Genomic DNA, 56,733 nt, shown 5'->3' with positions numbered 1-56,733 from the left:
GTTATCGGCACGCAGGATGAACATCACATATTTGAACGACACCACCCATAGCAGCGACCACAGAATCAGCGACAGGATGCCCAGCACCCCATCGTGATTGACCGGCACTCCATACCCCCCGGAGAAGACTTCCTTGAGTGTGTACAAAGGGCTGGTGCCGATATCGCCATAGACCACCCCAACAGCTGCCACGAGCAGGCCCAGCGACCGAGCCGCGCCCTGTTTCTCGCCGTGCCCGCCCTCGGCGTGACTGCTTGCCTGAACCATCGACCACTCCCGCAGACGGCCCCGAAGGCCAATAGAATTCACTCCCACGCCTGGGCCCTGCACAGACCCGGACGCAACGGCGCGAAGCATAGCGCAGCGTTCGTCGTATTTCTGCTGGTCAAGCGACCTCGCGCTCGCTAGAATTGCGCACTTTTTGATCAGAGGCGCCAAAAACGCCCGCCTGGATCGCCCCGCCAGAGGCCGGGGTGGCCTGTTTCAATACCGAGGTTAGCCATGTCCACCACTCCCGCCACGCCGAAGGTCGGCTTTGTTTCCCTGGGTTGCCCCAAGGCCCTGGTCGATTCCGAGCGCATCCTGACCCAGCTGCGCATGGAAGGTTATGAAGTCGTGCCCACCTACGAGGACGCCGACGTCGTGGTGGTCAACACCTGCGGCTTCATCGACAGCGCCAAGGCCGAGTCGCTTGAAGTGATCGGCGAAGCGATCAAGGAAAACGGCAAGGTCATCGTCACCGGCTGCATGGGCGTCGAAGAAGGCAACATCCGCGATGTGCACCCGAGCGTGCTGTCGGTCACCGGTCCGCAGCAGTACGAGCAGGTGGTCAATGCCGTGCATGAAGTGGTACCACCACGCCAGGACCACAACCCGCTGATCGACCTGGTACCGCCGCAAGGGGTCAAGCTGACCCCACGTCACTATGCCTACCTGAAGATTTCCGAAGGCTGCAACCACAGCTGCAGTTTCTGCATCATTCCATCGATGCGCGGCAAGCTGGTCAGCCGCCCGGTGGGTGAGGTGCTGAGCGAGGCCGAGCGCCTGGTCAAGGCGGGCGTCAAGGAAATCCTGGTCATCTCCCAGGACACCAGCGCCTACGGCGTCGACGTCAAGTACAAGACCGATTTCTGGAACGGTCGCCCGGTCAAGACCCGCATGCTCGAGCTGTGCGAGGCCCTGAGCAGCCTGGGCGCCTGGGTGCGCCTGCACTACGTGTACCCCTACCCGAACGTCGACGATGTCATCCCACTGATGGCCGCTGGCAAGATCCTGCCGTACCTGGACATCCCGTTCCAGCACGCCAGCCCCAAGGTGCTCAAGTCGATGAAGCGCCCGGCCTTCGAAGACCGCACCCTGGCGCGCATTAAGAGCTGGCGCGAGCAATGCCCCGAACTGGTGATCCGCTCGACCTTCATCGTCGGCTTCCCAGGCGAGACCGAAGAGGACTTCCAATACCTGCTGGACTGGCTGACCGAAGCTCAACTCGACCGCGTCGGCTGCTTCCAGTACTCGCCTGTCGAAGGCGCTCCGGCCAACGATTTGGGCCTCGAAGAAGTGCCTGACGACGTCAAGCAAGAGCGCTGGGACCGCTTCATGGCTCACCAGCAGGCGATCAGTGCGGCTCGTCTGCAACTGCGCATCGGCAAGGAAATCGACGTGCTGATCGATGAAGTCGAAGAACAAGGCTCGGTCGGCCGCAGCTTCTTCGATGCTCCGGAAATCGACGGCAGCGTGTTCATCGATGGCGACCACGGCTTCAAGCCGGGCGACAAGGTTCGTTGCCGTGTGGTAGACGCCGACGAATACGACATGTGGGCAGAGCCCCTCTAAGGCAATGCACCGAAAAATACCCCGCCGACTGGCGGGGTATTTTTTTGCATCTATGGTGATCTCAATGGACCTTGAGGATCCCCGCGATGCCACCGGCAATGACGCTACACACACCGCACTTGAGCGACTACCCCGAGCTTGTCCGGGTCTGGGAAGCATCTGTGCGCGCCACCCACGATTTTTTGCCCGAATCCTACATCCTGCTGTTGCGTGAGCACGTCCTGCGTCGCTACCTCGATGCCGTGATGCTGATCTGCTGCAAAGACCGCCGGCAGCGTATCCTGGGCTTTGCCGGCGTGTCCAATGGCCAGGTCGATATGCTCTTCGTCGCCCCGGAAAGTCGCGGCATCGGCGTAGGCAAGCGGCTGCTGCACTACGCCATCGAAGAACTGAATGCCGAACGCCTGGATGTCAACGAGCAGAACCCTCAGGCACTGGGCTTCTACCTGCATGAGGGGTTCGAAGTAGTCGGTCGCTCGGAAACCGACGGACTGGGGCAGCCCTACCCGCTGCTGCACATGAAGCTGATTCGCACCGCATCCTAGGACACAAGACAACCAGAGCGTGCGACGCTTCCGAAATGGCGGAATTGACATAGATTCCCATCATCTGGAGTGCGCAGGCAGGTACAATGGTCGCCTTTCCCCGTTTTTGCGAATTACAGCCATGTCTGAACCCGTCCGCCTGTCCAAACGCCTGATCGAGCAACTCGGCTGCTCACGCCGCGAAGCCGAGCTGTACATCGAAGGTGGCTGGGTCACGGTCGATGGCGTGGTGGTCGAGCAGCCTCAGTTCAAGGTCGACAGCCAGCGCATCGAACTGCTGCCAGGCGCGCGGGCCGAGACGCTGGAGCCGGTGACACTGCTGATGAACCAGCCGGCCACCCTGGACAGCGAGACCGCTCGTGCGAGCATCAACATGGGCAACCTCAGCGAAGCCCACCGCGAAGGCGTGCGCCCTTTGCACGGGCACTTTGCCCGGCTGTCCTGTATCGCGCCGCTCGAGCGCGGCGCCAGTGGCTTGCAGGTATTCACCCAGGACTGGCGGGTGACCCGCAAGATCGACGCCGACCTGCGCCGCATGGAGCAAGAGTACATCATCGAAGTGCGCGGCCAGACCACGCCCCAGGCACTGGAACGCCTGGCCCGTGGCGCCACCCGCAATGACCGGGAACTGCCCAGGGCCAAGGCCAGCTGGCAGAACGAGACCCACCTACGCATGGCCCTGAAGAACCCGCAACCTGGCCAGATCGCCGAACTGTGCGCCTACCTGCGCCTGGAGTTGCTCGGCATGCGCCGCATTCGCGTGGGCGGTGTATCCATGGGCAAGCTGGCGCTGGGCCAATGGCGCTACCTGGCCAGCACCGAACGTTTCTAAGCAAAGCGCCACGCCCTTGGCGTGGCTTTGAACAGGATTTAGCGACAATGAACCACAACGACGTCTTGCGCAGCCTGCGCTACATGCTCAAGGTGAACGACGCCAAGATGGCCGAGATCATCGGGCTGTCCGGCCTCGAAGTGCACCCGGTGGTGCTCGCCACTTACCTGAAGAAAGAAGACGAGGCAGGCTTCGTACGTTGCCCCGAGCGCGTCATGGCGCATTTCCTCGACGGACTGGTGATCTACCGCCGTGGCAAGGACGACAGCCGCCCGCCGCTGCCCGTCGAGCTGCCGGTGACCAACAACACCATTCTAAAGAAGCTACGGGTGGCCTTCGAGCTCAAGGAAGATGACCTGCACGCGATACTCAAATCGGTCAACTTCCCTGTTTCCAAACCCGAGCTCAGTGCCCTGTTCCGCAAGGTCGGCCATGACAACTACCGCCCTTGCGGCGACCAGTTGCTGCGCAACTTCCTCAAGGGCCTGACCTTGCGCGTGCGCGGCTGATTGGCCATGCAGCATACGGTCTCACCTATCGGCATCGTCCACTCCTGCTTCAAGGAAAAGTTCGCCATCCCCCGTCAGCCTCGCTTGGCACCCGCCGCGCGGGGCGTGCTGGAGTTGTTGCCGCCGTTCGACCAGGGCGAGGCGGTAGCTGGCCTGGAACAGGTCAGCCATGTGTGGCTGCTGTTTCTGTTTCACCAAGCGCTGGAGGACAAGCCCCGCCTAAAGGTGCGCCCACCGCGTCTGGGCGGTAACAAAAGCGTGGGGGTATTTGCCACCCGCGCCACCCACCGGCCCAATGGCATCGGCCAGTCGGTGGTTCGCCTGGAAGCCGTGGAGCCTGGGCGTCTGCTGTTGTCGGGGATCGACCTGCTCGACGGCACACCGGTGCTGGATATCAAGCCCTATGTACCGTATGCCGACAGCATTGCCGAAGCCCACAACCGCATGGCTGGCGACGCGCCAGAAGCCATTGCCGTGCAATGGTCCGACAACGCCTTGCTGCAGGCCCGGAATCACGCCTTGCGCTTGGGTGAGCCGCTGATCGAGCTGATCGAACAGTGCCTGGGCCAAGACCCACGGCCGGCCTATCAGGTACCGCCGCCGGAGCGGATTTACGGGGTGAAGTTCTGGGATGTGCAGGTCAGGTGGCAGTATCCGCAGCCGGATAGGATTCGGGTGCTGGAGGTCGTACCTGATCAGGCCCAGTGACCTGCTTGCCGTGCACCTGTAGCAGGCTTGCCGACGATAGGGCCGATAATGTCAGCACAAAAACCTCAGGTATAAAAAAACGCAGGCCAAGGCCTGCGTTTTTGAGTTCCAGCGTCCGCCTTACTTCTCGACGAATGCACGCTCGATCAGGTAGTCACCCGGCTCACGCATACGCGGGGAGATCTTCAGGCCGAAGCTGTCCAGGACCTCGCTGGTCTCGTCGAGCATGCTTGGGCTGCCGCAGATCATGGCGCGGTCGTCCTGCGGGTTGATCGGTGGCAGACCGATGTCGCTGAACAGCTTGCCGCTGCGCATAAGGTCGGTCAGGCGGCCCTGGTTCTCGAACGGCTCACGGGTAACGGTCGGGTAGTAGATCAGCTTGTCACGGACCGCTTCACCGAAGAACTCGTTCTGCGGCAGGTGCTCGGTGATGAACTCGCGGTAGGCCACTTCGTTCACGTAACGCACGCCATGGACCAGGATGACCTTCTCGAAGCGCTCGTAGGTTTCCGGGTCCTGGATGACGCTCATGAACGGCGCCAGACCAGTGCCGGTGCTCAGCAGGTACAGGTGCTTGCCTGGGTTCAGGTCGTCGAGTACCAGGGTGCCGGTGGGCTTCTTGCTGATGATGATCTCGTCGCCTTCCTTCAGGTGCTGCAGCTGGGAGGTCAACGGACCATCCGGCACCTTGATGCTGAAGAACTCCAAGTGCTCTTCCCAGTTCGGCGAAGCGATGGAATAGGCGCGCATGAGCGGACGGCCATTGTCCTGTTGCAGGCCGATCATCACGAACTGACCGTTCTCGAAGCGCAGGCCCGGGTCACGGGTGCACTTGAAGCTGAACAGGGTGTCGTTCCAGTGGTGCACACTGAGGACACGTTCGTGGTTCATGTTGCTCATTTATGGGGCTCCTGAAGAAAGACGCAGCGCGTAAAACGCGCAGTTGCGCGATAGTTTAGGGGCAGCGACAATATCTGTTAACTGAATTATCAAGATATGTGTTATCGGTTATATAGATATGCGATTCACACTCCGTCAGCTGCAGGTCTTCGTCGCCGTCGCTCAGCACCAAAGCGTGTCGCGCGCTGCCAGCGTGCTTGCGCTGTCGCAATCGGCGGCCAGCACCTCGATCACTGAACTGGAGCGTCAATCCAGCTGCCAGCTGTTCGACCGGGCCGGCAAGCGCCTGAGCCTCAATGCCCTGGGGCACCAGCTCTTGCCCCAGGCCGTCGCCCTGCTCGACCAGGCCAAGGAAATCGAAGACCTGCTCAACGGCAAGTCCGGTTTCGGCTCACTGGCTGTTGGCGCTACGCTCACCATCGGCAACTACCTGGCGACCCTGCTGATCGGCAGCTTCATGCAGGTGCACCCCGAGAGCCAGGTGAAGCTGCATGTGCAGAACACTGCGCATATCGTGCAACAGGTTGCCCACTACGAGATTGACCTGGGTCTAATCGAAGGCGACTGCAATCACCCAGACCTGGAGGTTCAACCTTGGGTCGAGGATGAACTGGTGGTGTTCTGTGCCCCGCAGCATCCGCTGGCCAAACTCGGCCGGGCGGACGTCCAGACGCTCTCCCAGGAAGCCTGGATCCTGCGCGAACAAGGCTCAGGCACTCGCCTGACGTTCGACCAGGCCATGCGCCACCACCGCGCCAACTTGAACATTCGCCTTGAGCTGGAGCACACCGAAGCGATCAAGCGCGCCGTGGAATCGGGGCTGGGTATCGGCTGTATCTCACGCCTGGCGTTGCGCGATGCTTTCCGGCGCGGCAGCCTGGTACCGGTGGAAACCCCCGAGCTCGACCTGATGCGCCAGTTCTACTTCATCTGGCACAAACAGAAATACCAGACCTCGGCCATGCGCGAGTTTCTCGAACTGTGCCGCAACTTCACCGCAGGCTTCACTCGCAGCGACGAAATCGTGCTGCCGCCGATCGCTTAAAGCAGAATCACACCCCAGACCAGCGCCACCATGGTCAGCGCTACCAACTGCGCGGCACTGCCCATGTCCTTGGCGTTCTTCGACAAGGGATGACGCTCCAGCGAGATGCGGTCGATCGCCGCCTCCACCGCCGAGTTGAACAACTCGACGATCAGGCCCAGCAGGCAGACCGCGATCATGATCGCCCGCTCCGCTCGGCTGACAGGCAGCCAGAAGGCGGTCGGAATCAGCAACACGTTGAGCAGCACCAGTTGGCGGAACGCAGCCTCGCCCTTGAAAGCCGTGCGCAGGCCATCGAGGGAGTAGCCGGCGGCATTGACGATACGTTTGAGGCCTGTCTGGCCTTTGAATGGCGACATAGGTGTGACTTCACCGTTAAAAGGCCGGCAGACTAGACCAGCGCAAGTCAAAAAAGCGTGAAGCAGCAAACCGTCAACTGGCCGCAACTGATTCCAGTTGTTGCAGCAGCAAGGCAGCCTGGGTGCGAGTACGCACGCCCAGTTTACGGAAGATCGCCGTGACATGGGCCTTGATGGTCGCTTCGGACACATTCAGTTCGTAGGCAATCTGCTTGTTCAGCAACCCTTCACAGACCATGGTCAACACCCGGAACTGCTGCGGCGTCAGGCTGGCCAAACCTTCACTGGCCGCCTTGGCCTCGGCGGAAACGTCGACCTTCTCGAAGGCCTGGGGCGGCCACCAGACATCGCCGTCGAGCACTTTCCTCACGGCATCCTGGATCACTTCCAGCCCGCTGGACTTGGGAATGAAACCGCTGGCGCCAAATTCGCGGGACTTGACCACAACAGCCGCCTCTTCCTGGGCCGAGACCATCACCACTGGAATTTGCGGATACTGGCCGCGCAGCAGCACCAGACCGGAGAAACCGTAAGCACCTGGCATGTTCAGGTCGAGCAGGACCAGGTCCCAGTCGGCCTTTTCGCCGAGGCGGGTTTCCAGTTCCGCGATGCTCGCCACTTCGACCAGGCGTACGTCCGGGCCCAGGCCCAGGGTTACCGCCTGGCGCAATGCGCTGCGAAACAGCGGGTGGTCATCGGCAATCAGGATTTCGTATGTGGCCATCGATCTATGGATCCTGTTCTGTGCCAGGCGCATGCGGGGGAAGGGAGCGCCCGGCGGGGAATCGGCGCCAAGGATGCCGAGCACGGTTGGGGGCGGTCAAGCCGATCACCCTGCCGCCTCGCCCACCCTGGCTGCCAGCTCCGTCATTATGAACCATCGGGGTGTTGTTGCCCCTTGGACTATAGGAAGGTATGCAAACGTTGATGAATGTCATCCTGCTCATCCAGCGGCAGGCGACGCTTGCCACTCAAGTAGTGCAGGCTGAACACATCCAGGTAGGCATCCAGCGCCTGCGAGGCCCGGCTGTCACCGGCCAGGTCCAGGCACATGGCCGCGACTTCCGCAGTGCAGAAATGATCATCGCGCTTGGAACAGCGCAGGCGGTAACGCGACATCTGCTCGGCTTGCAAGCTCAGCACCGGGAAACGATCAAGATAGGGACTCTTGCGAAACATCTTGCGTGCTTCGGTCCAGGTCGCATCGAGCAGAATGAACAGTGGGCGCTTGCCCGGTTCCCGTACGACCTGGCTGACCACGCGCTCCTGGGCAACGAATTCGCCAGGAAACACGATGTAGGGCTGCCATTGCGGATCCTCGAGCAATGCCAACAAGCGCTCATCCACCGAGGTGCGCAACCAGCCGAAGGCAGCGGTGTCCTCGATCAGGTCAGCGATCAACCAACCGGTATTGGTCGGCTTCAGTGGCTCGGTATCGTGCATCAGCAGGCAGACACCGGAATCCGCCTGGACTCGGGGCTTCCAGGCGCACAGGCAATGAGTGGCGATCACCCGGCAGTCGGGGCAACGTTCGGCACGCGACCCACGGGCAATGAAGGGTTTGTTGCTGCGCGCCAGGCGCTCGGCACGCAGGCGCGCGACCGCATGGTTCATGCGGGCAGGCCTTGGGAGAGGTTGGAAAGGGTCACTGCGATGACTCGGCGAATACAAAACGCCAGTCTACCAGAGCGGTTGCCATTTGCCGTGCAGGCGTGCCGGTCGCTCCCTTATAATCGGCCTTTGGGTGCCCCACTGTTATCCGCCATGACGCGGATGGGCAGGGAACGCCAACTGCCGGCGCAGGTCAAAGCGCCAGTCATCGAACCAGGAGAGATTCATGCTGCGTCTTATCGTCCCGACCTTGAGCCTGTTGCTCACCCTGCCCCTGGCTGCCCAGGCGGCGTCCAAGCAGGAGTTCGAGCTGAACAAGCTGCTGCAGAAGGTCGCCAAGGAAAGCAGCGTCGGCACCCCACGCGCCATCAACGAAGACATCCTCGACCAGGGTTACACCGTCGAAGGCAAAGCCCTGATCAACCACTTGAGCGTGCGTGCCAGCCACGCTGCACGCATGCAGGAAAACCCGGCACAGGTGCGCAGCCAGCTGGGCGACAGCGTGTGCCGCAACAGCGGTTACCGCAATTTGATGTCCAAAGGCGCGGTGATGGTCTATCGCTTCACGGTCTACAAGACCAATCAGCCGGTGATGGACCAAGCGTTCGACGCCGCCAGCTGCACTGCCGGCAACAAGAAGAAGTAATCAGAGCACCTGCTCGTTCCGCGCGCGCTGCGGCTCATCCTCGGCGCGCATCTCGGCCAGCAGCGCCTGCAGGTAGCGTGACTGGCACTCCAATGTCGCCAGCCTGCGACGGCACTCGGTCTCCAGGCTTACGTGGTGATCATGCGCCGCACTTTCCAGTTGTTGGTAGAGCTGGGAGTCCACCTCGATGACCAAGCGATGCATACCGCCACCTCCTGCATCGACACGATTCGCTTTCCCAGTTAACCAAACCCGCACCGCCATGGGCCATGTGCCGACGAGCGGCGACTTCGCTCCCTGCGGCACGATCATGCGCAAGGGTCTAGATTGATAGCGAGGATCCTGAAATCAAAGAAGATGGATTGATTGCCACTGCATCAGGGCCTTGAAGGCCTACTGCAATGCTCGGTATGCACACTCGAGCCACAGCAGCCAGCGACACACGCAGTGTCGCGGCCGAGCCACTCCATCGGCCCGGTCAGGGGTTTTGCTGCAGAAGGAGACGTTGAATGCCTTACCAACCGAATGAGCTTTTGTTCAACCACTTCAGGGACAGCGGCATCGACCTGAACAAGATCGACGAACAACTGCAACTGGTCGCTCCCGACAGCCCCAACCTGCCCTTGTATCGCGACATGATGTTGACCGTTTTGCGTATGGCCCACGATGACACCGATCGCTGGAGCGCCAAGATCACCCTGCAAGCACTGCGCGAACTGGATCACTCGTTCCGTACGCTCCAACGCTACAAGGGCCGCAGAAAGGTAACAGTGTTCGGCTCGGCCCGTACGCCGCTGGAGCACCCGATGTACGCCTTGGCTCGCGAGCTGGGCGCAACGGTGGCGCGCTCCGACATGATGGTCATCACCGGTGCCGGGGGTGGCATCATGGCCGCCGCGCACGAGGGTGCAGGCAGCGAGCACAGCCTGGGCTTCAACATCACCCTGCCGTTCGAGCAACACGCCAATGCCACGGTGGGCGGCACCGACAAGCTACTGCCGTTCCACTTCTTCTTCATTCGAAAACTGTTTTTCGTCAAGGAGGCCGACGCCCTGGTTCTGTGCCCTGGTGGCTTCGGCACGCTGGATGAGGCACTGGAAGTGCTGACCTTGATCCAGACCGGCAAGAGCCCGTTGGTTCCAGTAGTGTTGCTCGACTCACCCGGTGGAAGTTTCTGGCAAGATGCCCTGGACTTCTTCACCCGCCAGTTGGAAGAGAACCGCTACATCTTGCCCAGTGACCTGAAACTGCTTCGCCTCGTGCACTCTGCTGATGAAGCCGTGGAGGAAATCAACCAGTTCTACAGCAACTACCACTCCAGCCGCTGGCTTAAGAACCAGTTCGTGATTCGTATGCATCATCCGCTGAGCGATGCAGCGCTGTATGACATCCAGGAGGGATTCGCCGACCTGCGCCTGAGCGGCAAGTATCACCAGCAACCCGACAGTGGTGCCGAGCACGAGCTGGGCAAATTCAGCCATTTGACGCGACTGAGCTTTGCCTTCAATGGCCGTGACCAAGGGCGCCTGCGCGAACTGGTTGACTTCATCAATCTGCCGGAAAACTGGGCCAAACCTGAGCCGATGCATACGACTCAGCGGGCCAGGGAGGCCTTGAAGGTGAGCTGAACGCTTTTTTGAGGGGGCATGCCAGCAAGCCGCCGCCTACGATTGCCAGGCCTTTACTCAGTAATCATCGAGGTCACGGCCGCTAAGCAGGCGGCCGATCATCTCCATGGAGAAACCTCGGTAGGCAAGGAATCGGGTCTGCTGGGCACGGCTGCGGGGGTCATGCGGACGCTGCCCGGCGAACTTGCGTTGCCAGACATCCTGTAGTCGCTCTGCCCAGTTCACCTCGCTGTCACGTAGTGCCTGGTCGACGTCATTGCGGTCCAGCCCACGCTGGCCCAATTCCTCACGAATACGTGCGGGGCCATAACCGGAGTTGGAACGGTAGCGGATGAAGCTTTCAAGGTAGCGGGCTTCGCTGAGCAGCCCCTCTTCTGCAAGCCGGTCGAGCTCAGGTTGAATCAGCTCCTCCGGCGCGCCGCGCTGACGCAGCTTGCGCGTCAGCTCGACTCGACCATGCTCGCGGCGTGCAAGCAGGTCCATGGCTGTCCGCCGAACGGCGACGGGGGTGTCGAGTACGGCGGACATAGGGCCAATCAGTAACCGGCGTCGGCGTCGGCCATATCGTCGGCGTCAGCCTCGGCAGCAGCGGCCTTGCCTGCTGCAGCAACAGCACCTGCGTTCAGCAGTTTCTCGCGAATTTGCTTCTCGATCTCAGCGCCAACGGCCGGGTTCTCTTGCAGGAACTTGGCGGCGTTAGCCTTGCCCTGGCCAATCTTGTTGCCCTGGTAGCTGTACCACGCACCAGATTTTTCCACCAGGCCTTGGGAAACACCCAGGTCAATGATTTCACCGTTGCGGTAGATACCCTTGCCGTAAAGAATCTGGAACTCGGCCTGGCGGAACGGAGGAGAGACCTTGTTCTTGACGATCTTGACGCGGGTTTCGCTGCCGACCACTTCGTCGCCTTCCTTGACAGCGCCGGTACGGCGGATGTCCAGACGCACAGAAGCATAGAACTTCAGCGCGTTACCACCGGTGGTGGTTTCAGGGCTACCGAACATCACACCGATCTTCATACGGATCTGGTTGATGAAGATAACCAGGCAGTTGGCGTTCTTGATGTTACCGGTGATCTTACGCAGGGCCTGGGACATCAGGCGGGCTTGCAGGCCCACGTGCATGTCACCCATTTCGCCTTCGATTTCAGCCTTGGGTACCAGGGCTGCAACGGAGTCGACGATGATCACGTCAACGGCATTGGAGCGCACCAGCATGTCGGTGATTTCCAGCGCTTGTTCACCGGTGTCTGGCTGCGAGACCAGGAGGTCGTCGACGTTGACGCCCAGCTTGCCGGCGTACTCAGGGTCGAGGGCGTGTTCGGCGTCGACGAAGGCGCAGGTGGCGCCGTTCTTCTGGGCTTCGGCGATAACCGACAGAGTCAGGGTCGTCTTACCCGACGATTCCGGACCGTAGATTTCGACGATACGACCTTTCGGCAGACCGCCGATGCCAAGGGCGATGTCCAGGCCCAGGGAGCCGGTGGAGATAGCGGGGATGGCCTGACGCTCATGGTCGCCCATGCGCATGACGGCACCTTTGCCGAATTGGCGTTCGATTTGACCCAGGGCCGCAGCCAAGGCGCGCTTCTTGTTGTCGTCCATTGAAATCCTCACGTGATCGACCGGCCCTGATGGCCCGAATAACTGTATAAGTAGCCAGTATTATTCCACAGGGATTCGTTTGAGCAAACCCCTGTCGTCGATTTAAACGCTGCCAAGCTGTAACAAGCCGTCTAACGCGGCGATCACCGTCTGTCGGCGCACCGCTTCGCGGTCACCATCAAAGTGCCTGCGCTCACTGTGCACATGGACGCCATCGGCCCACGCCAGCCATACGGTACCCACCGGTTTGGCCGCCGAACCCCCATCGGGCCCGGCCACGCCGCTGACCGCGACGGCGAAGCGCGCCCCGCTGGCCGCCTGCGCACCCCGAACCATAGCCTCGACCACTTCCTGGCTGACGGCGCCAACCGTGGTGAACAGGGCGGCGGGCACCCCCAGTTGACGCGTCTTCTGGGCATTGGAGTAGGTCACATAGCCCGCCTCGAACCAGCTCGAACTGCCCGGCACCCGGGTAATGGCTTCGGCAATACCGCCGCCGGTACAGGACTCGGCCGTCGTGACCTGCGCGCCTATACGTCGCAGGTGCTCGCCCAGGCGTGTGGAAAGCGTGGTGATGGGATCCATGAAGGGTTCCTCGACAAGACAGACCACAACCCTAGCACCCGCGCGCGCCAAACGGGACCCCACCACTTCGGCTGACATCAGGGCCCGCCTGCATCTCGATGAAAAAGCCTGTACCATTGCCCGTTTCACAATCGCCAACCAGATCACCCGCTGTAAGGCCCTGAATGTCTGATCTTTCCGCACACACACCGATGATGCAGCAGTACTGGAAGCTGAAGAACCAGCACCCGGACCAGCTGATGTTCTACCGCATGGGCGACTTTTACGAGATCTTCTATGAAGATGCGAAAAAAGCCGCGAAACTGCTGGATATCACCCTGACCGCCCGCGGCCAGTCCGCCGGCCAGTCGATCCCCATGTGCGGAATTCCCTTCCATTCGGTAGAGGGCTATCTAGCCAAGCTGGTCAAGCTCGGCGAATCGGTAGTGATCTGCGAGCAGATCGGCGACCCGGCCACCAGCAAGGGCCCGGTCGAGCGCCAGGTGGTGCGCATCATCACCCCCGGCACGGTCAGTGACGAGGCATTGCTCGATGAGCGCCGCGACAACCTGATCGCCGCCCTGCTGGGTGACGAGCGCCTGTTCGGCCTGGCGGTGCTGGACATCACCAGTGGCAACTTCACCGTGCAGGAGATCAAAGGCTGGGAGAACCTGCTTGCCGAGCTCGAACGCATCAACCCAGTGGAGCTGTTGATTCCAGACGACTGGCCCCAGGGCCTGCCGGCAGAGAAGCGACCAGGTGCCCGACGTCGTGCGCCGTGGGACTTCGACCGGGAATCGGCACGCAAGAGCCTGTGCCAGCAGTTCGCGACCAAGGACCTCAAGGGTTTCGGTTGCGACAAACTGACCCTGGCCATCGGTGCCGCCGGCTGCCTGTTGACTTACGCCAAGGAAACCCAGCGCACCACCCTGCCCCACCTGCGTAGCCTGCGCCACGAACGCATGGACGACACGGTGATCCTCGACGGCGCCAGCCGCCGTAACCTGGAGCTGGACATCAACCTGGCGGGTGGCCGTGACAATACCCTGCAATCGGTAATCGATCGCTGCCAGACCGCCATGGCCAGCCGCCTGCTGACCCGCTGGCTGAACCGGCCGCTGCGCGACCTCAAGGTGCTGCAGGCGCGCCAGGATTCGATCCGTTGCCTGCTCGACGGCTATCGTTTCGAAAAACTCCAGCCGCAGTTGAAGGAAATTGGCGATATCGAGCGGATCCTCGCCCGTATTGGTCTGCGTAATGCCCGCCCCCGCGACCTGGCACGTCTTCGCGATGCCCTCGGCGCCCTGCCGGAACTGCAGAACGCCATGGCCGAGCTGGAGGCGCCGCATCTGGCGCGCCTGGCGGCCATTACCGGTACCTATCCGGAGCTGGCCAGCCTGCTGGAACGTGCGATCATCGACAACCCGCCGGCGGTGATCCGCGACGGCGGCGTGCTCAAAGCCGGCTATGACAACGAGCTGGACGAGCTGCTGGCGATGAGCGAGAACGCCGGCCAGTTCCTCATCGACCTGGAAGCCCGCGAGAAAGCACGCACCGGCCTTGCCAACCTGAAGGTCGGCTACAACCGCGTGCATGGCTATTACATCGAGTTGCCGACCAAGCAGGCCGAACAAGCGCCGGGCGATTACATCCGGCGCCAGACCCTAAAGGGTGCCGAGCGCTTCATCACCCCGGAACTCAAGGCCTTCGAGGACAAGGCGCTGTCGGCCAAGAGCCGCGCCCTGGCCCGCGAGAAGATGCTCTACGACGCCCTGCTGGAAACGCTGATCGGCCATCTTGCTCCACTGCAGGACAGCGCCGCGGCGCTGGCCGAACTGGATGTGCTGAGCAACCTCGCCGAACGTGCGCTGAACCTAGATCTCAACTGCCCAAGCTTCGTCGACGAGCCTTGCCTGCGCATCGAACAGGGCCGTCACCCAGTGGTCGAGCAGGTACTGACCACGCCGTTCGTGGCCAATGACCTGAGCCTGGACAACAGCACTCGCATGCTGATCATCACCGGCCCGAACATGGGTGGTAAATCCACCTACATGCGCCAGACCGCGCTAATCGTGCTGATGGCACACATCGGCAGTTTCGTGCCAGCGGCGCGTTGCGAGTTGTCGCTTGTCGATCGTATTTTCACCCGTATCGGCTCCAGCGATGACCTGGCGGGTGGCCGGTCGACCTTCATGGTCGAGATGAGCGAAACGGCCAACATCCTGCACAACGCCACCGACCGCAGCCTGGTGCTGATGGACGAGGTCGGCCGTGGCACCAGCACCTTCGACGGACTGTCGCTGGCCTGGGCTGCTGCCGAGCGCCTGGCTCAACTGCGCGCCTACACCCTGTTCGCCACGCACTACTTCGAATTGACCGTACTGCCGGAAAGCGAACCGCTGGTGGCCAACGTGCACCTGAACGCGACCGAGCACAACGAACGCATCGTCTTCCTGCACCACGTGTTGCCAGGCCCCGCCAGCCAGAGCTACGGTCTGGCCGTAGCGCAACTGGCCGGCGTACCTGGCCCGGTCATCCAGCGCGCCCGCGAACACCTGGGGCGCCTGGAAACCGCCAGCCTGCCGCACGAGCCACCGGTGGTGAATAAAGCCAAGGACGAGCCGCACGTGCCCCACCAAAGCGATCTATTCGCCAGCCTGCCACACCCGGCCATCGAGAAGCTGGGCAAGCTGGATCTGGACGAGATGACCCCTCGCCAAGCTATCGAAACGCTATATCAACTAAAGAACCTGTTATAACGGCGCCCACTACAAGCTGGTAGAATCCGCCGCGGTTTGCTGGCGCTGCAGGTTATTAGCCTGGCCTGCAGCCAACCACCCGCAAACCGCGCGGCCCCGAGAGGAAGGGCCGCCGCCGTCGCCTGAGGAGAGAACTAGAAATGACCTTCGTCGTCACCGACAACTGCATCAAATGCAAATACACCGACTGCGTGGAAGTCTGTCCGGTGGACTGCTTCTACGAAGGCCCGAACTTCCTGGTCATTCACCCGGACGAGTGCATCGACTGCGCCCTGTGTGAACCAGAGTGCCCGGCACAAGCAATCTTCTCGGAAGACGAGGTTCCAGCGGGCATGGAGAACTTCATCGAGCTGAACGCCGAGCTGGCAGAGATCTGGCCTAACATCACCGAGCGTAAGGACGCCCTGCCGGACGCTGAAGAGTGGGATGGCAAAACCGGCAAGATCGCCGACTTGGAGCGTTGATCGCGACCAGCAACGAAAAAGGCCCGGAAGGGCCTTTTTTCATGTTCAGCGGGCAAAAAAAGGGGCGGTTTGACCCGCCCACATTTTTTCCGTAGTCCCTGCTTGTCCCAAACATCGTCCTGATGAAATCGCGTCTTGCGATGTCCTTGGCTTTCATCCTGAAAGCCTGTGCATGTCCGTGTGCACAGTTCGAATACTAGCGACTTGCGCCAAGCAGGCAACTGCGAGACCTCACAAGATGTTGCAGGGGACACACTTCCTCACAACCAAATAAGCTATATTTTTCAAATAGTTAGAAAAAGTCTTGTGCTGCAACGGAAGAATTTTTACTGGAACTTCCGTAGAAAGCTTACAAAACAAGTAAGCAAAGGCTTACACACGATGCTACAGGGGTAGCGCTTTACATAGTGGCGCTGGGGCTTCGCGGCCCGGCAATCGGTGCTGAGCCGGCTCCTGCTGGGCCGCAGCTGGCCAGCGGTATGCTGCACGCCGATGAAGCAAACAAAAACGCCCCGAGGTCATCGGGGCGTTTTGCATTGCAGCCTTGGTTACTGGAACAACGACTCGCTGGACAGGCCGTTCTTCTCGAGGATCTCGCGCAGCCGCTTGAGCCCCTCCACCTGAATCTGACGCACCCGCTCGCGGGTAAGGCCAATCTCCAGGCCAACATCCTCCAGCGTACTGCTCTCATGGCCACGCAGACCAAAGCGGCGCACCACCACCTCACGCTGCTTGTCAGTCAGCTCGCCCAGCCACTGGTCGATACTCTGCGACAGGTCGTCGTCTTGCAGCAGCTCGCACGGATCGGTTGGCCGATCGTCGGTGAGGGTATCGAGCAGCGTCTTGTCCGAATCCGGGCCCAGGGAAACATCCACCGACGAAACCCGTTCGTTGAGACCAAGCATGCGCTTGACCTCGGTGACCGGCTTCTCGAGCAGGGTGGCGATTTCTTCAGGCGACGGTTCATGGTCAAGCTTCTGGGTCAGTTCCCGCGCGGCACGCAGGTAGACGTTCAGCTCCTTGACCACGTGGATCGGCAGGCGAATGGTGCGGGTCTGGTTCATGATTGCCCGCTCGATGGTCTGGCGAATCCACCAGGTCGCATAGGTCGAGAAGCGGAAACCGCGTTCCGGGTCGAACTTCTCGACCGCGCGGATCAGCCCCAGGTTGCCCTCCTCGATCAGGTCGAGCAACGACAATCCGCGATTTACATAACGACGCGCGATTTTCACAACCAGGCGCAGGTTGCTTTCGATCATGCGTTTACGGCCAGCGGGATCGCCCTTTTGCGACAAGCGCGCAAAGTGCACTTCCTCTTCCGGCGACAGCAGAGGCGAGAATCCAATCTCGTTGAGATACAGCTGGGTGGCATCGAGCGCCCGGCTGTAATCGATATACTTGTGTTGCTTGAGCGTAGAGCCTGACTTGGCCCTCGTCCGAACCGAAGGTACAGCAGGTTCGTCTGACACCACATCCGTTTCCAAAACGATACCCGTCTCCATCAGGAGGACGTCATCGTCGATGTCAAACTCCGGCGCTTCTTTATTGAGAGCCATTGTTATAGTCCTTTGCTGAGTTCGAACTCAGACTCAAGCGGCACCTGTTTCCCTGGCAGCGCTGGAGCCTGTCCCCTCTACATCATAGGAACAGGCCGGGTACAACGATCAACGGCGTGGCAGGAATTGGAGCGGATCGACGGGTTTGCCCTGGCGGCGAATCTCGAAATGCAGCTTCACCCGATCAGTGCCCGTGGACCCCATTTCAGCAATCGACTGCCCTGCCTTGACCTGCTGCCCCTCCCGAACCAAAAGCCTGCGGTTATGGCCGTAGGCACTGACGTAGGTATCACTGTGCTTGATGATGATCAGCTCGCCGTAGCCCCTCAAGCCACTGCCGGCGTAGACCACCGAACCATCAGCTGCAGCAAAAACAGGCTGTCCCAAATCACCGGCGATATCAATGCCTTTATTCAAACTACCGTTTGAAGCAAATTTTCCAATCAGGACGCCGTTCGCCGGCCAGGTCCAACCACCCACGGCGCGCTCGGCGGCAGGCACGGTAGTGACCACCGGTGCCGGGGTCGCCGGCGTCGAAGTCGCCGGTTTGCGATTGCTGGCGGGCGTCGTGACCGTGCTGGTGACCGGGCGGCGGGTGACCGTTGTCCTGCTCGAAGACGATGGGCTGGAGACCACGGTGGTAGTGCTGCTGGAACCGCTGCTGAAACGTATCGCCTGGCCGGGACGAATGGTATAGGGGGCCGAGATGCCGTTGCGCGCCGCCAGCTCCTTGTAGTCCCAGCCGTAGCGGAAGGCGATGGAAAACAGCGTATCGCCGGGCTTGACGATGTACTGACCCGAGGTCACCGCTGGCCGCTTGGGCGCCGTGGTATTACGGTCGACTACCCGCGCGCCGCTCGAGCCGGTGCTGGAGCAGCCGGTCAGCAGGCTGCCCATGGCCAGTGCGATCACCAGAAGCTTCAAACCCGACCGATCCCTGCGCTGCTGAACGACTGTGTGACCCACCCGCGCTCCCCTCATGGTGCCCAAAACGATATGACGATAAGAAATGCAATATTGTTGCAATTATAACTGAGCCCGTCCGCCTTGGGAGAGCTCGGCGCAGCCTGAGAACAACTCGGCCGCACCGCAGATAGACAGGGCCTTGCCGCAAGAATTCTGCGTCTGCGCAAATATTCCGTACGGCTCAGGCCAGCGGGCCGTTTAGCAACGGCACGAAGCGCACGGCGCCCAGCACACGCCGGGAGAAACCGTGTTCCTCACGGACGATCAACATCAGTTGCTGCACCTCGCCCGCCGGCCCCACGGGAATCACCATGCGCCCGCCTGGTGCCAGTTGGTCGAGCAGCGCCTGCGGGACCTCAGGTGCCACCGCGGTGACGATGATGCCATTGTAAGGTGCCAAGGCCTGCCAGCCATCGCAGCCATCGCCCCAGCGAAACACCACGTTGCGCAGGTTGAGCTCGACCAGGCGTTCCTTGGCCCGGTCCTGCAGGACCTTGATCCGCTCCACCGAGAAAACCCGTTCGACCAACTGGGCCAGGATCGCCGTCTGGTAACCTGATCCCGTACCAATCTCCAGCACCTTGTCCAACGGGCCGGCTTCGAGCAGCAGCTCACTCATGTGGGCCACCATGAACGGCTGGGAGATGGTCTGGTTATGGCCGATTGGCAGCGCGGTGTCTTCATACGCGCGATGGGCCAGGGCCTCGTCGACGAACAGATGGCGCGGCGTGCGACGGATCGCGTCGAGCACCTTGGTGTTCGACACGCCCTCCTCGCACAGACGCTGGATCAGCCGTTCCCGGGTCCGCTGGGAAGTCATGCCGATTCCGCGGCGCAGCAGATCGTCGTGTTCGCGCATCAGAGTACGCCCTCCAGCCAGCCATCGAAGCGCTCGAACGCGTCGTTGAAGGTCCGGTCCAACTGCAGCGGTGTAATCGACACGTAGCCTTGCATCACCGCATGGAAGTCGGTACCCGGCCCGCCATCCTCGGCATCGCCGGCCACGGCAATCCAGTAGCCCTCCTTGCCACGTGGGTTGACCACTTTGGTGGGCGCCGCCGCACGCGCCCGATGCCCGAGCCGGGTGAGCTGGATACCCCGGATATGCTCCAGTGGCAGGTTGGGGATATTGATGTTGAGCACGGTCCGAGGCGGCAGGTCGAGTCGCGATTGTGCCTCCACCAGGCGGCGTGCGATGTAGGCCGCCGCCGGCAGGTTGTCGGTCTGGCGCGACAATAGCGAGAACGCCAGCGACGTTCCGCCGAGGAAGCGGCCCTCGAGGGCGGCGGCAACGGTGCCGGAGTAGAGCACATCATCACCCAGGTTAGCGCCCAGGTTGATGCCGGAAACGACCATGTCGGGCATTTCCGGCAGCAACCCATTCAACCCCAGGTGCACGCAGTCGGTCGGCGTGCCATTGAGGCTGATGAAGCCGTTGGCCAGGGTATGCGGGTGCAAAGGCCGGTCGAGCGTCAGCGAACTGCTGGCGCCGCTCTTGTCTTGTTCCGGGGCGATCACCACACACTCGGCGTAGTCCGCCAGCGCAGCATGCAGCGCGGCAATCCCGGGGGCGGTAACACCGTCATCGTTCGAAATCAGAATACGCATGGGCTGTCCGTCTGCCCTGCCGGCACCAGATCGACGAGTTCGCGCACCACCACGGTGGCGAAGCATCCGGCCGGAAGGACGAATTCCAGTTGCAGGATATCAGGCTCGGGATAATGCCACGACAAGCTGCCAATAGGGAGCCGCAGGATGCGTCGTTCATGACTCATTCCCGCGTGGGCCAGCCATTGGCAAAGCGCCTGGTGCTGCTCACCGACAGCCGACTCCAGCTCGAAGGGCGCCCCGGCTGCCGGTGACGGACCCTCTCCCCACATCGGGCCGGTGGGATGCAAGTCCAGAATCGCCAGGCGTGGATCGGAACATTCCGACTCGCCCGCCGGAAAGAAACTACGGCTGTCAGTGAACGCCAACAAATCGCCAACCAGCGCGTGCTGCCAGCTTCCATCGGCAACCCGAGCCGCCAACACCTGGTTGAACACATAGCTGCGCGCCGCTGACAGCAGCCGCGAACGTACATTGCGTTGTTCCGGTAGCGCCTTGCGCTGTGCCGAGTCCCGGGCGTCATGCACGTTGCCGCCACCATGGCCGAAACGCTGCGTGCCGAAGTAGTTGGGCACCCCCTGCTGCTTGAGCAGTTCCAGCCGAGCATCCAGCGCCTGGTGGTCTGCCGCCAGCGCAGTGAGACGCAGGGTAAAGCCGTTGGCGGAATGAGCGCCTCGTTGCAGTTTGCGCTGGTGGCGCACCTGCTTGAGTACACGCAGGGTGTCGTCTTCGGCGCGGGACAGGTCCGGGTCGGCCTTGCCCGGCAGGTGCAGGCTGAACCACTGGCGGGTCAGGGCCTGGCGGTCCTTCAGACCGGCGTAGCTGATGGCGCGGACCGGCACACCAGCTGCACGTGCCAGGCGACGAGCAGCCTCCTCGGTATTGAGGTCACGCTTTTCAACCCACAGCCACAGGTGCTCGCCCTGGCCGGACAGCGGAATGTCCAGCACTTCGTCCACCTGGAAATCGTCGGCCACCGCCTTGAGCACCGCGGTGCCCAAGGATTGGCCCGATGCACGCGGGCCGAGCAGGTCGTGTTCGGTCATGCTGGCAGCAACAGGGCAACCGCATGCACGGCGATACCCTCCTCGCGGCCGGTGAAGCCGAGTTTTTCGGTGGTGGTCGCCTTGACGTTGACCTGGTCGAGTTCGACGTGCAGGTCCTCGGCGATCAGCTGGCGCATGGTTTCGATGTGTGGGGCCATCTTCGGCGCCTGGGCAACGATGGTGGCGTCGACGTTGCCGACTTTCCAGCCCTTGGCCAGAACGATGCCGACCACGTGACGCAGCAGGACACGGCTGTCCGCGCCCTTGAACTGCGGGTCGGTATCGGGGAAATGCTTGCCGATGTCTCCCAGCGCGGCGGCGCCGAGCAAAGCATCGCTCAGTGCGTGCAGCAGCACGTCACCGTCGGAGTGGGCCAGCAGGCCGTATTTGTGGGGGATACGCACCCCGCCCAGGGTAATGAAATCACCGTCGCAGAAACGGTGCACATCGTAGCCGTGGCCAATACGCATAGAAAAACGCCCTGATAAAGTCAGGGCGTGATTCTACCTGCTTTGTGGGCGCTTGGGCTGGCTATTGCCGACACCAAGCACCACCGCTACGCCCGCCCCAGCGCCAGCGCGTGATGGCGCAGGTGCTCATCGATGAAGCTGGCGATGAAGTAGTAGCTATGGTCATACCCAGGCTGCAGACGCAGGGTCAGCTCATGTCCCCCCTTGCGCGCTGCCTGCTCCAGTGCTTCTGGCTTGAGCTGCTTCTCGAGGAAGTCATCGCGGTCGCCCTGATCGACCAGCAACGGCGGGCATTTGCCGGAAGGCGTCTCGGCCAGCAGCACACTGGCATCCCACTCGCGCCAGCGCGCCCGGTCCTCACCCAGGTAACGGCTGAAGGCCTTTTCGCCCCAAGGGCAATCCATTGGATTGCTGATTGGCGAAAACGCCGACACCGAACGGTAGCGCCCTGGGTTGCGCAATGCGCAGACCAAAGCACCGTGCCCGCCCATGGAATGGCCGCTGATGCTGCGCTGGTCGGAAGCTGGGAAATACGCCTCGATCAGTGCCGGTAGCTCCTCGACCACGTAATCGTGCATACGGTAGTGCTTCGACCAGGGTTGCTGGGTGGCATTGAGGTAGAAGCCAGCACCGAGTCCGAAGTCCCAGGCACCGTCCGGATCGCCGGGCACCTGCTCACCACGCGGACTGGTGTCTGGCGCGACGATGATCAGCCCCAGCTCGGCGGCCAGGCGCTGGGCGCCGGCCTTTTGCATGAAGTTTTCATCGGTGCACGTCAGGCCGCTCAGCCAATAGAGCACCGGTAGCTTCTCGCCCTGTTCGGCCTGCGGCGGCAGGTACACGGCGAATACCATGTCACAGCCCAGCACCTTGGAGTGATGCCGGTAACGCTTGTGCCAGCCGCCGAAGCTCTTCTGGCAGGAGATGTTATCCAGGCTCATGGCTGACCTCAGAAGTGGATCACGCTACGGATGCTCTTGCCTTCATGCATCAGGTCGAAGGCTTTGTTGATGTCTTCCAGGCCCATGGTATGGGTGATGAAGGTATCCAGCGGAATCTCGCCCTTCTCGGACATTTCAACGTAACTTGGCAGCTCGCTGCGACCTCGTACGCCGCCGAAGGCCGAACCGCGCCAGACGCGACCGGTCACCAGCTGGAATGGACGGGTGGAGATTTCCTGGCCAGCGCCGGCCACGCCAATGATGACGGACTCGCCCCAGCCTTTGTGGCAGCACTCCAGGGCCGCACGCATCAGTTGGACGTTACCTACACACTCGAACGAGAAGTCCACGCCGCCATCAGTGAGATCGACGATCACCTCCTGGATTGGGCGGTCGTAGTCTTTGGGGTTGACACAGTCGGTAGCACCCAGCTGGCGAGCGATCTCGAACTTGGCGGGGTTGATGTCGACGGCGATGATGCGCGAGGCCTTGGCCTTGACCGCGCCAATGATCGCCGACAGGCCGATGCCACCCAGGCCGAAGATGGCCACGGTGTCACCTGGCTTGACCTTGGCGGTGTTGAGCACGGCACCGATACCGGTGGTGACACCGCAGCCCAGCAGGCAGACTTTCTCCAGCGGCGCTTCTTTCTGGATCTTGGCCACGGATATTTCCGGCAGCACGGTGTACTCGGAGAACGTCGAGGTCCCCATGTAGTGGAACAGTTGCTGGCCTTTGTAGGAGAAGCGAGTGGTGCCATCAGGCATCAAGCCCTTGCCTTGAGTGGCGCGGATGGCCTGGCACAGGTTGGTCTTGCCCGAACGGCAGAATTTGCACTGGCCGCACTCTGGAGTGTACAGCGGAATGACGTGGTCGCCGACAGCTACGGAAGTCACGCCTTCACCAATTGCTTCGACGATTGCACCGCCTTCATGACCGAGAATCGACGGGAAGATACCTTCCGGGTCGGCGCCCGACAGGGTATAGGCATCGGTATGGCAGACGCCGCTGGCGACCACGCGCAGCAGCACTTCGCCCGCCTTGGGCATGGCCACGTCGACTTCGACGATTTCCAGGGGTTTCTTGGCCTCGAAGGCGACGGCGGCACGGGACTTGATCATCAAGGTTCTCCAGACAGAGTGTCGATTCCAGTACTCAGTGTAATTCAGGCACTTTTGATGAATAATCCGAGCGAAGACAAAACATTATTGCCATACAGGGATAATCGATGAGCAGTCGCTGGGAAGGCATCGACGAGTTCGTTGCCGTGGCCGAGTCGGGACAGTTCACTGCTGCGGCGGAGCGGTTAGGGGTATCGTCGTCGCACATCAGCCGGCAGATCGCTCGCCTGGAGGAGCGCCTGCAGACACGCCTGTTGTACCGCAGTACCCGCCGCGTGACGTTGAGCGAGGCAGGCCAGACGTTCCTTCAACACTGCCAGCGTCTGCAAGATGGTCGCGAAGAGGCGTTACGCGCGATGGGCGACTTGGCCAGTGAACCGAAGGGATTGTTGCGCATGACCTGCGCGGTGGCTTACGGCGAGCGTTTCATCGTGCCTCTGGTCACGCGCTTCATGGCGTTGTATCCGCAGTTGCGGGTCGAGGTGGAACTGACCAACCGGACGCTGGACCTGGTGCACGAGGGGATGGACCTGGCGATTCGCCTGGGGCGTCTGCAGGACTCGCGGTTGGTCGCGGCTCGTCTGGCGCCACGGCGCATGTACCTGTGTGCTTCGCCGGCTTACCTTGAGCGTTATGGCCGGCCGCATAGTTTGTCGGAGCTGGCGCGACATAATTGCCTGGTGGGTAGCTCTGATATCTGGGCGCTGCAGCAGGATGGTCGGGAGATCAGTCAGCGTGTGCAGGGGAATTGGCGGTGCAACAGTGGGCAAGCTGTGTTGGATGCTGCGTTGCTGGGGATGGGATTGTGTCAGCTACCGGATTATTACGTGCTGGAGCATCTTAAAAGCGGGGCGTTGGTTTCGCTGTTGGAGTCGCATCAGCCGCCTAATACTGCGGTTTGGGCGCTGTATCCTCAGCAGCGGCATCTTTCGCCTAAAGTCAGGCGGCTTGTGGACTTCTTGAAAGCCGGTCTTTCGCAATTACCGGAATATCGCTGAACACGATTATTCGATAATGCCATCCCACTCGCTGCGTTTGTGTTTGTTTTTGCTTTTGCTTTTGCTTTTGCTTTTGCTTTTGCTTTTGCTTTTGCTTTTGCTTTTGCTTTTGCTTTTGCTTTTGCTTTTGCTTTTTTTTACGCGATAGACCAAGCGCCGCCAATTGCGACGTCAGGAGGCCGAACGCAGGTCTTGCGGAGGGAGGTGACGGGCATGGATGCCCGTCAAGCGCTGCGGCCCAGGATGGGCCGTTCAGCGCGGTCCTCCCGGGAGCAAGGCCGAAGTGAGGGAACCCCGGAGCGAAGCGTAGGGGCCGGATGATAGGAGCCGACGGTTTTGGTTACTTTGGCCACGACCAAAGTAACCCGCCGGAAGGGCGGAAAGGTGAATAGGTGCCTCCATGGCAAATGGATATTCACGCTATTTGAGTGCCAGCACCAAGCATTCGCTTTGAAGTTTGAAGTTCGAGGTTCGAGGTTCGAGGTTCGAGGTTCGAGGTTCGAGGTTTTGGTATTTGGATTTGTGAACATATCCATTTGCCAAGGTGACGCCTAATCACCTTTCCGCTCTTACAGCGGGTCCCTTTTTGTCGTGGCAAAAAGGAACCAAAAACCGTCAGCTCCTATCATCCGGCCCCTACGCTTCGCTTCGGGGTACCCTCACTCCGGCCTTGCTCCCGGGAGGACCGCGCTGAACGGCCCATCCTGGGCCGCAGCGCTTGACGGGCATCCATGCCCGTCACCTCCCTCCGCAAGACCTGCGTTCGGCCTCCTGACGTCGCAATTCGCGGCGCTTGGTCTATTGCGCACTAGAAGCAAAAGCAAAAAACGAGCGACAGCGACAGCGACAGCGACAGCGACAGCGACAGCGACAGCCTTTAGCTTCGGGTTGACCAGCGTTGACGCAACCACTCCAGATCTTCCGGTCGGGTCACCTTGATGTTGTCACTGCGACCCTCGATCAACCGCGGCGCCTGACCAGACCATTCAATCGCGGACGCCTCATCAGTCACCACGACATCCGACACCAGACATTCAGCCAATGCCCGATGCAAAGCCCCAAGACGAAACATCTGTGGCGTATAAGCCTGCCAAATGGTACTGCGATCCACCGTCGCACTGACCCGCCCATGGGCATCCGCCCGCTTGAGCGTGTCACGTGCCGGCACCGCCAATAACCCACCTACAGGGTCGTCAGCCAAGTCAGTCAGCAACCGATCCAGATCGGAACGTGCAAGGTTCGGACGCGCAGCATCATGCACCAACACCCAGTCGTTATCAGTCGCCCCTTGGGCATGCAACAACAACAAGGCATTGAGCACCGAGTCAGCACGCTCACGCCCGCCAGGCGCACGCCGAATGCGTGAATCACTGGCACAACGCAAGGTCGGCCAGTAAGGGTCGTCTTCAGCAATGCTGACCACCACGCCCTTGAGCGCCGGGTGATCGAGAAAACAGTCGAGACTATGTTCGAGAAGCGTCTGCCCGCCCAATTGCAAGTATTGCTTGGGACGGTCGGCAGCCATGCGGGTACCCACGCCCGCGGCAGGAATCACAGCCCAGAAGGCCGGCAACGTATCAGTCATTTTTGCGGCAACTGGAAGAGAGTTTCGCCCTCTTTGACCATTCCCAATTCATGACGAGCCCGTTCTTCGACGGTCTCCATACCTTTCTTCAACTCCAGGACCTCCGCGTCAAGCACACGGTTACGCTCGAGCAAACGCTCGTTCTCCGCATGCTGCTCGGCAATCTGCTGCTTGAGCTCGGCCACTTGCGCCAGGCTGCCATTACCCACCCAGAGGCGGTACTGCAGGCCACCGAGCAGCAGGAGCAGGACAAGGAACAACCAATAGGGACTGCGCATCAAGGTATCCAGGGTTAAAAAGACGCCGCTCACGGGCTTCGAATAGCACGAAGCCTGGCCGAGGCCAGGCTTCGTCGACAGAAACCCGCTGGAAGCGCCAGATCTTTCAGTAGGAAAGGTCCGACAGCCTCGGCTGCTGTCTTTTTACCATCTCTTGCTTAACCGCGAAACTCGGCACGGCCACGGTAAACCGCTTTGGCGCCCAGTTGCTCTTCGATACGCAGCAGCTGGTTGTACTTCGAAACGCGGTCGGAACGGCACAGCGAACCGGTCTTGATCTGGCCGGCAGCAGTACCGACTGCCAGGTCGGCGATGGTCGAGTCTTCGGTTTCACCGGAACGGTGCGAAATGACTGCGGTGTAACCGGCGGCCTTGGCCATCTGGATGGCCTCCAGGGTTTCGGTCAGCGAGCCGATCTGGTTGAACTTGATCAGGATCGAGTTACCGATACCCTTCTCGATGCCTTCTTTCAGGATCTTGGTGTTGGTCACGAACAGGTCGTCACCCACCAGCTGAACCTTGGCACCGATCTTGTCGGTCAGGATTTTCCAGCCAGCCCAGTCGGACTCGTCCAGACCGTCTTCGATCGAGATGATCGGGAAACGTTCGGTCAAGCCCTTCAGGTAGTCGGCAAAACCTTCGGCGTCGAACGACTTGCCTTCGCCGGACAGGTTGTACTTGCCGTCTTCGTAGAACTCGGAAGCCGCGCAGTCCAGAGCCAGAGTCACGTCGGTACCCAGCTTGTAGCCCGCCTTCTCGACCGCTTCGGCGATGGCGCCCAGCGCGTCTTCGTTGGAAGCCAGGTTCGGCGCGAAGCCACCTTCGTCACCCACCGCAGTGTTCAGGCCACGGGCCTTGAGCACGGCTTTGAGGTGGTGGAAGATCTCGGTACCCATGCGCAGGCCGTCGGAGAAGGTCTTGGCGCCAACCGGCTGAACCATGAACTCCTGGATGTCGACGTTGTTGTCGGCGTGCTCGCCACCGTTGATGATGTTCATCATCGGAACCGGCATCGAGTACTGGCCTGGGGTACCGTTCAGGTTGGCGATGTGCGCGTACAGCGGCAGGTCCAGATCCTGTGCGGCGGCCTTGGCGGCAGCCAGGGACACGGCCAGAATGGCGTTGGCGCCCAGCTTGGCCTTGTTCTCGGTTCCGTCCAGTTCGATCATGGCACGGTCCAGGGCCTTCTGGTCAGCCGGGTCCTTGCCCAGCAGCAGGTCACGGATCGGGCCGTTGATGTTGGCGACGGCCTTCAGCACGCCCTTGCCCAGGTAACGGCTCTTGTCGCCATCGCGCAGCTCCAGCGCTTCGCGCGAGCCGGTGGAAGCACCGGACGGCGCGCAGGCGCTGCCGATGATGCCGTTGTCGAGCAGTACATCGGCTTCCACGGTGGGGTTGCCACGCGAGTCGAGAACTTCACGACCTTTGATGTCGACGATCTTTGCCATTGTTGTAAGCACTCCAGAATTGACGAAAACAACGCAGCTTAAGGAAATCCTTGCACTCCACCAGGCGGGGCACAGCGGGCAGGCCGGGTGAAAGCGCCCCCTGACCAAACGGTCAAGGGGAGAACGGGCGGTACTTTACCCGAGAAATGAGCTTTACGCGGTTTCTACCGTCGGAAAACTTTTCACCAGGTCGTCCAGTTGCTTGAGCTGGGCCAGGAACGGCTCCAGCTTGTCCAGGCGCAGGGCGCAAGGACCATCGCACTTGGCGTTGTCCGGGTCAGGGTGAGCTTCGAGGAACAGGCCTGCCAGACTCTGGCTCATGCCGGCCTTGGCCAGGTCGGTGACCTGGGCGCGACGGCCGCCGGCGGAATCGGCGCGGCCACCCGGCATCTGCAGGGCGTGTGTCACGTCGAAGAACACCGGGTACTCGAACTGCTTCATGATGCCGAAGCCGAGCATGTCCACGACCAGGTTGTTGTAGCCAAAGCTCGAACCACGCTCGCACAGAATGAGCTGGTCGTTGCCGGCCTCAACGCACTTGTTGAGGATGTGCTTCATTTCCTGCGGCGCGAGGAATTGGGCCTTCTTGATGTTGATCACCGCGCCGGTCTTGGCCATCGCCACGACCAGGTCGGTCTGGCGCGACAGGAAAGCCGGCAGCTGGATGATGTCGCACACCTTGGCGACCGGCTCGCACTGGTAGGGTTCGTGCACGTCGGTGATCACCGGCACGTTGAAGGTCTTCTTGATCTCTTCGAAGATCTTCAGGCCTTCTTCCATGCCTGGGCCGCGGAACGATGTCACCGACGAACGGTTAGCCTTGTCGAAGCTGGCCTTGAACACGTACGGAATACCGAGCTTCTCGGTCACCCGTACGTACTCTTCGCAGACCTTCAGGGCCAGATCACGAGACTCCAGCACGTTCATGCCGCCGAACAGGACGAACGGCTTGTCGTTGGCGATCTCGATGTTACCGACGCGAATGATCTTCTGGGTCATTGATCAGGCCTTGTTCTTCTGTGCCAGGGCTGCCTTGACGAAACCGCTGAACAGCGGATGACCGTCACGCGGGGTGGAAGTGAACTCCGGGTGGAACTGGCAGGCCACGAACCATGGGTGATCCTTGGACTCGACCACTTCCACCAGCGCGCCGTCTTCGGAACGGCCGGAAACCACCAGGCCGGCGTCGATCAGCTGCGGCAGCAGGTTGTTGTTCACTTCGTAGCGGTGGCGGTGACGCTCGGTGATGATGTCAGTGCCGTAGCAGTCATGAACCTTGGAGCCGGCAACGATCTGGCAATCCTGAGCGCCAAGGCGCATGGTGCCGCCGAGATCGGAGGCTTCGGTACGGGTTTCGACCGCGCCGGTGGCATCGGCCCACTCGGTGATCAGGCCGACTACCGGGTGACCGCTGTTACGGTCGAACTCGGTGGAGTTGGCGTCTTTCCAACCCATCACGTTACGGGCGAACTCGATCACGGCAACCTGCATGCCCAGGCAGATACCCAGGTAGGGCACCTTGTTCTCGCGGGCATATTGCACTGCGGTGATCTTGCCTTCCACGCCACGCAGGCCGAAACCGCCAGGAACCAGGATGGCATCTGCGCCCTCCAGCAGGCTGGTGCCCTGGTTCTCGATATCTTCGGAATCGATGTAGCGCAGGTTGACCTTGGTACGGTTCTGGATGCCGGCGTGGCTCATCGCTTCGATCAGCGACTTGTACGCGTCCAGCAGTTCCATGTACTTGCCGACCATGGCGATGGTGACTTCTTGCTCTGGGTTGAGCTTGGCATCGACCACCTTGTCCCACTCGGACAGGTCGGCGCTGTTGCACTGCAGGCCGAAGCGCTCGACGACGAAGTCGTCCAGACCCTGTGCGTGCAGCACGCCCGGGATCTTGTAGATGGTGTCGACGTCTTCCAGGGAGATGACCGCACGCTCTTCAACGTTGGTGAACAGCGCGATCTTGCGACGCGAGGAGGCATCGACCGGATGGTCGGAACGGCAGATCAGCACGTCCGGCTGCAGGCCAATGGAGCGCAGCTCCTTGACCGAGTGCTGGGTCGGCTTGGTCTTGGTCTCGCCGGCGGTGGCGATGTACGGCACCAGGGTCAGGTGCATCAGCATGGCGCGCTTGGAGCCCACTTCGACGCGCAACTGGCGAATCGCCTCGAGGAACGGCTGCGACTCGATGTCACCCACGGTACCGCCGATTTCCACCAGGGCCACGTCGGCATCGCCGGCACCCTTGATGATGCGACGCTTGATTTCGTCGGTGATGTGCGGGATGACCTGGATGGTCGCGCCCAGATAATCACCACGGCGCTCCTTGCGCAGCACGTGCTCGTAGATACGGCCGGTGGTGAAGTTGTTGTTCTGGGTCATGGTGGTGCGGATGAACCGCTCGTAGTGGCCCAGGTCGAGGTCAGTCTCGGCGCCGTCGTGGGTGACGAATACTTCACCGTGCTGGAACGGGCTCATGGTGCCAGGATCGACGTTGATGTACGGATCCAGCTTGAGCATGGTGACCTTGAGCCCCCGCGCTTCCAGGATGGCCGCCAGGGAAGCCGAGGCAATGCCTTTCCCCAATGAAGAAACAACACCGCCCGTGACGAATATGTAGCGCGTCATGAAAAACCCTAGAAGTCTGCGTTAAGGCGGCCAGCGCCGCCGGAGAAAGCGAAGGAAGGCCGAAGCCCCCGATCACCTGCGTCAATCACAGTGCATCTCGAAAAACTGCCGCGTCTGTACAGACCAGGGGTATCCCCGGCATGGAGCTCGCTCGTCATTTCCAGAATCAGCCCAGCAAAAAACTGCTTGGTAATCGGCAACTCCTGTGTTTTCGCGGAACCCACAGAAGCTGTATCAAGAAGGGAGGGTAGTCTACCGGAATGTACCCTTCATCTCAAACCTTGCGCGCTTGTCGGCAAATGCCAGCGAAGCTGGCAATCGGCCTGCCCCCGTTCGGGAAGATTGGCCACCGCCAGCAAGTCCTCGCCACGGAACAGCAACGGCAGGCGCGAACGCAGGAAGTGCGGAACCTGCGCCTCGTTCAGCAGGCGCTTGAGATCACGCCGACCACGACCGGGGACGTCCAGCACTTCGCCCCCCTGGCGATATGCGATGCGTAGCGGCCCCTCGGGCCGCTTGCCCTCGATACGCACATCGCCATTGCCCGGCAATGCCAGTGCCTCGGCCGGCGCCAGCCAGGGCTGCCCGACAGGCTCGGACTGCAACCAGTCATCGCCAAGCCACCAGATACGCCCATTGCTGCGCACCAACTGGCCGTCGGCAAGGCGCCAGATCGGCTGGGCATCGAGCGCGGCAGTGCACAAATCCACCCACCCGGCCCAGTGACGGCTGTCAGGCAATCGAGTGCGCTGGCTGAGCCAGTATTGCAAGGCGTTGCGCTGGCGAGCAGGTGACAGCGAACGGAGGCAGGTCAGATCGAGCGAACTCAGGGCAGACCACTGAGCCGGAGCGCCTTGCTCGGCTAGGGCCAGATCGTCAAGCGCCACTTCATCGAGCAGCCCCAGCGCTTCGCCAAGATGATCGGCGCAGCGCGCGATGTTTTGGCTCGCTTGCGGCCAACGCTGGCGCAGCAACGGCAACACCTCGCCACGCAAGTAGTTGCGGGCGAAGTCGGTGTCACGGTTGGAAGGGTCTTCGACCCACTTCAGCCGCCAGGCTTGGGCGTACGCGGCCAACTGTGCTCGCGAGATCGCCAGCAACGGGCGGACCAAGGCGCCCTGCCCCAACCGCCGCTTGTCGGGCATGGCGGCCAACCCGCGCAAACCGGCGCCACGCAACAGGCGAAACAGCAGGGTTTCAGCCTGATCCTCGCGGTGCTGGCCGGTGAACAGCAGCTCTCCCGGGCCCAGCACCTGAGCCAATGCCGAGTAGCGGGCGTTACGTGCAGCCTGCTCAAGGCTGGCACCCGGCTCGACCTGAACGCGGATCACGGTAAGCTCGACACCCAAGTCGTTGCAGACACGCTGGCAGTGCTCCGGCCAGTCATTGGCGACAGGTTGCAAACCGTGGTGGACATGGATGGCGCGCAGTGGTGGAGCGCAGTGACTGCGGGCGTAATCGGCCAACAGGTGCAGAAGGACTGTGGAGTCGAGGCCGCCAGAGAAGGCGACGTGCCAGGCGGGGGCGTTCAGCCAGGGGGTGAGGTTGATCATGTAGGCCTCACACGGTTTGAAATCGCCGGGGCCACTACAGGCCTTGATCGCCGGCAAACCGACGATCAAGGCTTCCAGAGCCCCGGGTCTATCAGAGACCGTAGCTCATCAGACGCTCATAACGGCGCGCCAGCAGCGCGTCGTTGTCGAGCTTGCCGAGCATGTCCAGCTGCTGGATCAGGTCGGCACGGATGCTTTCGGACATCTTCACCGGGTCACGGTGGGCGCCGCCCAGCGGTTCCTCGATGACCTTGTCGACGATGTTCAGGCTCTTCAGGCGTTCTGCGGTGACACCCATGGCCTCGGCCGCGTCGGCTGCGCGGTCGGCGGTCTTCCACAGAATCGAGGCGCAACCTTCCGGCGAGATGACCGAGTAGGTGGAGTACTGCAGCATGTTCAGCTGGTCGCACACACCGATGGCCAATGCGCCACCGGAACCGCCCTCACCAATCACCGTGGCGATGATCGGGGTTTTCAGGCGCGCCATGACACGCAGGTTCCAGGCGATGGCTTCGCTCTGGTTGCGCTCTTCGGCGTCGATACCTGGGTAGGCACCCGGGGTGTCGATGAAGGTGAGAATCGGCATCTTGAAGCGTTCGGCCATCTCCATCAGGCGGCAGGCCTTGCGGTAGCCTTCCGGACGCGGCATACCGAAATTGCGGCGCACCTTCTCGCGCACTTCGCGGCCTTTCTGGTGACCGATGACCATCACCGGCTTGCCATCCAGACGTGCGGTACCACCGACGATGGCAGCGTCATCGGCGAAGTGGCGGTCACCGTGCAGCTCTTCGAACTCGGTGAAGATGTGCTCGAGGTAGTCCAGGGTATAAGGACGACGCGGGTGACGGGCCAGACGGGCGATCTGCCAGCTGGTCAGGTTGCCGAAAATGCTTTCGGTCAGGGTGTTGCTCTTGTCTTGCAGACGGGCAATTTCATCGCTGATGTTCAGCGAATTGTCGTTACCCACCAGGCGCAACCCTTCGATCTTGGCTTGCAGGTCGGCAATCGGCTGTTCGAAATCGAGAAAGTTCGGGTTCATAGTCATCCGTCTTGGGTCTACGGCCAGGCGGCCGGCCGGTTGATCCGTTTGGCGCCCTACCTTAAGGGATCAGGCGCATTCAGGTCGAGATTAAATTAGGTCGGTTCAACGATATTGCAGGAAGACGTTCTCACGCCCGAACTGGTCACGCAGCGCTTGAATCAAGCCATCGGCCGGGTCGATCGCCCACTCGTCGGCGAACTGCAGCATAGCCTTGGCATCGCTGCCGGTGTACTCGAGGGTAATGGGGCAACCACCGCGATGGCGGGTGATCAGTTCACCCAGCCACTTCAGCCGGTCGCCCTTGAGCGCGTCATGGGCCACCTTCAGGCGCAGGCTTTCGGCCAGTTTGGTGCGTGCGTCCTCCATGGTCATCACTTGCTTGACCCGCAAACGCAGGCCACCGGAGAAGTCGTCGTTGCTGACTTCTCCTTCCACCACCACCATGGCATCGGCCTGCAGCAACGACTGGGCCGCCATGAAGGCGTCGGCGAACAACGAGGCCTCGATACGCCCTGAACGGTCGTCCAGGGTCACGAAGCCCATCTTGTCGCCCTTCTTGTTCTTCATCACCCGCAAAGCAACGATCATGCCGGCGATGGTCTGGGGCTCGCGCGACGGCTTGAGGTCGATGATGCGTTGACGGGCAAAGCGACGAATTTCGCTTTCGTACTCATCGATCGGATGGCCTGTCAGGTACAGGCCGAGGGTGTCCTTCTCGCCCTTGAGGCGTTCCTTGAGCGTCAACTCACGCACCTTGCGGTGATTGGCGTAGACGTCGGAGTCTTCCTCGACGAACAACCCGCCGAACAGGTCGACGTGACCGCTGTCGGCGGTACGGGCCGTTTGCTCGGCAGACTTGATGGCTTCCTCCAGCGCGGCCAGCAAGGTCGCGCGGTTGCGATCGATGTTGGCCTGGTAGGCCTTGATCTCGTCGTGGAAGTACGGACCGAGGCGATCGAGCGCACCACTGCGGATCAGCGCATCCAGGGTACGCTTGTTGACACGCTTGAGGTCGACGCGTTCACAGAAATCGAACAAGTCCCTGAAGGGACCGCCCTGGGCGCGCGCCTCGACGATGGCCTCCACCGGCCCCTCGCCCACGCCTTTGATCGCCCCCAGGCCGTAGACGATGCGACCGTCATCGTTCACGGTGAACTTGAAGTCGGAGTTGTTCACGTCCGGCGCATCGAGGCGCAGCTTCATGCTGCGCACTTCCTCGATCAGCACCACCACCTTGTCGGTGTTGTGCATATCCGCCGACAGGACCGCAGCCATGAACGGCGCAGGATAATGCGTCTTGAGCCAAGCGGTCTGGTAGGACACCAGGCCGTAGGCGGCGGAGTGGGATTTGTTGAAGCCGTAACCTGCGAACTTCTCTACAAGGTCAAAGATGTTACCCGCAAGATCAGCATCGATACCGTTATTGGCACAACCTTCGATGAAGCCGCCGCGCTGCTTGGCCATTTCTTCGGGCTTTTTCTTACCCATGGCTCGACGCAGCATGTCCGCACCACCGAGGGTGTAGCCCGCCATGACCTGAGCGATCTGCATCACCTGTTCCTGGTACAGGATGATGCCGTATGTCGGCGCCAGTACCGGCTGCAGGCCCTCGTACTGGTAGTCCGGGTGCGGGTAGGCCAGCTCGGCGCGACCGTGCTTCCGGTTGATGAAGTCATCCACCATGCCCGATTGCAGCGGGCCCGGTCGGAACAGGGCCACCAGTGCGATCAAATCTTCCAGGCAGTCGGGCTTGAGCTTCTTGATCAGCTCCTTCATGCCACGGGATTCGAGCTGGAAAACCGCCGTGGTTTCGGCCTTCTGCAACAGCTCGTAGGTCTTGCGGTCATCCAGAGGGATGAAGTCGATGTTGACGTCCGGCAGGTTCTTCTTGGCCTGCTCGCGGTTGATGGTCTCCATTGCCCATTTGATGATGGTCAGGGTACGCAGGCCGAGGAAGTCGAACTTCACCAGGCCGGCAGCTTCGACGTCGTCCTTGTCGAACTGGGTAACCAGGCCGCCGCCTTCTTCATCACAGGCGATCGGCGAAAAATCAGTGAGTTTGGTGGGCGCGATAACCACACCACCGGCGTGCTTACCAGTGCCGCGGGTGACCCCCTCCAGCTTCAGGGCCATGTCCCAGATCTCACGGGCATCCTCGTCGCCCTTGAGGAAGTCACGCAGGATTTCTTCCTGCTCGTAGGCCTTCTCCAGCGTCATGCCCACTTCGAACGGGATCATCTTCGACAAGCGATCCGCCAGACCGTAGGACTTGCCCTGGACCCGCGCCACGTCGCGCACCACCGCCTTGGCCGCCATGGTACCGAAGGTGATGATCTGGCTCACCGCGTTGCGCCCATAGGCTTCGGCCACATAGTCGATCACCCGGTCACGGCCATCCATGCAGAAGTCGACGTCGAAGTCGGGCATGGAAATACGTTCAGGGTTGAGGAAACGCTCGAACAGCAGGTCGTAGGCCAGCGGGTCGAGGTCGGTAATCTTCAGTACATAGGCCACCAGCGAGCCAGCACCCGAACCCCGGCCCGGGCCGACCGGCACGCCATTGTTCTTGGCCCACTTGATGAAGTCCATAACGATCAGGAAGTAACCGGGGAAGCCCATCTGGATGATGATATCCAGCTCGAATTTCAGGCGGTCCAGGTAAACCTGACGCTTCTCTTCATAGTTGGGCGTGGTCTCTTTCGGCCAGAGCACCGCCAGGCGCTCTTCCAGGCCTTCATGGGAGACGTGGCGCAGGTAGTCGTCGATGCCCATGCCGTTGGGGGTCGGGAAGTCCGGCAAGAAGTACTTGCCCAGCTGTACCTGGATATTGCAACGCTTGGCGATCTCGACGGTGTTGGCGACGGCATCCGGCAGGTCGCTGAACAGCTCGACCATTTCCTCTGCGCTCTTGAGGTACTGCTGGTCGCTGTAATTGCGGGGACGACGTGGGTCATCCAGGGTCCAGCCCTCGCCGATGCAGACGCGGGTCTCGTGGGCGTCGAAGTCGGACTGCTTGATGAAACGCACGTCGTTGGTCGCCACCAGCGGCGCCCCGAGCTTGTCGGCCAGGGCCACGGCGGCATGCACGTACTCCTCGTCACCTGCGCGGTTGGTGCGCTGCACTTCGACGTAGAAACGCTCGGGGAACATGCCCATCCAGTCGCGCAGCAGGGCCTCGGCTTCTTCATTCCGACCAGCCATCAGGGCCATACCGATGTCGCCCTCCTTGCCAGCGGACAGGGCGATCACGCCCTCACTGGCCGGGGCGATCCAGTCGCGCTGGAGAATCACCAGGCCGTTACGTTGGCCTTCGGTCCAACCCCGCGAGATCAACTCCGTCAGGTTGCGGTAACCCTTGGGGTTCATGGCCAGGAAGCAGATGCGCGACAGCGGCGCCTCGGGATCGGCTCCGGCCAGCCACAGGTCGGCGCCGCAGATCGGCTTGATCCCGGCGCCCATGGCGGTCTTGTAGAACTTGACCAGCGAGCACATGTTGCTCTGGTCAGTGATCGCCACCGCGGGCATGTTCATCCCGGCCAGCGCCTTGGCCAGCGGCTTGATCCGCACCAGGCCGTCGACCAGCGAGAATTCGGAGTGTACGCGCAGGTGAACGAAGGGAACCGACATGGATGATCCTGTAGCAGAGCTTGACGACAAGGGCGGGATTGTAACGTAAATGAGAGGGAAACGATTGGGGCCGCTGTGCGGCCCCAATGTGTTAGATCAGTGAGTCAGTGAGGCCTTCACGGGCTTCCCAGGCCGCGCGAACCGGCGCGAAGGAACGCCGGTGGATGGGCGTAGGCCCAAGGCGCGCAAGTGCCTCCAGGTGCACCGGCGTCGGATAGCCCTTGTGCCCGCCAATTCCGTAACCGGGATAGATCAGCTCGAAAGCGCTCATCTCGCGATCGCGCGTGACCTTGGCCAGGATCGACGCCGCGGCGATGGCCGGCACCTGGCTATCGCCCTTCACTACCGGCGCGGCGGGCACGGCCAGCCTGGGGCAACGGTTGCCATCGATCAGCGCGAGCTTGGGCGTGACGCTCAAGCCTTCGACCGCACGCTGCATGGCGAGCATGGTGGCCTGAAGAATGTTCAACCGGTCGATTTCTTCGACTTCGGCACGGGCAATACAGAAACTCAGGGCTTTTTCGCAGATCTCATCGAACAGCGCTTCGCGCTTGGCCTCGGTAAGCTTCTTGGAATCGTTCAGACCCAGAATCGGGCGTTGCGGGTCGAGAATCACCGCAGCGGTGACGACCGCGCCACACAGCGGCCCACGTCCCACTTCGTCGACACCCGCCACCAAGTCTTCGACCAGGTTGAAATCCAATCCAATCTGCATGTCAGCGGTCCTTGAGCAAAGCCAACACCGCGTCGGCGGCCTGGTTGGAAGCGTCGCGGCGCAGGGTGCGGTGAATCTCGTCGAAACCTTCGGTCTGTCGGCTGCCATCGGCGACCAACGGCACCAAGGCCTGGGCCAGGGCTTCACACGTCGCGGCATCCTGCAGGAGTTCCGGCACCAGCTCGCGCTGGGCCAGCAGGTTGGGCAACGATACGTAGGGGCTCTTCACCAGGCGCTTGAGGATCCAGAAGGTCAAAGGCGCCAGGCGGTAGGCCACAACCATGGGCCGCTTGTACAGAAGTGCTTCAAGGGTGGCTGTGCCCGACGCGATCAGCACCGCATCGCAGGCCGCCAGCGCCACATGCGACTGGCCGTCCAGCAGCATCAGCGGCAGGTCACGGCCCTCCAGCATCTGTTCGATCTGGGCACGGCGCGCGGGATTGGCGCACGGCAGGACGAAACGCACCCCCGGGATGCGGTCGCGTAGAAGCTGGGCAGTATCGAGGAACAATGCCCCCAAGCGCCCCACTTCGCCTCCACGGCTCCCCGGCATCAAGGCGACCAGCGGACCATCGGCCAGGCCGAGGGAAGCGCGTGCGGCCTGTCGATCGGCCTCGAGCGGGATGGTATCTGCCAACGGATGACCGACGAAACGCACCGGCACGCCCTGCTCTTCGTAGAACCGCGCCTCAAAGGGCAGCAGGGTCAGCATCAGGTCGCAGCCTTCGCGGATCTTCAGCACACGCTTCTGCCGCCAGGCCCAGACCGAAGGGCTGACGTAGTGCACGGTCTTGATACCCGCCTGACGCAGCTTCAACTCGATGTTGAGCGTGAAGTCAGGCGCGTCGATACCGATGAATACGTCGGGCTTCTGCGCAATCAGGGTCTGGATCAGTTCCTTGCGCCGCTTGAGCAGCTCGCGCAGGCGGCCAAGCACCTCGACCAACCCCATGACCGCCAGGCGTTCCATGGGGAAGTAAGACTGCAGGCCTTCGGCCTCCATCAGCGGACCGCCGACACCGATGAAGCGGACGTCAGGATGGCGCGCCTTGAGCGCGCGCATCAGGCCAGAACCGAGAATGTCGCCGCTGGCCTCACCCGCGACCAACGCTACACAGAGCTGCGCCATGTCAGCGAGTGATGCCGCGAGCGGAGTTCAGGATCGACTGGCGGAACAGCTCGACCTCAGGGTGTTGCCCCGCCAGTTCTTCCAGTTCCTTGACCGCTTCTTCAACGGTAAGGCCCTGGCGGTAAACGACCTTGTAGGCACGGCGCAGGGCGTGGATGACCTCGTCACTGAAGCCGCGCCGACGCATGCCCTCGAAGTTCATGCTGCGGGCTTCGGCGGGGCTGCCGAACACCGTGACGAAGGCAGGGACGTCCTTGCCAATCGCCGTACCCATGCCGGAAAACGCGTGCGCCCCGATGTGGCAGTACTGATGCACCAAGGTGTAGCCCGACAGGATCGCCCAGTCGCCCACATGCACATGGCCAGCCAACGCGGTGTTGTTGACCAGGATGCAATGGTTGCCGATGACGCTGTCGTGACCAATGTGGGCATAGGCCATGATCAGGTTGTGGTCGCCGAGCGTGGTTTCCGAACGGTCCTGCACGGTACCGCGGTGGATGGTCACGCCTTCACGGATCACGTTGTGATCACCGATCACCAGTCGCGTCGGCTCGCCCTTGTACTTGAGGTCCGGGGTGTCTTCGCCGATCGAGGAAAACTGGTAGATACGGTTGTGCTTGCCGATACGGGTTGGTCCTTTGACCACCACGTGCGGACCAATGACAGTACCCTCCCCGATTTCGACATCGGGGCCTACGATCGACCAAGGGCCGACTTCGACACCGTCGGCCAACTTGGCCGACGGGTCGATGATCGCCCGAGGATCAATCGAACTCATAGGGAACGTTCCGCGCAGGTGATCTCTGCCGAGCAGACCGGCTTGCCGTCGACCAGCGCACGGCATTCGAACTTCCAGATCATGCTCTTGCGGCTGAGGAACTTGGCCTCCAGCACCAGTTGATCACCCGGCAATACCGGCTGACGGAAACGCAATTTGTCGGAACCGACGAAATAGTACAGCGTGCCATCGGCCGGCTTGGCGTCGAGCATCTTGAAACCGAGAATGCCGGCCGCCTGGGCCATGGCCTCGATGATCAAAACGCCCGGCATGATGGGGTGCGCCGGGAAATGGCCATTGAAAAACGGCTCGTTGATGCTGACATTCTTGTAGGCACGAATGCTCTGGGCCTCGAAGTCCAAATCCGTCACTCGGTCCACCAGCAGGAACGGGTAACGGTGAGGCAGGTATTCGCGAATCTCGTTGATGTCCATCATTTCGGGGGGAAGCCTGTAATAAGAATAGGGAGCGCAGGTGCTGACCACACGCTCCTTTTGCAAATCCAAAGAGGAGCCAGCTAGCGACTGTTCACGCTCGCTCAGGAAATGGTATCAGCCTTCTGATGCCGGCTGATCACCTGAGGTCACGGTATCGACACGTTTTTCCAACTGCTGGAGACGCTTGGACATGTCGTCCAGCTGGCGAATACGCGCCGCACTCTTGCGCCAGTCAGCCAACGGCTGCATGGCCGTGCCGGAAGAATAGGCGCCCGGTTCAGTGATCGAACGGGTGACCATGGTCATTCCAGACACGAATACGTTGTCGCAGACATCGATATGGCCAACCATGCCGACGCCACCGGCGATGGTGCAGTGCTTGCCAATACGCGTGCTGCCGGAAATCCCGACACAGGCCGCCATGGCCGTGTGTTCGCCGATCTGCACGTTGTGGGCGATCTGGATCTGATTGTCGAGCTTGACGCCATCGGCGATGCGCGTATCGGACAGCGCACCACGGTCGACCGCGGTATTGACGCCAATTTCCACGTCATCACCAATGGTGACGCCGCCAATCTGGGCAATCTTGCGCCAGACACCCTTCTCGTTGGCAAAGCCGAAGCCTTCACCTCCGATCACCGCGCCTGACTGAATGACCACACGCTTGCCAATGGTCACATCGTGGTACAGGGTGACGCGCGGCGCCAACCAGCCGCCCTCGCCCACCACGCTGCGCGCACCAATCACACAGTGCGCACCGATGCTCACATTGGCACCAATACGCGCACCGCTCTCGATGACCACGAATGGCCCGATGCTGGCACTGGCATCCACCTGGGCATCCTCTGCCACCACGGCGCTGGGATGAATACCCGCCTCAGCCTTGGGCTTGGGATCGAACAGGTGGGAAATGCGCGCGTAGGCAAGGTACGGGTCGGCCACGATCAGGGCGTTACCAGCAAAGCCTTCGGCGTCCGCGGCCTTCAGCAATACCGCCGCTGCCTGGCTGTTATCCAGGTATTTGCGGTACTGCGGATTGGCAAGGAAGCTCAATTGACCAGGGCCGGCCTCCTGCAAGGTGGCCAGTCCGGTAATTTGCAGCGCCTCGGGCCCCTTGAGGGTCGCCCCGAGCGCTTCGGCCAACTGGCCGAGCGTCATGGTCACGGTCATATCAACGGGCTTGGTTCATGCGCTCGATGACTTGGCGGGTGATGTCGTACTGAGGTTTGACATCGATGACCGCACCGCGCTCCAGAACCAGGTCGTAACCGCCCTTCTTGATCACTTCCTCGACGGCACCATCGAGCTTCGGCTTGAGCTGCTTGAGCATGTCGCGGTCAGCAACGGCCTTGGCTTCGTTCAGTTCTTTGGACTGGAACTGGAAGTCACGGGCTTTCTGCTTGAATTCGAGCTCCAGGCGCTCACGCTCCTGCTGCTGCATCTTGTCGCCGCCTTTGATCAGGCGGTCCTGGATACCTTTGGCGCTGCTTTCCAGGGACTTGAGCTTGGTCAGTTGCGGGCCGAACTTCTTCTCGGCATCAACCGCGTACTTCTTGGCGGCATCGGATTCGAGCAGGGCCATCTGATAGTTCAGCACGGCAACCTTCATTTCGGCGAAAGCCGGGGTGGCGACCAGCGCCGCGGCCACTACGGCCAGTTGAGTCAACTTACGCACGATGCACTCCTGGATAAACCGTTGTCGTTAAGCAAGGGCCGACCTTAGAAGGTCTGGCCCAGAGAGAATTGGAACACCTGGGTATCGGCGTCGTCCGGCTTCTTGACCGGCATTGCCAGGCTGAAGCTCAACGGGCCCAGGGCAGTGATCCAGGTGACACCCAGGCCGACCGAGCTGGCCATGCCGGAGAAGCCAACCTTCTCGCAGTCAGGCTTGCTGCCGCAGTTGGTATCGAACACGTTACCCACGTCCCAGAACACGGAGGTGCGCAGCGAACGCTGGTCCTTCACGAATGGCAGCGGGAACAGCAACTCGACACCACCCTGGACCAACACGTTGCCACCGAACGGCAGCGGGTCCTGGTCCGGGTCTTTCACGGTGCCCGGGTTGGTACCGTCGCTCGGGGTACTGCGCGGACCGAGGCTGCTGTCCTTGAAGCCACGTACGGAGTTGAAACCACCCGCGTAGTAGTTTTCATAGAATGGCAGGCCGGAAGTACCACCGAAACCATCACCATAGCCCAATTCAGTGTGCAGGCGCAGGGTGTAGTCGTTGGTGATCGGCTTGAACAGCTGGCCGCGGTAGTCGAGCTTGTAGAACGACAGGTCGCTGCCAGGAACAGTCGTCTCGAAGGTCAGGCTCTGGGAGTGACCACGGGTCGCCAGCACGCCTTTGTTCAGGGTCGACTCGGACCAACCGACCGAGGCCTTGAAGTTCAGGAAGTTGTCGCCTTCCTGCTCGAGGAAATCGAAGATCTCGTCGACGGTGTAACGGCCAGTCTTGATCTTGTCCTGCTGCACGGTCAGGCCGTAGGTCAGGCGCGAAGTTTCGCTGATCGGGTAGCCGAGGCTGACACCGGCACCCAGGCTGTCGACCGCATAGCTGGCCACGTCGACGTCGAGGTCATCGTAGTCGGTGCTGCGATAGAAGGCGTTGTAGCCCAGGCTGACGCCGTCGGCAGTGAAGTAGGGGTCCACGAAGCCGAAGTTGTAGCGGGTCTGGTATTCCGAACGGGTCAGGCCGATGGACACCTTGTTACCGGTACCCAGGAAGTTGGTCTGGCTGATCGAGCCTCCCAGGATCAGGCCGGCGCTCTGGGCAAAACCGACGCTGGCGGTGATCGAGCCGGAGGCCTGTTCCTCGACGCTGTAGTTGACGTCGACCTGGTCATCGGTGCCCGGCACCGGTGGGGTCTCGACGTTGACTTCCTTGAAGAAGCCCAGACGTTCCAGGCGGGTCTTGGACTGGTCGATCAGGTAGGTCGACGCCCAGCCACCTTCCATTTGGCGCATCTCGCGACGCAGCACTTCGTCTTCGGTCTTGGTGTTGCCGCGGTAGTTGATGCGGTTGACGTAGGCACGCTTGCCCGGGTCGACCACGAACATGATGTCCACGGTGTGGTCTTCGTCGTGCGGCTGAGGCACGCCGTTGACGTTGGCGAAAGTGTAGCCCTCGTTACCCAGGCGGCGGGTGATCAGGTCGGAGGTGGTGGTCATGACCTTGCGCGAGAACACCTGGCCCGGCTGCACCAGCAGCAGCGACTTGACCTGGTCTTCCGGCACCTTCAGGTCACCCGACAGCTTCACGTCACGGACGGTGTACTTCTCGCCCTCGTTGACGTTGACCGTGATGTAGACGTGCTTCTTGTCCGGGGTGATGGACACCTGGGTGGAGGCGATGTCCATGTTGATGTAGCCGCGGTCCAGGTAGTAGGAACGCAGGCGTTCCAAGTCACCGGAGAGCTTCTCGCGGGCATACTTGTCATCGTTCTTGAAGAACGACAGCCAGTTGGTGGTCTTGAGCTCGAACAGCTGCGCCAGCTCTTCATCGTCGAACACGGTGTTGCCGACGATGTTGATGTGCTGGATGGCCGCCACGGTGCCTTCGTTGATCTTGATCTTCAACGCCACACGGTTGCGCGGCTGCGGCACCACCTCGGCGTCGACCTCGGCCGAGTAGCGGCCCTGGGCCACGTACTGGCGCTGCAGTTCGTTACGCACGCCTTCGAGGGTGGCTCGCTGGAAGATCTCGCCTTCGGCCAGGCCCGACTGCTTCAGGCCCTTCATCAGGTCTTCGGTGCTGATCGCCTTGTTGCCTTCGATCTCGATGCTCGACACCGAGGGGCGCTCGACCACGTTGATGATCAGGACATTGCCGTCGCGGTTCAGCTGGATGTCCTGGAAGAAACCGGTCTTGAACAGCGAGCGGGTGGATTCCACCAGGCGTCGGTCATCGGCCTGATCGCCCACGTTCAGGGGCAAGGCGCCAAAGACGCTGCCGGCGGACACCCGCTGCAGGCCGTTGACGCGAATATCGGAGATGGTGAAGGACTCGGCGTGAACTTCAGCGATCATCAGTGCGGAGAGGACCGCAGTTAGCAGCAGACGTTTCATGAAGTCCTTTTATTCCAACTGGCAATAAACCACCCGCCGTATGAAAACGGCAGGTTCGCAATTGAGCGAATCTTTTATAGTCGACCCAGATCGTTGATCAGGGCGAGCAACATCACCCCAATGACCAAACTGATACCGATCTGGACCCCCCAACCTTGCACCCGATCCGACAGCGGACGACCGCGCGCCCACTCGACCAGGTAAAACAGCAAATGCCCCCCATCCAGTACCGGGATGGGCAGCAGGTTAAGAACCCCCAGGCTTATGCTCAGGTAGGCCAGGAAATTCAGGAAATCCCCCACGCCGGACTGGGCCGAAGCGCCCGCCACTTTAGCAATGGTTATCGGTCCGCTCAAGTTTTTTACCGAGAGCTCCCCGAACAGCATTTTCTTTAGCGATTCGAGGGTTAGCACACTCATGTTCCAGGTGCGCGACAAGCCCTCGCCCACTGCCTCGAGCGGGCCATAGCTGACTTCGCGCAGCATGCTGGCGGGCCATTCGGCGCCCTTGACTCCTGCCCCCAGGTAGCCGCCGGAGGCTTTGCCTTCGCCGCGCCGGGCCAGCGTCACCGGGACGTCCAGCGGCGCGCCATCACGCTCCACACGCAGCACCACCCTGGCTTCGGGGCGTGCGCGCACGGTGTCGACCACGTGCTGCCAGTCGCTCACCGTCACGCCATCGACGGCCAACAATTTGTCACCACTTTTGAGCCCGGCCGCTGCGGCCGGCCCCTTTGGATCGATTTCAGCCAGAACCGGCGAAATGGCCGGACGCCATGGACGCAAGCCCAGGGACTGGATCGGGTCCGGCTCGTCGGCGCCCTTGAGCCAACCCGCGAGCGTGATCTGGTACTGACGCTCGACCGTGGCTCCTTCGTCGCGCACGCCGACTTGCAGGGTGCCGCTCTCGCCCAGGCGCCGAACCAGCTGCAGGTTGACTGCCGACCAGCCACTGGTCGGTTTTCCGTCGATGGATACGATTTCCTGACCAGCGACCAAGCCCGCCGAAGCCGCCAGGCTACCGGACTCGACCGCACCGATGACCGGACGGATCTGCTGGGTGCCGAGCATGGCCAGCAGCCAGAAGAAGAAAATGGCCAGCAGGAAGTTGGCGATCGGCCCCGCCGCCACGATGGCAATACGCTGACGGACGGATTTGCGATTGAACGACTGCTCGATCAGCGCTGGCGGCACTTCACCCTCGCGTTCGTCGAGCATCTTGACGTAGCCGCCCAGCGGGATCGCCGCCACCACGAACTCGGTGCCATGGCGGTCATGCCAGCGAATCAACGGTGTGCCGAACCCCACGGAGAAGCGCAGCACCTTGACGCCACAGCGTCGGGCCACCCAGAAGTGGCCGAACTCGTGGAAAGTGACCAATACACCCAAGGCCACCAGGGTGCCGATAATCATGTAGAGCGCAGTCATATCCATCTCCGAATGACGTTCAGCGGAACCTGGAGCAAGGCCTGCATCAGCGGCCGTGGCGCCTCAACCACTCACGGGACAGTTCCCGGGCGCGCTGGTCGGCAGCGAACACCGCATCCAGCGACGGCAGCGAGACCACTGGCTCCTGGTCAAGCACCTGTTCGATCATACTCGCGATTTCTGGAAAGCGGATGCGCCGCTGGAGAAATGCCTCGACCGCCACTTCGTTGGCCGCATTGAGCACGGCAGGCGCACTGTTGCCCGCCTCGGCAGCCTGCCGCGCCAGGCGCAAGCAAGGGAAGCGTTGTTCGTCGGGCGCCTGGAAATCCAGACGAGCGATGGCGAACAAGTCCAGCGGGGCTACCCCGGAGTCGATCCGCTCGGGCCAGGCCAGGGCGTTTGCTATGGGCGTGCGCATGTCTGGATTGCCCAGCTGGGCCAGCACCGAACCGTCGACATAATCCACCAACGAGTGGATCACGCTCTGCGGGTGAACCACCACTTCGACCTTGGCCGGCGCTGCATCGAACAACCAGCATGCTTCGATCAGCTCCAGGCCCTTGTTCATCATGCTGGCCGAGTCCACGGAAATCTTGCGCCCCATGGACCAGTTAGGGTGGGCACAGGCCTGCTCCGGCGTGACATTGGCCAGGGCCGCCTGGGGCGTCTCGCGGAATGGGCCGCCCGACGCCGTCAGGAGGATGCGCCGCACCCCGACCTGAACCAGCCCACGACCGTAGTCGCCGGGCAGGCACTGGAAAATGGCATTGTGTTCACTGTCGATGGGCAACAGCACAGCGCCACTGCGCCGCACCGCATCCATGAACAGTGCGCCGGACATTACCAAGGCTTCCTTGTTGGCCAGCAACACCTTCTTGCCTGCCTCGACGGCAGCCAAGGTCGGACGCAACCCAGCGGCGCCGACGATAGCGGCCATCACCGCATCGACTTCCTGCGCCGCCGCGACCTGACACAGCCCCGCCTCGCCCTCGAGCACTTCGGTGGCACAGCGCGCGGCAGCCAGGCCCTCGCGCAGACGCGCAGCACTTTCTGCATCCGGCACCACTGCATAGACCGGATCATGGCGAACGCACAGTGCCAGCAACTCGTCGATACGCGAATAACCGCTGAGCGCGAACACCCGATAGCGCTCGGGATGGCGAGCGATCACATCCAGCGTGCTAAGGCCAATGGACCCGGTAGCGCCGAGTACGGTAATGCGTTGCAGCGTACTCACATCACACCCCATTCAGCCGCCCACAGCAGCACCGCGAAGATCGGGATCGCCGCCGTCAGGCTGTCGATGCGATCGAGCACGCCGCCGTGACCTGGCAGCAGGTTGCTGCTGTCCTTGATGCCCGAGCGGCGCTTGAACATGCTCTCGGTCAGGTCACCCACTACCGAGGACATGACCACTACCGCAGCGCCCAGCAGCCCCAGGACGATCTGGCCGAAGCTCCAGTCCCGGCTGATACCCACCACCAGGGTGATGAGCAGGCACAGGGCCAGACCGCCATAGACGCCTTCCCAGCTCTTGCCTGGGCTGACCTGCGCAGCCAGCTTGCGCTTGCCGAAAGCACGCCCGGAGAAATAGGCCCCGATATCGGCCGCCCAGACCAGCACCATGACCGACAGGATCAACCAGTTGCCCAACGGCCAATGCTTGAGCAAGACCAGCCCTTGCCAGGCCGGCAGCAGCACCAGCAAGCCGATCAGCAATCGGCAGGCGGCGCTGGCCCAAAGCTCGCTGCTGCGTGGGTAGGTGAGCACCAGCCAGGTGGCCAGCCCCCACCAGATCACCGCCGCACCCAGCACCCAGGGCGCAAGGTCGGGCATCAGGTAGAGCAGCATCAGCGCCCCGGCAACCACGGCGGCGTAGGCAATACGCAGCGGCTGGGCCATCAGCCCGGCCAGGCGCGCCCACTCCCAGGCACCAAGGGTGACCACGAAGCCGATGAACAGGGCGAAATCCCCGCCGTTGAGCAGGAAAAAGCCGCCCAGCGCGACCGGCAGCAGGATCAGCGCAGTAATGATGCGTTGTTTAAGCATTAAGCACGAGCTCCAGCCTCGACCTGCTCGCTGGTCTTACCGAAGCGGCGCTGGCGCGAAGCGAAATCGGCCAACGCGTTGCGCATGGCCTCGTGTTTGAAGTCCGGCCAATAGAGGTCGGAGAAATACAGCTCGGCATAAGCCAGCTGCCAAAGCAGGAAGTTGCTGATGCGGTGCTCGCCGCCGGTGCGAATGCACAGGTCGGGCAAAGGCAGCTCCCCCGTCGCCAGGCAAGTCTGCAACAAGTCAGGCGTGATGTCCTCCGGACGCAGGTGGCCGGCCTGGACTTCACGGGCCAGGCGCTGGGCGGCCTGGGCGATATCCCATTGACCGCCATAATTGGCGGCGATCTGCAGGATGAAGCGGTTGTTGCCCGCAGTCAGCGCCTCGGCTTCACGCATGGCCGCCTGCAGCTCAGGATGGAAACGCGAGCGATCACCGATGATGCGCAAGCTGATGTTGTTCTCGTTCAGCCGCTTGGCCTCACGACGCAGGGCCGAGAAGAACAACTCCATCAGCGCCCCTACCTCATCGGCCGGACGCTGCCAGTTCTCGCTGGAGAACGCGAACAGGGTCAGCACCTCGACCCCGGACTGCGCGCACACTTCGATGACCGCACGAACGGCGTCGACGCCCGCCTTGTGCCCGGCAACGCCGGGCAACAGACGTTTCTTCGCCCAGCGATTATTGCCATCCATGATGATCGCGACGTGACGCGGCACCGAAGACAGTGCCGCCAGCTTGGTCTTTTCCATTAAAAAACCTCGGCCTTAGACGGCCATAAGGTCCTTTTCCTTGGCTTTGAACGCAGCGTCGATTTCGGCGACGAACTTGTCGGTCAGCTTCTGGATCTCGTCCGCGGCGCGGCGTTCTTCGTCTTCGCTGATTTCCTTGTCCTTGGTCAGCTTCTTCAGGTCGGCGAGTGCGTCACGACGAACGTTACGGACCGCCACCTTGGCATCTTCGGCGACGCCGCTGGCCTGCTTGGTGTAACCCTTGCGGGTTTCCTCGGTCAGGGCAGGCATCGGAACACGGATGGTGGTGCCGGCGCTGGAGGGGTTCAGGCCCAGGTCGGAGGTCAGGATCGCCTTCTCGATGGCGGCGCTGAGGTTCTTGTCGTGGGCGACGATCTTCAGGGTACGGGCGTCTTCGACGGTGATCGCGGCCACCTGGTTCAGCGGCATCTCGCTGCCCCACGCAGGGACCTTGACGCTGTCCAGAATGCTTGGGTGGGCGCGACCGGTGCGGATCGCCGCCAGGTTGCGACCCAGGGCCTCGATGGACTTGGTCATGCGCTCCTGAGCGTCTTTCTTGATGTCGTTGATCATGCTTCGCCTTCCTCGATCAAAGTACCTTCAGCGCCACCCACCACGATGTTCAGCAGGGCGCCAGGCTTGTTCATGTTGAATACCCGCAATGGCATCTTGTGGTCGCGGCACAGGCAGATTGCGGTCAGATCCATAACGCCGAGCTTGCGATCCAGAACCTCGTCGTAGGTCAGGTGATCGAACTTCTCGGCATGCGGATCCTTGAATGGATCGGCAGTGTACACACCATCGACCTTGGTCGCCTTCAGCACAACGTCGGCATCGATTTCGATGGCGCGCAGGCAGGCTGCGGAGTCGGTGGTGAAGAACGGATTGCCGGTACCGGCGGAGAAAATTACCACATCCCCGGAGTTGAGGTGGCGAATAGCTTTGCGACGATCGTAATGATCGGTGACACCGACCATGGAAATGGCCGACATGACCAGGGCCGGGATGTTCGAACGCTCCAAGGCGTCGCGCATGGCCAGGGCGTTCATCACGGTGGCCAGCATACCCATGTGGTCACCGGTGACGCGATCCATGCCGGCTGCACTGAGCGCGGCGCCGCGGAACAGGTTACCACCGCCGATCACCAGGCCAACCTGGACGCCGATACCGACCAATTGGCCGACTTCCAGGGCCATGCGATCCAGCACCTTCGGGTCGATCCCGAAGTCTTCCGAGCCCATCAGGGCCTCGCCGCTAAGTTTGAGCAAAATGCGTTTATAGCGAGGTTGGCGACCACTCACCTGCTGAGCCATTGCGAGTCTCTCCTGCGGCGTACTGTAGAAAATTCCGTGCGGGCTGTTTGCAGCCTGCTAACTGTAGCGTGGCACCGTTTTGGTGCCAGCAGAGACCGGTTCGATAAACCCGTCTCCGTTTTGACAAAGAGGCTGCGCGCGTGAGCGGGCAGCCTCTTTGGGGCGACAGACGAGTCTGTCTTACTGCTTGGCGGCAGCGACCTGAGCGGCAACTTCTTCAGCGAAGTTGTCGACTGGCTTCTCGATGCCTTCGCCGACTTTGAAGTAGGTGAAGGAAACGATTTCAGCACCGGCTTTCTTGGCCAGCTCGCCAACTTTGACTTCTGGGTTCATGACGAAAGCTTGCTCGACCAGCGAAGCTTCGGCCAGGAACTTCGAGATACGACCCTTGATCATGTTCTCGACGATGTTTTCTGGCTTGCCAGCGATCTTGTCAGCGTTCAGCTGCAGGAAGACGCCCTTCTCACGCTCGATGGCTTCAGGGGAAACTTCCGAAGGCAGCAGGAACTCTGGGTTCGAAGCTGCGACGTGCATGGCGATGTTCTTGGCCAGTTCAACGTCACCGCCTTTCAGAACAACGGCTGCGCCGATCTTGTTACCGTGCAGGTAAGCACCGACAACGTCACCTTCAACGCGCACCAGGCGACGGATGTTGACGTTTTCGCCGCACTTGGCAACCAGAGCTTCACGAGCGGATTCGCGCGAAGCGATCAGCGGAGCGGCGTCGGTCAGCTTCTGAGCGAAAGCTTCTTCGATGCTTTCAGCAACGAAGGCCTTGAAGTCATCTTGCAGGGCCAGGAAGTCGGTCTGCGAGTTCACTTCCAGCAGGACAGCGGCCTTGCCGTCGGTCTTGACGGCGATGGCGCCTTCGGCGGCAACGTTGCCAGCCTTCTTGGCGGCCTTGATGGCGCCCGAGGCACGCATGTCGTCAATGGCTTTCTCGATGTCGCCGCCGGCCTTTTCCAGGGCCTTTTTGCAATCCATCATGCCTTCGCCGGTACGCTCGCGCAGTTCTTTGACCAGCGCTGCAGTAATTGCTGCCATTTCAAAATCCTCTTGGAAAGTTTTTCAACCATTCCACCCGCTTGTGACGGGCGTTCAATTCTGCAAATCCACTGCTTTTATCGTCAGCGACCCATGATGCGGGGCCGTTGCTGACAGCAGGATTTCAAGGTGGCAAAAAGGGGGCCAAGCCCCCTTTTTGCGTGCCAAGTCAGACGCTAAGCGTCAATTACTCAGCAGCAGGTGCAGCCGCTTCTTCAGCGTAGACTTCGGTGCCGCCAGCAACGTTGTTGCGGCCGCGGATGACGGCGTCAGCCATCGAAGTCATGTACAGCTCGATGGCGCGAATGGCGTCGTCGTTACCTGGGATGACGAAATCAACACCTTCCGGGCTGCTGTTGGTATCGACAACGCCGATGACCGGGATGCCCAGCTTGTTGGCTTCGGTGATAGCAATGCGCTCGTGCTCAACGTCGATCACGAACAGGGCATCAGGCAGGCCGCCCATGTCCTTGATACCGCCCAGGCTGCGATCCAGCTTTTCCAGATCACGGGTGCGCATCAGGGCTTCTTTCTTGGTCAGCTTGGCGAAGGTGCCATCTTCGGCCTGGGTTTCCAGGTCGCGCAGACGCTTGATCGAAGCACGGATGGTTTTGTAGTTGGTCAGCATGCCGCCCAACCAACGGTGGTCAACGTATGGCGAACCGCAACGAGCAGCTTGCTCGGCGACGATCTTGCCGGCGGAACGCTTGGTGCCGACGAACAGGATCTTGTTCTTGCCCTGGGCCAGGCGCTCTACGAACGACAGAGCGTCGTTGAACATCGGCAGGGTTTTTTCCAGGTTGATGATGTGAATCTTGTTACGCGCGCCGAAAATGAACTTGCCCATTTTCGGGTTCCAGTAACGGGTCTGGTGGCCGAAGTGCACACCGGCCTTCAGCATATCGCGCATATTGACTTGGGACATGATAGTTCCTTGATAAGTCGGGTTGGGCCTCCACGTATCCCAATGACCAACCCGCGATTCCGAAGAGTCGGGGCACCCAGGCCATCGTGTCGACACGTGTGTGGGGTTTAGTACTCTCGGGGTCGTCCCCGAAAGCGGCGCATTTTATACCACAGACCGCAGGCGAACGGAACCCGAATAAGGTCTCGTCCGTCAGCGTTTTTTGCAGCACCCTGGCTTTCAGGCCAGAATGCCCTTTATAGACAGCAGGACGACCGCCTTTATCCCGACCGATTGCCGCCCTGCTCTGGTAGAATCCGGCCTTTCCCGTTTGTTCGCGCCATCGATGGCGCCGTAGAGAGCCTGCAATGACCGTCACCATCAAGACCGCAGAAGACATCGAGAAGATGCGCATCGCCGGCCGCCTGGCCGCCGAAGTGCTCGAAATGATCGAAGAGCACGTCAAGCCCGGTGTCACCACCGAGGAGCTGGATCGCCTGTGCCACGACTACATCGTCAACGTCCAGCAGGCCATCCCGGCCCCGCTCAACTACAAGGGCTACCCCAAGTCGATCTGCACCTCGATCAACCACGTCGTCTGCCATGGCATTCCCAACGACAAGCCGCTCAAGGACGGTGACACCATCAACATCGACGTGACCGTCATCAAGGATGGCTACCACGGCGATACCAGCCGCATGTTCCACGTCGGCACCGTCGCCCCCTGGGCCGAGCGCCTGTCCAAGGTGACGCAAGAGTGCATGTACAAGGCCATCGAGCTGGTCAAGCCGGGCTGCCGCCTGGGTGACATCGGCGAGGTCATCCAGAAGCACGCCGAGAAGAACGGCTTTTCGGTGGTGCGCGAGTTCTGCGGCCACGGCATCGGCAAGGTGTTCCACGAAGAGCCGCAGATCCTGCACTACGGCAAGGCCGGCACCGGCATGGAGCTCAAGGAAGGCATGACCTTCACCATCGAGCCGATGATCAACCAGGGCAAGGCCGACACCAAGGTATTGGGCGACGGCTGGACCGCCATCACCAAGGACCGCAAGCTCTCGGCCCAGTGGGAACACACCCTGGTGGTCACCGCCACCGGCTACGAGATCTTCACCCTGCGCAAGGACGATACCATCCCGCGCACCTCGGCTTGAGCCCACACTAGGCAAACACTCAGACAGGAACGCGACGCGATGCTCCAGGTGGATCCCGAGCTGTTCGACCGCGGCCAGTTCCAAGCGGAACTGGCCCTCAAGGCGAGCCCTATCGCCGCCTTCAAGAAAGCCATCCGCCAGGCGGGCGAGGTGCTTGACCGGCGTTTTCGCAGCGGCCGCGAAATCCGCCGACTGATCGAGGATCGCGCCTGGCTCGTCGACAACATCCTGCAACAAGCCTGGAACCAGTTCGATTGGGGCGACCAAAGCGGGATCGCCCTGGTTGCAGTGGGTGGGTATGGACGCGGTGAACTGCACCCCTATTCGGACATCGACCTGCTGATTCTGCTGGGTGCCGCCGAACACGAACAATACCGCGACGCCATCGAGCGCTTCCTCACCCTGTTGTGGGACATCGGCCTGGAAGTTGGCCAGAGCGTTCGTACCGTCGACGAATGCGCAGAACAAGCCCGCGCCGACCTGACGGTAATCACCAACCTGATGGAAAGCCGCACCATTGCCGGCCCGGAGAGCCTGCGTCAGCGCATGCTGGACGTCACCAGCACCGCACACATGTGGCCGAGCAAGGAGTTCTTCCTGGCCAAGCGCGCCGAACTCAAGGCCCGCCACCACAAGTACAACGACACCGAGTACAACCTCGAACCCAATGTCAAAGGTTCTCCCGGCGGCCTGCGCGACATCCAGACCGTGCTGTGGGTGGCTCGACGCCAGTACGGCACGCTGAACCTGCATGCCCTGGCCGGCGAAGGCTTCCTGCTGGAAAGCGAGAACGAGCTGCTGGCGTCCTCCCAGGACTTCCTTTGGAGGGTGCGCTACGCCCTGCACATGCTGGCCGGTCGCGCCGAGGACCGCCTGCTGTTCGACCACCAGCGCAGCATCGCCGCGCTACTGGGCTACAGCGACGAGAACCCCAAGCGGGCCATCGAGCAGTTCATGCAGCAGTACTACCGCGTGGTCATGAGCATCAGCCAGTTGTGCGACCTGATCATCCAGCATTTCGAGGAAGTGATCCTCGCCGATGACGACAGCGGCGCCACGCAACCTCTGAATGCGCGCTTCCGCCTGCACGACGGCTATATCGAAGCGGTCAATGCGAACGTGTTCAAACGCACGCCCTTCGCCATGCTGGAAATCTTCGTGCTGATGGCCCAGCACCCGGAAATCAAGGGTGTACGCGCCGACACCGTGCGCCTGCTGCGCGAGCACCGTCACCTGATCGACGAAACGTTCCGCCACGACATCCGCAACACCAGCCTGTTCATCGAACTGTTCAAGTGCGAAATCGGCATCCACCGCAACCTGCGGCGCATGAACCGCTACGGCATTCTTGGCCGCTATCTGCCGGAGTTCGGCCTGATCGTGGGGCAGATGCAGCATGACCTGTTCCATATCTATACGGTCGATGCCCACACGCTCAACCTCATCAAGCACCTGCGCAAGCTGCAGTACACGCCAGTGTCCGAAAAATTCCCGCTGGCCAGCAAGCTCATGGGACGACTGCCCAAGCCCGAACTCATCTACCTGGCCGGCCTTTACCATGACATCGGTAAAGGCCGCCAGGGCGACCACTCCGAACTGGGCGCGGTGGACGCCAAGGCCTTCTGCGAGCGCCACCAACTCCCAGCCTGGGATAGCCGCCTGATCGCCTGGCTGGTGCTGAACCACCTGGTGATGTCCACCACCGCCCAGCGCAAGGACCTGTCCGACCCGCAGGTGATCAATGACTTCGCCCTGCATGTCGGCGATGAAACCCGCCTGGACTACCTCTACGTGCTGACCGTGGCCGACATCAACGCCACCAACCCCAGCCTGTGGAACTCTTGGCGCGCCAGCCTGCTGCGCCAGCTCTACACCGAGACCAAGCGTGCCCTGCGCAGGGGCCTGGAAAACCCGCTGGATCGCGAAGAACAGATTCGCCAGACCCAGACCGCAGCGCTGGACATCCTGGTGCGCGAAGGCACCGACCCGGACGATGTCGAGCAGCTCTGGTCGCAGCTGGGCGATGACTATTTCTTGCGCCATACCGCCGCCGACGTGGCCTGGCACAGTGATGCGATCCTGCAGCAGCCGGCGGACGGCGGGCCACTGGTGTTGATCAAGGAAACCACCCAGCGCGAGTTCGAGGGCGGGACGCAGATCTTCATCTATGCCCCTGACCAACACGACTTCTTCGCCGTGACCGTGGCGGCCATGTCCCAGCTCAACCTGAACATCCACGATGCCCGGATCATCACCTCGAGCAGCCAGTTCACCCTCGACACCTACATCGTGCTCGACAACGACGGCGGGTCGATCGGCGACAACCCGCAGCGGGTCAAGCAGATCCGCGATGGCCTGACCGAAGCGCTGCGCAACCCCGAGGACTACCCGACCATCATCCAGCGCCGGGTGCCGCGCCAGCTCAAGCACTTCACCTTCGCGCCGCAGGTAACCATCCACAACGATGCGCAGCGCCCGGTGACCATCCTGGAAATCACCGCTCCCGACCGCCCCGGCCTGCTGGCGCGGATCGGACGGATCTTCCTGGAGTTCGACCTGTCGCTGCAGAACGCCAAGATCGCCACCCTCGGCGAACGGGTCGAGGACGTGTTCTTCATCACCGACGCCGACAACCAGCCGCTGTCCGACCCACAACTGTGCAGCCGCCTGCAGGAAGCGATCGTCCAGCAGTTGCAGGCTGGCCAGGCCAGCGATGCCAGCCCCACCCGCGTGACCTTTTAACGATTGACGAGACCTTGCGCCGATGAATCATGCCTTGACCCAGCTGCAGCCCTACCCGTTCGAGAAACTCCGTGCCCTGCTGGGCAGCGTGAAACCGGCCGCGGACAAACGCGCCATCGCCCTGTCCATTGGCGAGCCGAAGCACGAGTCGCCGGCCTTCGTCGCCAAGGCCATGGCCGACAACCTCGACAAACTGGCGGTGTACCCGAGCACCATCGGCCTGCCGGCATTGCGCCAGGCCATCGGCCAGTGGTGCGAGCGCCGCTTTGGCGTGCCAACCGGCTGGCTGGACGCCGACCGCCACATCCTGCCGGTGAACGGCACCCGTGAGGCACTGTTCGCCTTCACCCAGGCCGTGGTCAACCGCGCCGACGATGGCCTGGTGGTCAGCCCCAACCCGTTCTACCAGATCTACGAAGGCGCGGCCCTGCTGGCCGGGGCCACGCCGCACTACTTGCCCTGCCTGGAAGCCAACGGATTCAACCCCGACTTCGACGCAGTGCCGGTCGAGGTCTGGAAGCGCTGCCAAATCCTCTTCCTGTGCTCCCCGGGCAACCCGACAGGTGCCCTGGTACCAATGGACACCCTGAAGAAACTGATCGCCCTGGCCGACGAGCATGACTTCGTGATTGCCGCCGACGAGTGCTACAGCGAGCTGTACTTCGACGAGGACGCCCCGCCACCTGGCCTGCTGACCGCTTGCGCCGAGCTTGGCCGTAGCGACTTCAAGCGCTGCGTGGTGTTCCACAGCCTGTCCAAGCGCTCCAACCTGCCAGGACTGCGCTCGGGCTTCGTGGCCGGTGACGCCTCGATCATCAAGCCGTTTTTGCTGTACCGCACCTACCACGGCTGCGCGATGCCGGTTCAGACCCAGCTGGCCAGCATCGCAGCCTGGCAGGACGAAGCCCATGTGCGCGAAAACCGCGACCAGTACCGCGCCAAGTACGACGCCGTGCTGGACATCCTGCAACCGGTGCTGGACGTGCAGCGCCCGGATGGCAGTTTCTACCTGTGGGCCAAGGTCCCGGGCAGCGACGCCGACTTCACCCGCGACCTGTTCGAGGCCCAGCATGTGACCGTGGTACCAGGCTCATACCTTTCGCGTGAAGTTAACGGCGTGAATCCAGGGGCTGGTCGAGTGCGCATGGCCCTGGTTGCGCCGCTGGCCGAGTGTATCGAAGCGGCGGAGCGGATTCGTCAGTTCCTGCAAAGCCGCTGAAGACGACGGGCCGCCACGCGGCCCTCCGACAGACAGATCCGCTACTTGACCTGCCCCAGGTTGGCTTCACTCAGATCCAGCTCGCCCAGCACTTGGCGCACGACCTCATCGCCCACCAAGTGCTG

55 protein-coding genes (2 of these 55 only partly in view) are annotated in these 56,733 nt (G+C 61.5%); 14 read left to right on the top strand and 41 right to left on the bottom strand.

Annotation, left to right across the window (positions count from 1 at the left end; genetic code table 11):
* On the bottom strand, positions 1-267 hold the 5' end (the start) of the coding sequence (locus tag C4Q26_RS18285; RefSeq protein ID WP_104881355.1) for a potassium transporter Kup. Its footprint begins 1,644 nt before the window's first position; the window shows 267 of its 1,911 coding nt (coding positions 1-267); its start codon is at positions 265-267; the stop codon falls past the left edge of the window.
* 234 nt (positions 268-501) lie between these two features.
* Between C4Q26_RS18285 and rimO the strand changes: the two genes are divergently transcribed.
* The 5 genes from rimO to tsaA all read left to right on the top strand — a co-directional run bounded on the left by rimO (position 502) and on the right by tsaA (position 4,427).
* Positions 502-1,833: a 30S ribosomal protein S12 methylthiotransferase RimO gene (rimO, locus tag C4Q26_RS18280; RefSeq protein ID WP_023381928.1), complete on the top strand. Its 1,332-nt coding sequence runs from the start codon at positions 502-504 to the stop codon at positions 1,831-1,833.
* 86 nt (positions 1,834-1,919) lie between these two features.
* Positions 1,920-2,378: a GNAT family N-acetyltransferase gene (locus tag C4Q26_RS18275; RefSeq protein ID WP_023381929.1), complete on the top strand. Its 459-nt coding sequence runs from the start codon at positions 1,920-1,922 to the stop codon at positions 2,376-2,378.
* 121 nt (positions 2,379-2,499) lie between these two features.
* Positions 2,500-3,210, top strand: coding sequence for an rRNA pseudouridine synthase (locus C4Q26_RS18270; RefSeq protein ID WP_023381930.1), 711 nt, complete (start codon positions 2,500-2,502; stop codon positions 3,208-3,210).
* Positions 3,211-3,257: 47 nt separating this feature from the next.
* The gene (locus C4Q26_RS18265; RefSeq protein ID WP_027907394.1) at positions 3,258-3,719 is read left to right on the top strand and encodes a DUF1456 family protein; all 462 of its coding nucleotides are present in this window, start codon (positions 3,258-3,260) and stop codon (positions 3,717-3,719) included.
* Between the two features lie 6 nt (positions 3,720-3,725).
* Positions 3,726-4,427: a tRNA (N6-threonylcarbamoyladenosine(37)-N6)-methyltransferase TrmO gene (gene tsaA / locus C4Q26_RS18260; RefSeq protein ID WP_104883377.1), complete on the top strand. Its 702-nt coding sequence runs from the start codon at positions 3,726-3,728 to the stop codon at positions 4,425-4,427.
* A 120-nt stretch (positions 4,428-4,547) separates the two neighbouring features.
* Here tsaA and fpr read toward each other — a convergent pair whose 3' ends face one another.
* Positions 4,548-5,327 (bottom strand): ferredoxin-NADP reductase, encoded by a 780-nt coding sequence (gene fpr / locus C4Q26_RS18255; protein WP_023381933.1) that lies wholly within the window; start codon positions 5,325-5,327, stop codon positions 4,548-4,550.
* A gap of 118 nt (positions 5,328-5,445) precedes the next feature.
* Between fpr and finR the strand changes: the two genes are divergently transcribed.
* The gene (gene finR / locus C4Q26_RS18250) at positions 5,446-6,372 is read left to right on the top strand and encodes a LysR family transcriptional regulator FinR (protein ID WP_023381934.1); all 927 of its coding nucleotides are present in this window, start codon (positions 5,446-5,448) and stop codon (positions 6,370-6,372) included.
* On the opposite strand, the gene C4Q26_RS18245 is transcribed toward finR, so the two are convergent.
* From C4Q26_RS18245 to C4Q26_RS18235, 3 genes are all read right to left on the bottom strand, one after another.
* Complete coding sequence (locus C4Q26_RS18245; RefSeq protein ID WP_104881353.1) at positions 6,369-6,731, bottom strand: diacylglycerol kinase; 363 nt, start codon at positions 6,729-6,731, stop codon at positions 6,369-6,371. The genes finR and C4Q26_RS18245 overlap by 4 nt on opposite strands.
* 73 nt (positions 6,732-6,804) lie before the next feature.
* The gene (gene erdR / locus C4Q26_RS18240; protein WP_023381936.1) at positions 6,805-7,455 is read right to left on the bottom strand and encodes a response regulator transcription factor ErdR; all 651 of its coding nucleotides are present in this window, start codon (positions 7,453-7,455) and stop codon (positions 6,805-6,807) included.
* 179 nt (positions 7,456-7,634) lie between these two features.
* Positions 7,635-8,345, bottom strand: coding sequence for a tRNA-uridine aminocarboxypropyltransferase (locus tag C4Q26_RS18235; protein ID WP_104883376.1), 711 nt, complete (start codon positions 8,343-8,345; stop codon positions 7,635-7,637).
* A gap of 223 nt (positions 8,346-8,568) precedes the next feature.
* On the opposite strand from C4Q26_RS18235, the gene C4Q26_RS18230 reads away from it, so the two are divergent.
* Entirely contained in the window at positions 8,569-8,988 is a 420-nt protein-coding gene (locus tag C4Q26_RS18230) for a quorum-sensing-regulated virulence factor family protein (protein ID WP_023381938.1), read from the top strand.
* Here C4Q26_RS18230 and C4Q26_RS18225 read toward each other — a convergent pair whose 3' ends face one another.
* Positions 8,989-9,192, bottom strand: coding sequence for a hypothetical protein (locus C4Q26_RS18225; protein WP_023381939.1), 204 nt, complete (start codon positions 9,190-9,192; stop codon positions 8,989-8,991). It abuts the gene before it with no gap.
* Between the two features lie 305 nt (positions 9,193-9,497).
* Between C4Q26_RS18225 and C4Q26_RS18220 the strand changes: the two genes are divergently transcribed.
* Positions 9,498-10,616 carry an LOG family protein gene (locus tag C4Q26_RS18220; RefSeq protein WP_023381940.1) on the top strand — a complete coding sequence of 373 codons (1,119 nt, stop codon included), beginning with the start codon at positions 9,498-9,500 and terminating at the stop codon, positions 10,614-10,616.
* A 57-nt stretch (positions 10,617-10,673) separates the two neighbouring features.
* Here C4Q26_RS18220 and recX read toward each other — a convergent pair whose 3' ends face one another.
* The 3 genes from recX to C4Q26_RS18205 all read right to left on the bottom strand — a co-directional run bounded on the left by recX (position 10,674) and on the right by C4Q26_RS18205 (position 12,805).
* Complete coding sequence (gene recX, locus C4Q26_RS18215; protein WP_023381941.1) at positions 10,674-11,144, bottom strand: recombination regulator RecX; 471 nt, start codon at positions 11,142-11,144, stop codon at positions 10,674-10,676.
* An 8-nt stretch (positions 11,145-11,152) separates the two neighbouring features.
* Positions 11,153-12,220 (bottom strand): recombinase RecA, encoded by a 1,068-nt coding sequence (gene recA, locus C4Q26_RS18210; protein WP_023381942.1) that lies wholly within the window; start codon positions 12,218-12,220, stop codon positions 11,153-11,155.
* A 102-nt stretch (positions 12,221-12,322) separates the two neighbouring features.
* On the bottom strand, positions 12,323-12,805 hold the full coding sequence (locus C4Q26_RS18205) for a CinA family protein (protein ID WP_023381943.1): 483 nt from the start codon (positions 12,803-12,805) through the stop codon (positions 12,323-12,325).
* A gap of 164 nt (positions 12,806-12,969) precedes the next feature.
* Here C4Q26_RS18205 and mutS point away from each other — a divergent pair, with 164 nt between their 5' ends.
* Both mutS and fdxA read left to right on the top strand, forming a co-directional pair.
* Positions 12,970-15,543 carry a DNA mismatch repair protein MutS gene (gene mutS, locus C4Q26_RS18200; protein ID WP_023381944.1) on the top strand — a complete coding sequence of 858 codons (2,574 nt, stop codon included), beginning with the start codon at positions 12,970-12,972 and terminating at the stop codon, positions 15,541-15,543.
* Between the two features lie 140 nt (positions 15,544-15,683).
* Positions 15,684-16,007, top strand: a complete 324-nt coding sequence (gene fdxA, locus C4Q26_RS18195) for a ferredoxin FdxA (RefSeq protein WP_004375459.1) — start codon at positions 15,684-15,686, stop codon at positions 16,005-16,007.
* A gap of 548 nt (positions 16,008-16,555) precedes the next feature.
* Here fdxA and rpoS read toward each other — a convergent pair.
* The 8 genes from rpoS to C4Q26_RS18155 form a co-directional block, all read right to left on the bottom strand.
* On the bottom strand, positions 16,556-17,563 hold the full coding sequence (gene rpoS / locus C4Q26_RS18190) for an RNA polymerase sigma factor RpoS (RefSeq protein ID WP_023381945.1): 1,008 nt from the start codon (positions 17,561-17,563) through the stop codon (positions 16,556-16,558).
* Between the two features lie 108 nt (positions 17,564-17,671).
* Complete coding sequence (locus C4Q26_RS18185; RefSeq protein WP_104881352.1) at positions 17,672-18,529, bottom strand: peptidoglycan DD-metalloendopeptidase family protein; 858 nt, start codon at positions 18,527-18,529, stop codon at positions 17,672-17,674.
* A gap of 181 nt (positions 18,530-18,710) precedes the next feature.
* Positions 18,711-19,349, bottom strand: coding sequence for a protein-L-isoaspartate(D-aspartate) O-methyltransferase (locus C4Q26_RS18180; protein ID WP_162144446.1), 639 nt, complete (start codon positions 19,347-19,349; stop codon positions 18,711-18,713).
* Between the two features lie 38 nt (positions 19,350-19,387).
* Positions 19,388-20,137, bottom strand: a complete 750-nt coding sequence (gene surE / locus C4Q26_RS18175) for a 5'/3'-nucleotidase SurE (protein ID WP_023381948.1) — start codon at positions 20,135-20,137, stop codon at positions 19,388-19,390.
* Positions 20,125-21,183: a tRNA pseudouridine(13) synthase TruD gene (gene truD, locus C4Q26_RS18170; RefSeq protein ID WP_104881351.1), complete on the bottom strand. Its 1,059-nt coding sequence runs from the start codon at positions 21,181-21,183 to the stop codon at positions 20,125-20,127. The genes surE and truD overlap by 13 nt, the downstream gene beginning before the upstream one ends.
* Positions 21,180-21,653, bottom strand: a complete 474-nt coding sequence (ispF, locus tag C4Q26_RS18165) for a 2-C-methyl-D-erythritol 2,4-cyclodiphosphate synthase (RefSeq protein WP_023381950.1) — start codon at positions 21,651-21,653, stop codon at positions 21,180-21,182. The genes truD and ispF overlap by 4 nt, the downstream gene beginning before the upstream one ends.
* 86 nt (positions 21,654-21,739) lie before the next feature.
* Entirely contained in the window at positions 21,740-22,594 is an 855-nt protein-coding gene (fghA, locus tag C4Q26_RS18160) for an S-formylglutathione hydrolase (protein ID WP_104883375.1), read from the bottom strand.
* Between the two features lie 8 nt (positions 22,595-22,602).
* Positions 22,603-23,715, bottom strand: a complete 1,113-nt coding sequence (locus tag C4Q26_RS18155; RefSeq protein ID WP_023381952.1) for an S-(hydroxymethyl)glutathione dehydrogenase/class III alcohol dehydrogenase — start codon at positions 23,713-23,715, stop codon at positions 22,603-22,605.
* Positions 23,716-23,822: 107 nt separating this feature from the next.
* Between C4Q26_RS18155 and C4Q26_RS18150 the strand changes: the two genes are divergently transcribed.
* Positions 23,823-24,713 carry a LysR substrate-binding domain-containing protein gene (locus C4Q26_RS18150; RefSeq protein ID WP_023381953.1) on the top strand — a complete coding sequence of 297 codons (891 nt, stop codon included), beginning with the start codon at positions 23,823-23,825 and terminating at the stop codon, positions 24,711-24,713.
* Positions 24,714-25,590: 877 nt separating this feature from the next.
* On the opposite strand, the gene ispD is transcribed toward C4Q26_RS18150, so the two are convergent.
* From ispD to rpsB, 23 genes are all read right to left on the bottom strand, one after another.
* The gene (ispD, locus tag C4Q26_RS18140) at positions 25,591-26,298 is read right to left on the bottom strand and encodes a 2-C-methyl-D-erythritol 4-phosphate cytidylyltransferase (RefSeq protein WP_027907388.1); all 708 of its coding nucleotides are present in this window, start codon (positions 26,296-26,298) and stop codon (positions 25,591-25,593) included.
* Positions 26,295-26,576: a cell division protein FtsB gene (gene ftsB, locus C4Q26_RS18135; protein WP_023381955.1), complete on the bottom strand. Its 282-nt coding sequence runs from the start codon at positions 26,574-26,576 to the stop codon at positions 26,295-26,297. Before ftsB ends, ispD begins: the two co-directional genes overlap by 4 nt.
* Positions 26,577-26,734: 158 nt before the next feature.
* A complete protein-coding gene (gene eno / locus C4Q26_RS18130; RefSeq protein ID WP_023381956.1) occupies positions 26,735-28,024 on the bottom strand; it encodes a phosphopyruvate hydratase in 1,290 nt (429 codons plus the stop codon).
* A 153-nt stretch (positions 28,025-28,177) separates the two neighbouring features.
* Positions 28,178-29,023 carry a 3-deoxy-8-phosphooctulonate synthase gene (gene kdsA / locus C4Q26_RS18125; protein WP_023381957.1) on the bottom strand — a complete coding sequence of 282 codons (846 nt, stop codon included), beginning with the start codon at positions 29,021-29,023 and terminating at the stop codon, positions 28,178-28,180.
* A 3-nt stretch (positions 29,024-29,026) separates the two neighbouring features.
* The gene (locus tag C4Q26_RS18120) at positions 29,027-30,655 is read right to left on the bottom strand and encodes a CTP synthase (RefSeq protein WP_023381958.1); all 1,629 of its coding nucleotides are present in this window, start codon (positions 30,653-30,655) and stop codon (positions 29,027-29,029) included.
* Between the two features lie 269 nt (positions 30,656-30,924).
* Entirely contained in the window at positions 30,925-32,208 is a 1,284-nt protein-coding gene (gene tilS / locus C4Q26_RS18115) for a tRNA lysidine(34) synthetase TilS (protein WP_023381959.1), read from the bottom strand.
* 91 nt (positions 32,209-32,299) lie between these two features.
* On the bottom strand, positions 32,300-33,247 hold the full coding sequence (accA, locus tag C4Q26_RS18110) for an acetyl-CoA carboxylase carboxyl transferase subunit alpha (protein WP_023381960.1): 948 nt from the start codon (positions 33,245-33,247) through the stop codon (positions 32,300-32,302).
* Between the two features lie 105 nt (positions 33,248-33,352).
* The gene (gene dnaE, locus C4Q26_RS18105) at positions 33,353-36,877 is read right to left on the bottom strand and encodes a DNA polymerase III subunit alpha (protein ID WP_023381961.1); all 3,525 of its coding nucleotides are present in this window, start codon (positions 36,875-36,877) and stop codon (positions 33,353-33,355) included.
* Positions 36,878-36,968: 91 nt separating this feature from the next.
* Positions 36,969-37,592: a ribonuclease HII gene (gene rnhB / locus C4Q26_RS18100; protein WP_023381962.1), complete on the bottom strand. Its 624-nt coding sequence runs from the start codon at positions 37,590-37,592 to the stop codon at positions 36,969-36,971.
* Position 37,593: 1 nt separating this feature from the next.
* On the bottom strand, positions 37,594-38,721 hold the full coding sequence (gene lpxB / locus C4Q26_RS18095) for a lipid-A-disaccharide synthase (RefSeq protein ID WP_023381963.1): 1,128 nt from the start codon (positions 38,719-38,721) through the stop codon (positions 37,594-37,596).
* A 1-nt stretch (position 38,722) separates the two neighbouring features.
* On the bottom strand, positions 38,723-39,499 hold the full coding sequence (lpxA, locus tag C4Q26_RS18090) for an acyl-ACP--UDP-N-acetylglucosamine O-acyltransferase (protein ID WP_023381964.1): 777 nt from the start codon (positions 39,497-39,499) through the stop codon (positions 38,723-38,725).
* Positions 39,496-39,936 (bottom strand): 3-hydroxyacyl-ACP dehydratase FabZ, encoded by a 441-nt coding sequence (fabZ, locus tag C4Q26_RS18085; RefSeq protein WP_003252314.1) that lies wholly within the window; start codon positions 39,934-39,936, stop codon positions 39,496-39,498. Before fabZ ends, lpxA begins: the two co-directional genes overlap by 4 nt.
* A gap of 114 nt (positions 39,937-40,050) precedes the next feature.
* The gene (gene lpxD, locus C4Q26_RS18080; RefSeq protein ID WP_023381965.1) at positions 40,051-41,106 is read right to left on the bottom strand and encodes a UDP-3-O-(3-hydroxymyristoyl)glucosamine N-acyltransferase; all 1,056 of its coding nucleotides are present in this window, start codon (positions 41,104-41,106) and stop codon (positions 40,051-40,053) included.
* Position 41,107: 1 nt separating this feature from the next.
* Complete coding sequence (locus C4Q26_RS18075; RefSeq protein WP_015269197.1) at positions 41,108-41,611, bottom strand: OmpH family outer membrane protein; 504 nt, start codon at positions 41,609-41,611, stop codon at positions 41,108-41,110.
* Positions 41,612-41,655: 44 nt separating this feature from the next.
* Positions 41,656-44,004, bottom strand: a complete 2,349-nt coding sequence (bamA, locus tag C4Q26_RS18070; protein WP_023381966.1) for an outer membrane protein assembly factor BamA — start codon at positions 44,002-44,004, stop codon at positions 41,656-41,658.
* A gap of 74 nt (positions 44,005-44,078) precedes the next feature.
* Complete coding sequence (rseP, locus tag C4Q26_RS18065) at positions 44,079-45,431, bottom strand: RIP metalloprotease RseP (protein ID WP_023381967.1); 1,353 nt, start codon at positions 45,429-45,431, stop codon at positions 44,079-44,081.
* Positions 45,432-45,477: 46 nt separating this feature from the next.
* Positions 45,478-46,668, bottom strand: coding sequence for a 1-deoxy-D-xylulose-5-phosphate reductoisomerase (gene ispC / locus C4Q26_RS18060; RefSeq protein ID WP_023381968.1), 1,191 nt, complete (start codon positions 46,666-46,668; stop codon positions 45,478-45,480).
* Complete coding sequence (locus C4Q26_RS18055; RefSeq protein WP_023381969.1) at positions 46,665-47,480, bottom strand: phosphatidate cytidylyltransferase; 816 nt, start codon at positions 47,478-47,480, stop codon at positions 46,665-46,667. Before C4Q26_RS18055 ends, ispC begins: the two co-directional genes overlap by 4 nt.
* Complete coding sequence (uppS, locus tag C4Q26_RS18050) at positions 47,480-48,235, bottom strand: polyprenyl diphosphate synthase (RefSeq protein ID WP_023381970.1); 756 nt, start codon at positions 48,233-48,235, stop codon at positions 47,480-47,482. Before uppS ends, C4Q26_RS18055 begins: the two co-directional genes overlap by 1 nt.
* Positions 48,236-48,250: 15 nt before the next feature.
* Complete coding sequence (gene frr, locus C4Q26_RS18045) at positions 48,251-48,808, bottom strand: ribosome recycling factor (protein ID WP_023381971.1); 558 nt, start codon at positions 48,806-48,808, stop codon at positions 48,251-48,253.
* Complete coding sequence (gene pyrH, locus C4Q26_RS18040; protein WP_023381972.1) at positions 48,805-49,548, bottom strand: UMP kinase; 744 nt, start codon at positions 49,546-49,548, stop codon at positions 48,805-48,807. The genes frr and pyrH overlap by 4 nt, the downstream gene beginning before the upstream one ends.
* A 180-nt stretch (positions 49,549-49,728) precedes the next feature.
* Positions 49,729-50,592, bottom strand: coding sequence for a translation elongation factor Ts (tsf, locus tag C4Q26_RS18035; RefSeq protein WP_023381973.1), 864 nt, complete (start codon positions 50,590-50,592; stop codon positions 49,729-49,731).
* A 187-nt stretch (positions 50,593-50,779) separates the two neighbouring features.
* On the bottom strand, positions 50,780-51,517 hold the full coding sequence (gene rpsB / locus C4Q26_RS18030) for a 30S ribosomal protein S2 (RefSeq protein WP_023381974.1): 738 nt from the start codon (positions 51,515-51,517) through the stop codon (positions 50,780-50,782).
* Between the two features lie 347 nt (positions 51,518-51,864).
* On the opposite strand from rpsB, the gene map reads away from it, so the two are divergent.
* From map to dapC, 3 genes are read left to right on the top strand one after another with little or no spacing between them, the layout of a single operon-like run.
* A complete protein-coding gene (gene map, locus C4Q26_RS18025; RefSeq protein WP_023381975.1) occupies positions 51,865-52,647 on the top strand; it encodes a type I methionyl aminopeptidase in 783 nt (260 codons plus the stop codon).
* A 39-nt stretch (positions 52,648-52,686) separates the two neighbouring features.
* Positions 52,687-55,389, top strand: coding sequence for a [protein-PII] uridylyltransferase (locus C4Q26_RS18020; protein WP_104883374.1), 2,703 nt, complete (start codon positions 52,687-52,689; stop codon positions 55,387-55,389).
* A 22-nt stretch (positions 55,390-55,411) separates the two neighbouring features.
* Positions 55,412-56,608, top strand: coding sequence for a succinyldiaminopimelate transaminase (gene dapC, locus C4Q26_RS18015; protein ID WP_104883373.1), 1,197 nt, complete (start codon positions 55,412-55,414; stop codon positions 56,606-56,608).
* Between the two features lie 41 nt (positions 56,609-56,649).
* On the opposite strand, the gene C4Q26_RS18010 is transcribed toward dapC, so the two are convergent.
* A protein-coding gene (locus C4Q26_RS18010) for a Na+/H+ antiporter (protein WP_023381978.1) crosses the window boundary here: on the bottom strand, positions 56,650-56,733 show its 3' end. 1,563 nt of this gene lie beyond the right edge of the window; only the last 84 of its 1,647 coding nucleotides appear in the window; its start codon lies beyond the right edge, outside the window; the stop codon is at positions 56,650-56,652.

This window comes from Pseudomonas sp. SWI44 (genome assembly GCF_002947915.1).
In the GTDB taxonomy this organism is placed as follows: Bacteria; Pseudomonadota; Gammaproteobacteria; order Pseudomonadales; family Pseudomonadaceae; genus Aquipseudomonas; species Aquipseudomonas taiwanensis.
The sequence above is the reverse complement of the archived record's forward strand: the minus strand, read 5'-3'. Positions and strand labels throughout refer to the sequence as shown.

Coding starts and splice junctions, on each gene's coding strand:
- rimO (WP_023381928.1), top strand. CDS start 502: ATGTCCACCACTCCCGCCACGCCGAAGGTCGGCTTTGTTTCCCTGGGT.
- C4Q26_RS18275 (WP_023381929.1), top strand. CDS start 1,920: ATGCCACCGGCAATGACGCTACACACACCGCACTTGAGCGACTACCCC.
- C4Q26_RS18270 (WP_023381930.1), top strand. CDS start 2,500: ATGTCTGAACCCGTCCGCCTGTCCAAACGCCTGATCGAGCAACTCGGC.
- C4Q26_RS18265 (WP_027907394.1), top strand. CDS start 3,258: ATGAACCACAACGACGTCTTGCGCAGCCTGCGCTACATGCTCAAGGTG.
- tsaA (WP_104883377.1), top strand. CDS start 3,726: ATGCAGCATACGGTCTCACCTATCGGCATCGTCCACTCCTGCTTCAAG.
- fpr (WP_023381933.1), bottom strand. CDS start 5,327: ATGAGCAACATGAACCACGAACGTGTCCTCAGTGTGCACCACTGGAAC.
- finR (WP_023381934.1), top strand. CDS start 5,446: ATGCGATTCACACTCCGTCAGCTGCAGGTCTTCGTCGCCGTCGCTCAG.
- C4Q26_RS18245 (WP_104881353.1), bottom strand. CDS start 6,731: ATGTCGCCATTCAAAGGCCAGACAGGCCTCAAACGTATCGTCAATGCC.
- erdR (WP_023381936.1), bottom strand. CDS start 7,455: ATGGCCACATACGAAATCCTGATTGCCGATGACCACCCGCTGTTTCGC.
- C4Q26_RS18235 (WP_104883376.1), bottom strand. CDS start 8,345: ATGAACCATGCGGTCGCGCGCCTGCGTGCCGAGCGCCTGGCGCGCAGC.
- C4Q26_RS18230 (WP_023381938.1), top strand. CDS start 8,569: ATGCTGCGTCTTATCGTCCCGACCTTGAGCCTGTTGCTCACCCTGCCC.
- C4Q26_RS18225 (WP_023381939.1), bottom strand. CDS start 9,192: ATGCATCGCTTGGTCATCGAGGTGGACTCCCAGCTCTACCAACAACTG.
- C4Q26_RS18220 (WP_023381940.1), top strand. CDS start 9,498: ATGCCTTACCAACCGAATGAGCTTTTGTTCAACCACTTCAGGGACAGC.
- recX (WP_023381941.1), bottom strand. CDS start 11,144: ATGTCCGCCGTACTCGACACCCCCGTCGCCGTTCGGCGGACAGCCATG.
- recA (WP_023381942.1), bottom strand. CDS start 12,220: ATGGACGACAACAAGAAGCGCGCCTTGGCTGCGGCCCTGGGTCAAATC.
- C4Q26_RS18205 (WP_023381943.1), bottom strand. CDS start 12,805: ATGGATCCCATCACCACGCTTTCCACACGCCTGGGCGAGCACCTGCGA.
- mutS (WP_023381944.1), top strand. CDS start 12,970: ATGTCTGATCTTTCCGCACACACACCGATGATGCAGCAGTACTGGAAG.
- fdxA (WP_004375459.1), top strand. CDS start 15,684: ATGACCTTCGTCGTCACCGACAACTGCATCAAATGCAAATACACCGAC.
- rpoS (WP_023381945.1), bottom strand. CDS start 17,563: ATGGCTCTCAATAAAGAAGCGCCGGAGTTTGACATCGACGATGACGTC.
- C4Q26_RS18180 (WP_162144446.1), bottom strand. CDS start 19,349: ATGACTTCCCAGCGGACCCGGGAACGGCTGATCCAGCGTCTGTGCGAG.
- surE (WP_023381948.1), bottom strand. CDS start 20,137: ATGCGTATTCTGATTTCGAACGATGACGGTGTTACCGCCCCCGGGATT.
- truD (WP_104881351.1), bottom strand. CDS start 21,183: ATGACCGAACACGACCTGCTCGGCCCGCGTGCATCGGGCCAATCCTTG.
- ispF (WP_023381950.1), bottom strand. CDS start 21,653: ATGCGTATTGGCCACGGCTACGATGTGCACCGTTTCTGCGACGGTGAT.
- fghA (WP_104883375.1), bottom strand. CDS start 22,594: ATGAGCCTGGATAACATCTCCTGCCAGAAGAGCTTCGGCGGCTGGCAC.
- C4Q26_RS18155 (WP_023381952.1), bottom strand. CDS start 23,715: ATGATCAAGTCCCGTGCCGCCGTCGCCTTCGAGGCCAAGAAACCCCTG.
- C4Q26_RS18150 (WP_023381953.1), top strand. CDS start 23,823: ATGAGCAGTCGCTGGGAAGGCATCGACGAGTTCGTTGCCGTGGCCGAG.
- ispD (WP_027907388.1), bottom strand. CDS start 26,298: ATGACTGATACGTTGCCGGCCTTCTGGGCTGTGATTCCTGCCGCGGGC.
- ftsB (WP_023381955.1), bottom strand. CDS start 26,576: ATGCGCAGTCCCTATTGGTTGTTCCTTGTCCTGCTCCTGCTGCTCGGT.
- eno (WP_023381956.1), bottom strand. CDS start 28,024: ATGGCAAAGATCGTCGACATCAAAGGTCGTGAAGTTCTCGACTCGCGT.
- kdsA (WP_023381957.1), bottom strand. CDS start 29,023: ATGACCCAGAAGATCATTCGCGTCGGTAACATCGAGATCGCCAACGAC.
- C4Q26_RS18120 (WP_023381958.1), bottom strand. CDS start 30,655: ATGACGCGCTACATATTCGTCACGGGCGGTGTTGTTTCTTCATTGGGG.
- tilS (WP_023381959.1), bottom strand. CDS start 32,208: ATGATCAACCTCACCCCCTGGCTGAACGCCCCCGCCTGGCACGTCGCC.
- accA (WP_023381960.1), bottom strand. CDS start 33,247: ATGAACCCGAACTTTCTCGATTTCGAACAGCCGATTGCCGACCTGCAA.
- dnaE (WP_023381961.1), bottom strand. CDS start 36,877: ATGTCGGTTCCCTTCGTTCACCTGCGCGTACACTCCGAATTCTCGCTG.
- rnhB (WP_023381962.1), bottom strand. CDS start 37,592: ATGCAGATTGGATTGGATTTCAACCTGGTCGAAGACTTGGTGGCGGGT.
- lpxB (WP_023381963.1), bottom strand. CDS start 38,721: ATGGCGCAGCTCTGTGTAGCGTTGGTCGCGGGTGAGGCCAGCGGCGAC.
- lpxA (WP_023381964.1), bottom strand. CDS start 39,499: ATGAGTTCGATTGATCCTCGGGCGATCATCGACCCGTCGGCCAAGTTG.
- fabZ (WP_003252314.1), bottom strand. CDS start 39,936: ATGATGGACATCAACGAGATTCGCGAATACCTGCCTCACCGTTACCCG.
- lpxD (WP_023381965.1), bottom strand. CDS start 41,106: ATGACCGTGACCATGACGCTCGGCCAGTTGGCCGAAGCGCTCGGGGCG.
- bamA (WP_023381966.1), bottom strand. CDS start 44,004: ATGAAACGTCTGCTGCTAACTGCGGTCCTCTCCGCACTGATGATCGCT.
- rseP (WP_023381967.1), bottom strand. CDS start 45,431: ATGACTGCGCTCTACATGATTATCGGCACCCTGGTGGCCTTGGGTGTA.
- C4Q26_RS18055 (WP_023381969.1), bottom strand. CDS start 47,480: ATGCTTAAACAACGCATCATTACTGCGCTGATCCTGCTGCCGGTCGCG.
- uppS (WP_023381970.1), bottom strand. CDS start 48,235: ATGGAAAAGACCAAGCTGGCGGCACTGTCTTCGGTGCCGCGTCACGTC.
- frr (WP_023381971.1), bottom strand. CDS start 48,808: ATGATCAACGACATCAAGAAAGACGCTCAGGAGCGCATGACCAAGTCC.
- pyrH (WP_023381972.1), bottom strand. CDS start 49,548: ATGGCTCAGCAGGTGAGTGGTCGCCAACCTCGCTATAAACGCATTTTG.
- tsf (WP_023381973.1), bottom strand. CDS start 50,592: ATGGCAGCAATTACTGCAGCGCTGGTCAAAGAACTGCGCGAGCGTACC.
- rpsB (WP_023381974.1), bottom strand. CDS start 51,517: ATGTCCCAAGTCAATATGCGCGATATGCTGAAGGCCGGTGTGCACTTC.
- map (WP_023381975.1), top strand. CDS start 51,865: ATGACCGTCACCATCAAGACCGCAGAAGACATCGAGAAGATGCGCATC.
- C4Q26_RS18020 (WP_104883374.1), top strand. CDS start 52,687: ATGCTCCAGGTGGATCCCGAGCTGTTCGACCGCGGCCAGTTCCAAGCG.
- dapC (WP_104883373.1), top strand. CDS start 55,412: ATGAATCATGCCTTGACCCAGCTGCAGCCCTACCCGTTCGAGAAACTC.